Origin of the sequence: Nitrosomonas sp. (genome assembly GCF_019752095.1) — a bacterium.
Taxonomy (GTDB): Bacteria; Pseudomonadota; Gammaproteobacteria; order Burkholderiales; family Nitrosomonadaceae; genus Nitrosomonas.
Genome location: NZ_JAIEMO010000007.1, coordinates 1 through 49966, shown reverse-complemented (window position 1 = coordinate 49966; position 49966 = coordinate 1). Strand labels below are relative to the sequence as shown.

At 43.3% G+C, this 49966-nt stretch carries 45 protein-coding genes; 10 read left to right on the top strand and 35 right to left on the bottom strand.

What is annotated here, in order from left to right; genetic code table 11:
- Positions 1-78: 78 nt before the first annotated feature.
- From K2Q13_RS03175 to K2Q13_RS03140, 8 genes are all read right to left on the bottom strand, one after another.
- Positions 79-1230, bottom strand: coding sequence for an ATP phosphoribosyltransferase regulatory subunit (locus K2Q13_RS03175; protein ID WP_292919213.1), 1152 nt, complete (start codon positions 1228-1230; stop codon positions 79-81).
- 41 nt (positions 1231-1271) lie between these two features.
- Positions 1272-1457 carry a DUF2065 domain-containing protein gene (locus K2Q13_RS03170; protein ID WP_292919212.1) on the bottom strand — a complete coding sequence of 62 codons (186 nt, stop codon included), beginning with the start codon at positions 1455-1457 and terminating at the stop codon, positions 1272-1274.
- A 235-nt stretch (positions 1458-1692) separates the two neighbouring features.
- Positions 1693-2568, bottom strand: coding sequence for a protease modulator HflC (hflC, locus tag K2Q13_RS03165; RefSeq protein WP_292919211.1), 876 nt, complete (start codon positions 2566-2568; stop codon positions 1693-1695).
- On the bottom strand, positions 2569-3747 hold the full coding sequence (gene hflK / locus K2Q13_RS03160) for an FtsH protease activity modulator HflK (RefSeq protein WP_292919210.1): 1179 nt from the start codon (positions 3745-3747) through the stop codon (positions 2569-2571).
- Positions 3734-4939 carry a GTPase HflX gene (hflX, locus tag K2Q13_RS03155; RefSeq protein WP_292919209.1) on the bottom strand — a complete coding sequence of 402 codons (1206 nt, stop codon included), beginning with the start codon at positions 4937-4939 and terminating at the stop codon, positions 3734-3736. Before hflX ends, hflK begins: the two co-directional genes overlap by 14 nt.
- A 17-nt stretch (positions 4940-4956) precedes the next feature.
- Entirely contained in the window at positions 4957-5202 is a 246-nt protein-coding gene (gene hfq / locus K2Q13_RS03150) for an RNA chaperone Hfq (protein ID WP_292919208.1), read from the bottom strand.
- A 247-nt stretch (positions 5203-5449) separates the two neighbouring features.
- On the bottom strand, positions 5450-6442 hold the full coding sequence (locus tag K2Q13_RS03145; protein ID WP_292919207.1) for a cytochrome-c peroxidase: 993 nt from the start codon (positions 6440-6442) through the stop codon (positions 5450-5452).
- A 171-nt stretch (positions 6443-6613) separates the two neighbouring features.
- A complete protein-coding gene (locus K2Q13_RS03140) occupies positions 6614-7174 on the bottom strand; it encodes an RNA pyrophosphohydrolase (RefSeq protein ID WP_292919206.1) in 561 nt (186 codons plus the stop codon).
- A gap of 205 nt (positions 7175-7379) precedes the next feature.
- Between K2Q13_RS03140 and K2Q13_RS03135 the strand changes: the two genes are divergently transcribed.
- Entirely contained in the window at positions 7380-9089 is a 1710-nt protein-coding gene (locus K2Q13_RS03135; RefSeq protein WP_292919205.1) for a proline--tRNA ligase, read from the top strand.
- Positions 9077-9667: a transglycosylase SLT domain-containing protein gene (locus K2Q13_RS03130; protein WP_292919204.1), complete on the top strand. Its 591-nt coding sequence runs from the start codon at positions 9077-9079 to the stop codon at positions 9665-9667. Before K2Q13_RS03135 ends, K2Q13_RS03130 begins: the two co-directional genes overlap by 13 nt.
- Before the next feature lie 73 nt (positions 9668-9740).
- On the opposite strand, the gene K2Q13_RS03125 is transcribed toward K2Q13_RS03130, so the two are convergent.
- The 9 genes from K2Q13_RS03125 to K2Q13_RS03085 all read right to left on the bottom strand — a co-directional run bounded on the left by K2Q13_RS03125 (position 9741) and on the right by K2Q13_RS03085 (position 19586).
- On the bottom strand, positions 9741-10202 hold the full coding sequence (locus K2Q13_RS03125; protein WP_292919203.1) for a TlpA disulfide reductase family protein: 462 nt from the start codon (positions 10200-10202) through the stop codon (positions 9741-9743).
- A 45-nt stretch (positions 10203-10247) separates the two neighbouring features.
- Positions 10248-11780 carry a 2-isopropylmalate synthase gene (locus tag K2Q13_RS03120; RefSeq protein ID WP_292919202.1) on the bottom strand — a complete coding sequence of 511 codons (1533 nt, stop codon included), beginning with the start codon at positions 11778-11780 and terminating at the stop codon, positions 10248-10250.
- A 227-nt stretch (positions 11781-12007) separates the two neighbouring features.
- Positions 12008-12781 carry a CDP-diacylglycerol--serine O-phosphatidyltransferase gene (gene pssA, locus K2Q13_RS03115; RefSeq protein ID WP_292919201.1) on the bottom strand — a complete coding sequence of 258 codons (774 nt, stop codon included), beginning with the start codon at positions 12779-12781 and terminating at the stop codon, positions 12008-12010.
- Positions 12782-13089: 308 nt separating this feature from the next.
- A complete protein-coding gene (locus K2Q13_RS03110) occupies positions 13090-13740 on the bottom strand; it encodes a phosphatidylserine decarboxylase (protein WP_292919200.1) in 651 nt (216 codons plus the stop codon).
- Positions 13741-13804: 64 nt separating this feature from the next.
- Entirely contained in the window at positions 13805-14821 is a 1017-nt protein-coding gene (gene ilvC / locus K2Q13_RS03105; RefSeq protein WP_292919199.1) for a ketol-acid reductoisomerase, read from the bottom strand.
- A 118-nt stretch (positions 14822-14939) separates the two neighbouring features.
- The gene (gene ilvN, locus K2Q13_RS03100) at positions 14940-15431 is read right to left on the bottom strand and encodes an acetolactate synthase small subunit (RefSeq protein ID WP_292919198.1); all 492 of its coding nucleotides are present in this window, start codon (positions 15429-15431) and stop codon (positions 14940-14942) included.
- Between the two features lie 8 nt (positions 15432-15439).
- Positions 15440-17143 carry an acetolactate synthase 3 catalytic subunit gene (locus K2Q13_RS03095; RefSeq protein ID WP_292919197.1) on the bottom strand — a complete coding sequence of 568 codons (1704 nt, stop codon included), beginning with the start codon at positions 17141-17143 and terminating at the stop codon, positions 15440-15442.
- A gap of 68 nt (positions 17144-17211) precedes the next feature.
- Entirely contained in the window at positions 17212-18684 is a 1473-nt protein-coding gene (gene tldD / locus K2Q13_RS03090) for a metalloprotease TldD (protein WP_292919196.1), read from the bottom strand.
- Between the two features lie 71 nt (positions 18685-18755).
- Complete coding sequence (locus K2Q13_RS03085; RefSeq protein WP_292919195.1) at positions 18756-19586, bottom strand: carbon-nitrogen hydrolase family protein; 831 nt, start codon at positions 19584-19586, stop codon at positions 18756-18758.
- A 272-nt stretch (positions 19587-19858) separates the two neighbouring features.
- Here K2Q13_RS03085 and glnE point away from each other — a divergent pair, with 272 nt between their 5' ends.
- A complete protein-coding gene (glnE, locus tag K2Q13_RS03080; RefSeq protein ID WP_292919194.1) occupies positions 19859-22648 on the top strand; it encodes a bifunctional [glutamate--ammonia ligase]-adenylyl-L-tyrosine phosphorylase/[glutamate--ammonia-ligase] adenylyltransferase in 2790 nt (929 codons plus the stop codon).
- A 207-nt stretch (positions 22649-22855) separates the two neighbouring features.
- Positions 22856-23281, top strand: a complete 426-nt coding sequence (locus tag K2Q13_RS03075) for a prepilin-type N-terminal cleavage/methylation domain-containing protein (RefSeq protein WP_292919193.1) — start codon at positions 22856-22858, stop codon at positions 23279-23281.
- 506 nt (positions 23282-23787) lie between these two features.
- Here the strand turns inward: K2Q13_RS03075 and K2Q13_RS03070 are convergent.
- From K2Q13_RS03070 to K2Q13_RS03045, 6 genes are read right to left on the bottom strand one after another with little or no spacing between them, the layout of a single operon-like run.
- Entirely contained in the window at positions 23788-26169 is a 2382-nt protein-coding gene (locus tag K2Q13_RS03070) for a GspE/PulE family protein (RefSeq protein ID WP_292919192.1), read from the bottom strand.
- Between the two features lie 11 nt (positions 26170-26180).
- Positions 26181-26945, bottom strand: coding sequence for a 3',5'-cyclic-nucleotide phosphodiesterase (locus K2Q13_RS03065; RefSeq protein WP_292919191.1), 765 nt, complete (start codon positions 26943-26945; stop codon positions 26181-26183).
- Between the two features lie 20 nt (positions 26946-26965).
- Entirely contained in the window at positions 26966-27391 is a 426-nt protein-coding gene (locus K2Q13_RS03060) for a universal stress protein (RefSeq protein ID WP_292919190.1), read from the bottom strand.
- A 33-nt stretch (positions 27392-27424) separates the two neighbouring features.
- Positions 27425-28144 carry a TerC family protein gene (locus K2Q13_RS03055; protein ID WP_292919189.1) on the bottom strand — a complete coding sequence of 240 codons (720 nt, stop codon included), beginning with the start codon at positions 28142-28144 and terminating at the stop codon, positions 27425-27427.
- A gap of 43 nt (positions 28145-28187) precedes the next feature.
- Complete coding sequence (locus K2Q13_RS03050) at positions 28188-29372, bottom strand: patatin-like phospholipase family protein (RefSeq protein WP_292919188.1); 1185 nt, start codon at positions 29370-29372, stop codon at positions 28188-28190.
- Entirely contained in the window at positions 29365-29622 is a 258-nt protein-coding gene (locus tag K2Q13_RS03045) for a hypothetical protein (RefSeq protein WP_292919187.1), read from the bottom strand. The genes K2Q13_RS03050 and K2Q13_RS03045 overlap by 8 nt, the downstream gene beginning before the upstream one ends.
- Before the next feature lie 160 nt (positions 29623-29782).
- On the opposite strand from K2Q13_RS03045, the gene pip reads away from it, so the two are divergent.
- On the top strand, positions 29783-30745 hold the full coding sequence (pip, locus tag K2Q13_RS03040) for a prolyl aminopeptidase (RefSeq protein ID WP_292919186.1): 963 nt from the start codon (positions 29783-29785) through the stop codon (positions 30743-30745).
- A 44-nt stretch (positions 30746-30789) separates the two neighbouring features.
- Here the strand turns inward: pip and K2Q13_RS03035 are convergent, their stop codons facing one another.
- A complete protein-coding gene (locus K2Q13_RS03035; protein WP_292919185.1) occupies positions 30790-31506 on the bottom strand; it encodes a phosphoadenylyl-sulfate reductase in 717 nt (238 codons plus the stop codon).
- A 311-nt stretch (positions 31507-31817) separates the two neighbouring features.
- Here K2Q13_RS03035 and K2Q13_RS03030 point away from each other — a divergent pair, with 311 nt between their 5' ends.
- The 3 genes from K2Q13_RS03030 (at position 31818) to greB (ending at position 34082) form a co-directional block, all read left to right on the top strand.
- Positions 31818-32333 (top strand): hypothetical protein, encoded by a 516-nt coding sequence (locus K2Q13_RS03030; protein ID WP_292919184.1) that lies wholly within the window; start codon positions 31818-31820, stop codon positions 32331-32333.
- A 355-nt stretch (positions 32334-32688) separates the two neighbouring features.
- A complete protein-coding gene (locus K2Q13_RS03025; RefSeq protein ID WP_292919183.1) occupies positions 32689-33234 on the top strand; it encodes a RimK/LysX family protein in 546 nt (181 codons plus the stop codon).
- 299 nt (positions 33235-33533) lie between these two features.
- Positions 33534-34082 (top strand): transcription elongation factor GreB, encoded by a 549-nt coding sequence (greB, locus tag K2Q13_RS03020; protein ID WP_292919182.1) that lies wholly within the window; start codon positions 33534-33536, stop codon positions 34080-34082.
- Between the two features lie 190 nt (positions 34083-34272).
- Here greB and K2Q13_RS03015 read toward each other — a convergent pair whose 3' ends face one another.
- The 9 genes from K2Q13_RS03015 to K2Q13_RS02975 all read right to left on the bottom strand — a co-directional run bounded on the left by K2Q13_RS03015 (position 34273) and on the right by K2Q13_RS02975 (position 45571).
- Positions 34273-35886 (bottom strand): hypothetical protein, encoded by a 1614-nt coding sequence (locus tag K2Q13_RS03015; RefSeq protein WP_292919181.1) that lies wholly within the window; start codon positions 35884-35886, stop codon positions 34273-34275.
- 160 nt (positions 35887-36046) lie between these two features.
- A complete protein-coding gene (locus tag K2Q13_RS03010) occupies positions 36047-36970 on the bottom strand; it encodes a bile acid:sodium symporter family protein (RefSeq protein ID WP_292919180.1) in 924 nt (307 codons plus the stop codon).
- Between the two features lie 181 nt (positions 36971-37151).
- On the bottom strand, positions 37152-40337 hold the full coding sequence (locus K2Q13_RS03005) for a TonB-dependent receptor (RefSeq protein WP_292919179.1): 3186 nt from the start codon (positions 40335-40337) through the stop codon (positions 37152-37154).
- Positions 40338-40459: 122 nt separating this feature from the next.
- The gene (locus K2Q13_RS03000; protein WP_292919178.1) at positions 40460-41632 is read right to left on the bottom strand and encodes a tetratricopeptide repeat protein; all 1173 of its coding nucleotides are present in this window, start codon (positions 41630-41632) and stop codon (positions 40460-40462) included.
- 8 nt (positions 41633-41640) lie between these two features.
- Positions 41641-42276 carry an energy transducer TonB gene (locus K2Q13_RS02995; RefSeq protein ID WP_292919177.1) on the bottom strand — a complete coding sequence of 212 codons (636 nt, stop codon included), beginning with the start codon at positions 42274-42276 and terminating at the stop codon, positions 41641-41643.
- Between the two features lie 5 nt (positions 42277-42281).
- The gene (locus K2Q13_RS02990) at positions 42282-42689 is read right to left on the bottom strand and encodes a biopolymer transporter ExbD (RefSeq protein WP_292919176.1); all 408 of its coding nucleotides are present in this window, start codon (positions 42687-42689) and stop codon (positions 42282-42284) included.
- Positions 42686-43309 (bottom strand): MotA/TolQ/ExbB proton channel family protein, encoded by a 624-nt coding sequence (locus tag K2Q13_RS02985; RefSeq protein ID WP_292919175.1) that lies wholly within the window; start codon positions 43307-43309, stop codon positions 42686-42688. Before K2Q13_RS02985 ends, K2Q13_RS02990 begins: the two co-directional genes overlap by 4 nt.
- Position 43310: 1 nt before the next feature.
- On the bottom strand, positions 43311-44804 hold the full coding sequence (locus tag K2Q13_RS02980) for a MotA/TolQ/ExbB proton channel family protein (protein WP_292919174.1): 1494 nt from the start codon (positions 44802-44804) through the stop codon (positions 43311-43313).
- Positions 44801-45571, bottom strand: a complete 771-nt coding sequence (locus tag K2Q13_RS02975) for a DUF3450 domain-containing protein (RefSeq protein WP_292919173.1) — start codon at positions 45569-45571, stop codon at positions 44801-44803. Before K2Q13_RS02975 ends, K2Q13_RS02980 begins: the two co-directional genes overlap by 4 nt.
- A gap of 218 nt (positions 45572-45789) precedes the next feature.
- On the opposite strand from K2Q13_RS02975, the gene K2Q13_RS02970 reads away from it, so the two are divergent.
- Both K2Q13_RS02970 and phoB read left to right on the top strand, forming a co-directional pair.
- Positions 45790-46236 (top strand): phosphate-starvation-inducible PsiE family protein, encoded by a 447-nt coding sequence (locus tag K2Q13_RS02970; protein ID WP_292919172.1) that lies wholly within the window; start codon positions 45790-45792, stop codon positions 46234-46236.
- A 139-nt stretch (positions 46237-46375) separates the two neighbouring features.
- The gene (phoB, locus tag K2Q13_RS02965; protein WP_292919171.1) at positions 46376-47104 is read left to right on the top strand and encodes a phosphate regulon transcriptional regulator PhoB; all 729 of its coding nucleotides are present in this window, start codon (positions 46376-46378) and stop codon (positions 47102-47104) included.
- 372 nt (positions 47105-47476) lie between these two features.
- On the opposite strand, the gene K2Q13_RS02960 is transcribed toward phoB, so the two are convergent.
- On the bottom strand, positions 47477-49501 hold the full coding sequence (locus tag K2Q13_RS02960) for a CopD family protein (protein WP_292919170.1): 2025 nt from the start codon (positions 49499-49501) through the stop codon (positions 47477-47479).
- Positions 49502-49517: 16 nt separating this feature from the next.
- A partial coding sequence (locus K2Q13_RS02955; protein ID WP_365725118.1) for a copper resistance CopC family protein occupies positions 49518-49966 on the bottom strand: 449 nt, incomplete at its 5' end.

The following is a 49966-nucleotide window of genomic DNA, read 5'->3' as shown; positions in this document are numbered from 1 at the left end:
GGCGAAGGCTGGTTGAAAACCAGCAGTCTGAAGAGCGCTTTTAATACCTCGCTGCTTGCGGCGGGGTGCTTTATTTTATTAGATATCTATAACTATCCATTTTCCATCATGCAACACTAATTGTCTGTCGCAAGCCAGAAATTCATTCTTTTGCCCTGGCAACTCCATGACAACAATATGCCCCGCTTTACGTAATTGCTGAGTCATATTTTCCAATTCCTTATTCTTCATTTCAAAAGGCGCCCGTATCCCTTTTGGATATTTTTTAGGTTTCACTAATCTGGATAACTCTCTTAGATCCATACTAAAACCCGTTGCCGGTCGTGCTCGTCCAAAAATTTTCCCTATTTCATCATAGCGTCCACCAAGTGCGATAGCGCTTGAACATCCTTTCGCGTATGCAGCAAATACCATTCCGGTATGATAGTGATATCCGCGCAAATCAGCCAAATCGAATGCAACTCTATCTACCACTAGCTTCAGCTCTTTCTCAACTGCACTAAGTTCATTCAGTGCAGTCCTAATTACCGGATAATCCGGCAACCGCTTCATCGCATCGGCCAGAATATCTTTATCACCATAAAGCTCAGGTAAGAGTAGCAATGCATCGCGAGTATTTTTCTTCAGCTTTAAACACAATTCCTGTAAAGTTGAAATATCTTTTGCTTGTAGAACCGAGAATAATTCGTTTTCAAGTTCTCGTGATATTCCGGCGCCTTTTATTAGTCCACGAAAAACTGCCACATGTCCAAGATCTAGGTGAATTTCACTTATACCGGAAACTGACAAACTTTGCAGCATAAGGCATTGGACTTCCAAATCACTTTCCAATCCTGAATGACCATATAGCTCAGCACCAATTTGCAAGGGCTCGCGCGTTTGTGTTATTCCAGAGGGAATCGTATGCAGCACACTATTGACATAACATAAGCGTGTTATGCCGTCAAAATTCAATAAATGCGCATCAATTCTTGCCACTTGAGGTGTCATATCAGCACGCAAACCCATCATTCGTCCACTCAGCTGGTCGACAACTTTGAACATTTGTAAATCCATATCACCGCCACTGCCAGACAACAATGACTCTACATATTCTAATAAAGGTGGCATGACTTGCAGGTAACCATGAGTCAACAGTAGATCAAGGATCTGCCGACGCGTTACTTCGATATGTAACGCCTCTACCGGCAATATATCTTCAACATATTCAGGGAGCAACCAATTATGCATGTTTAGACTGACGAAGCGCCAGCGGGAAATGGAAAATGATGTTAAGTTATGATAATGAGCAGTATTAACCCGATCAACATCGAAGTTAAGCCTATGAAGCGTATCTGATTATCATTAATTTCAGTAAGTCTCCTAAATGCTTCTCTCCAGGTATTCGGAGATAAAAAAGGCAACATCCCTTCCAGAATCAACATTAATGCAACTGCATTCAGAAAATTTTCCCACATCTACAATAACTCCTGTTTCATCAGGCATTCATATTGCCTTAGATAAAAGCACAAAAAATTAAGAGGTTCTGTCGTAAAATCGAGCATGAAAAACAGCTTCGATTTTCAGAACCTCTCATAAGCATCCACAATATTAAATCACACAACATCATTCAATGAAAATAATGCGCTGGGATAACTATTGCGCTTGTCAATGATAAAACAGAGCGTTAATTCATATCAGGCGCAGATATGATTACTTACTAACTGCAGGATCTTTTAGATACTTAAAAAACTCAGAAGTAGGCTCAAGGACCATCATGTCCCCCTTATTCTTGAATGACTGCTTATAGGCATCAATACTACGCCAGAAAGCATAAAATTCCGAATCTTTCTGGAACGCATCAGCATAGATTGCTGCTGCCTGACTATCGCCATCACCCATTGTTTTCTGAGCCTCCCGATAAGCTTCAGCCAATATGATTTCTCGTTGTTTATCCGCGTCAGCGCGTATCTTTTCCGACTCAGCAGCACCGGTTGAACGTAATTCATTTGCTACACGTTTTCGTTCTGCTTCCATTCGTCTGTAAACCGACTCACTAACTTCTTGCGGTAGATCAACACGTTTCAAACGCACATCTACAACTTCCACTCCAATAGACCTAGCATCATGATCTGCTTTCTGACGCATAATTTCCATAATTACATCACGCTCACCTGAAACTACATCATGAACCGTGCGATTACCGAATTCGTCACGCAAACTTGCATTGATAGTTTGAGCTAGCCGCGTCTGAGCTAATCCTTCATCTCCTCTCACGCTGATATAATACTGTTTCACATCCACAATACGCCATTTCACAAACAAATCCACCAAAACATTCTTTTTCTCTGAAGTAATAAAACGCTCCGGTTCTTCGGTATCCATTGTTAGTATACGTTTCTCAAAGAAGCGTACATTTTGCGCAATAGGAATTTTGAAATATAAACCTGGCTCAGTTTTAACATCAATCACTTCCCCAAGTTGAAATAAGATGGCCTGTTGACGTTCATCAACGATATAAATAGCTGAACTACCCAGAAAAAAAATTGCAATAATGATGCCTGAAAATACTGATGTAAAACTTTTCATCTATCTTATCTCCCGTTCGCGACTACGAAAAGATTCTCGTGCCCGTAAACTACTATCAGATGCTGTTTCTTGTACCATTTGTGGTACTGGCACTGGTGAAACTGAAGTTGACCCACTCATATTAATGAGTTTATCGAGCGGCAAATACAAAAGATTGTTACCGTTCTTTTGATCAACAATAATCTTGCTTGTATTAGATAATACCTGCTGCATCATATCCAGATATAAACGTTCACGTGTTACATTTGGTGCCTTACTATATTCTGCAAGAATTTGCTCAAAACGACTAGCATCACCCTCAGAGCTCACAATTACACGTTGCTTATAACCTTCCGATTCTTGAATTAATCGAGCTGCATTACCTGCCGCCCTTGGTATGACATCATTTGCATACGCCTGTCCTTCATTTTTTTGTCGTTCTCTATCTTGACCCGCTTTTACCGCATCATCAAATGCCGCTTGAACCTGTTCCGGTGGTTGCGCATTTTGCATTGTCACTCTACTAATCAAAATACCAATTTCATATCGATCAAGAATTCTTTGCATCAATTGTGTTGCATTAGCTGCCACTTGCTCACGTCCTTCATAAAGGACAAAATCCATTTTACTTTTACCGATGACTTCCCTGATCGCAGTTTCGGCTGCTTGAAGTACCGCTTCTTCTGGCCCTCTATTATTAAATAGAAACTTCTCTGGGTCATTTAATATGTACTGCACCGCAAACTGAATATCAATAATATTCTCATCGTCGGTTAGCATTAATGCTTCGCGAAGCACCTTGCTTCTTACATTGTTCCGATAACCAATTTCAACCGTCCGAACTTGACTAACATTCACAACTTCCACTTTCTCAACTGGATAGGGCAAATGCCAGCGCAACCCTGCCTGTGATGTATCAACATATTGACCAAATCGTAGTACTACACCTCTATGACCTTCATCTACTATATAAAAACCACTACCCAGCCAAACCACGATCAACAAACCAAGAATCAATACAATGCTCCCACTACTCTGTGGCTTAGGCCCTCGAGTGGGTGATCCATCATCACCTCCCCCACCTTTCTTTTGTCCAAACATATTATTGATTTTTTTATTGAAATTCCGTAACACATCATCCAAGTCTGGTGGACCAGAATCGCCTTTATTTTTTCCCCATTGTGGATCATTTAATCCCATAATCATTCCTGTTTGTTCGTTCAAAAAAATCTTGCACTGAAGCACAATCTCGAAACTCATTAGTTATTTCCGTTGATTCTTCATTCAATTTTCTGGAGCTTTCCAAGATTACTTCTGCCAACGCCTGCCTTACAAACTCTACTCCCTCGCCTGTTTTTGCGCTTAAACGAATGCGTGATATTCTACCATATTCATCGCGTACGCAACCTGTACTGCGTGTATTCGTGTCGATTAAATCAATTTTGTTGAGAATCAAGATTTGTGGAATGGTATCCGCACCAATTTCTTTTAATATTTTGTTAACTTCGTTAATTTGCTCATCACGATTGGAATTACTGGCATCTATCACATGAAGCAGTAAATCAGCCTGCACAGTTTCCTCAAGCGTTGCACGAAATGCGGCTACCAGTGTATGCGGCAATTCACGAATAAACCCTACCGTATCCGAAATGACTACTGTGCTACCTTCTTTAATAAATAATTTACGCGTTGTTGTATCTAGTGTAGCAAATAGCTGATCAGCAGCATACGATTGCGCACGAGTTAATTTGTTAAAGAAAGTTGATTTACCTGCATTAGTATAACCAACAATAGATATTGCCAATGACTTTGCTCGTTGCCTAGATCGTCTTTGAACATTTCGTTGACGCTGCAGATCCGAAAGTTTACCTTTAAGTAATTTAACCCGTTTTTTAATTAATCTCCGATCCGTTTCCAGCTGGGTCTCTCCTGGCCCACGCAAACCAATACCACCTTTTTGCCTTTCAAGGTGAGTCCAACCACGCACAAGACGTGTTACAAGATATTCGAGCTGAGCTAATTCGACCTGTAATTTTCCTTCATGGCTTTGCGCACGCTGTGCAAAAATGTCAAGAATCAGATTAGTACGATCAATAACATTACAATTTAAACGCAAAGATAGGTTTCGTTGCTGAGCTGGAGACAAATCATGATTAAATATAATCAATTCAGCCCCTGTCTGAAGCATCACTTGTACGATTTCTTCGATTTTACCTCTTCCGATATATGTTGTGGAATCCGGACGGGAACGTTTTCCCTCCACAACCGCAAGAACTTCGAGCTTATCACTGGAGGCTAACTGCTGTAACTCTTGCAAACTATCATGATGAGTACCACTACCAAAATCAACGCCAACCAGAATTGCTTTATTAGATACTATTAATTTATTCATGCCCAATAGGCATAATATCAGGCATCACGTGTTTCCGCCGTTTCAACAGGAATGGTAACAGCTCTTGCAGGCACCACCGTAGAGATTGCATGTTTGTACACCATTTGCGTAACCGAGTTTTTCAATAGCACTACATATTGATCGAATGAATCAATTTGTCCTTGTAATTTAATACCATTCACTAAATATATTGATACGGGAATATGCTCTTTTCGTAATATATTTAAAAACGGATCTTGCAGTAACTGTCCCTTGTTACCCATAGGTAACTCCCTCTTCTAATTATTCGTTATCGGAATGGTAACTCTACTTTATTTTTAAATGTAAATCTATATCAGATTATACTCAGTCAGTATTCAGTAGAACCGTTATATCAAATTAGTTTGCCAATCAGAAACTTCTATTCTAAATTGAAGTCATTCAGATTATTGTCATAATCTGAATGACAAGTTCGCTCTTAACTCCTGAGGGTAACACAGAAGATTTCAACAGCCTGTTACATTTCAACAATTAAAACGGTACAGGTCTGGGTGTACTATTATTTGATGGTGGAAGGATAGGCAATTTAATATCAGGTTGCTCACCCGTTAGTGTTTTCAAGAACGCAACGATATTATCAATTTCTTTCTTATTAAAGTCTCGATCTAATTGCACTTTACCCATTATCTTTACCGCATCTTCTAATGTATTTACAGCACCATCATGAAAGTAAGGATAAGTTAATTCTATATTACGCAAAGTTGGCACTTTATAAACATTCAAATCAGTATCTTTTCCAGTAACTGCTTTTCGGCCTTCAGCCTTACTTTTTGTTTCATAAGGGTGATGAACACCAAACTTCTGATACAGAGCGCCTCCTACAGCTTTCCCGTTGTGACAACCAACACAACCACTACTCTTGAATAACGCATATCCCTCAAGCTCTTGCTGATTTAAGGCTTCCTTATCTCCTTCTAGCCATTTATCAAAACGAGATCCCGGGGTAACCAGCGTGTCTTCAAAAGCCGCAATTGCTGTGGTTATTCGATCAATATCAACCTGATCTGACCCAAATGCTTTCTTGAAATAAGTCCGATATTGAGGAATAGATTGTATTACATCAACAGCTATTTTATGAGTCGAGCCCATTTCTCCCGGATTAGCAATTGGACCACCAGCTTGCTCTTTCAAATCTTTAGCCCGCCCATCCCAAAACTGTGCCAAATTCATACTAGAATTTAATACAGTTGGAGCATTAATTGGTCCTTGATGCCACTTATGACCGATAGAACTCGGAAGATTATCTGTTCCGCCCATACTTAAATTATGGCAAGAGTTGCAAGAAATAAATCCAGACATAGATAAACGTGGATCAAAAAATAACATCTTCCCCAGCTCAACCATATTAGCATTCTCAACTTTTGCAGGTTTAATGGGTTGGATAGGCTCATTGGCTAAAGTATTAATCGAAACGGCAAGCATGCCAATCGATAAAAGTGATGCAACCAGTGTATGCATCTTCATCGGTACTCTCCCTTGTTTAATTAATAATAATCGACTGTAATGGCGCAGCCGATTACGCCTGATGAAACACTCAAAAATGAGAAATTTATTAGAATAATGAAACCAAACCATCCACTTCTATTCTTTTAACTTTATAAAAAATAAGAGTTAATGACAAAAATTAGCTTATTCTTATTTGTTTACTTCCAGTTGATCAGTCAAAGCTTTCTCTCCTACTCCAGCTAAAGTATTCACATCATAATCAACATGTTGACAAGTATCTGTTTTTAGCAGGCGCGACAACTCTGTCAATGCCTGTTTATAAACTTTACGCTTAAATTCCACAACCGAGTCTAATTCAACCCAATATTGATTCCAACGCCATGCATCAAATTCCGGATGAGTACTTCGTCGTAATGAAACATCGCTATCACGCCCGACCAAACGCAGCAGATACCAAATTTGCTTCTGCCCCTTATAATTGCCACGCCATTCACGCTTAATCCATCGATCAGGCACTTCATATCTTAACCAATCACGCGTACGTCCAACAATTTCAACATGATTTGGACGCAATCCTATTTCTTCGGTCAACTCTCGGTACATAGCCTGCTCCGGACTCTCTCCCGATTTTATGCCTCCCTGTGGGAATTGCCAAGAATTCTGTCTAATACGCTTACCCCAAAAAACCTCGTTTCTGGAATTCAAGAGAATAATACCAACGTTGGCGCGATATCCATTACGGTCAATCATATGAATTGTTCATTTGACCCATCAAATAGGTAGATTTTTTCATACTTTACGATAGATTGAAAGTGCCCATGAAATAAAAACTCATGTCCTTTCATGTCTCTGCTTACCTAAAATAGATCGCGCACCCATAATCTATGGACTGCACACACTATGAACAAGTATTTCAAGGTAAAATTATTATTTTATTATCATAATGGAATAGCACATGCGCGTCTCGCAATTTTTTATTTCAACACTCAAAGAAGCGCCCGCGGAAGCTGAGCTAATTAGCCACAAACTCATGTTGCGCGCCGGACTTATTAAGCGCCTTGGCAGTGGCCTATACACATGGATGCCTCTGGGTTTAAGAGTATTAAGAAAAATCGAAAACGTTGTACGTGAAGAAATGAATAACAGTGGTGCCGTAGAAGTTCTAATGCCTGCTATACAACCTGCAGAATTATGGCAAGAAACCGGAAGATGGGATGTGTTCGGACCACAAATGCTAAAAATCAAAGATCGTCATGAACACGATTTCTGCTTTGGCCCCACACACGAAGAAATCATCACCGATATTGTGCGCAGGGAAATCAAAAGCTATCGCCAGCTACCACTCAATTTCTACCAGATACAAACCAAATTTCGTGATGAAATCAGGCCTCGCTTTGGGGTAATGCGCGCACGCGAGTTTGTCATGAAAGATGCATACTCATTTCATACGAATGAAGATAGCCTAATGCAGGCCTATCAGCTCATGTATGAGACTTACAGTCGTATTTTTACTCGTCTTGGATTGCAATTTCGCGCAGTCTCCGCTGACACGGGCGCTATAGGTGGTAGCGGTTCACATGAGTTTCACGTTTTAGCGGATTCTGGCGAGGATTCAATTGCATTCTGTCCTGACTCAGATTATGCCGCCAATATTGAATTGGCTAGCTCACCGACACTCCATCAAAATCGCAACGAACCCGATGGCAACATGCAAAAAATTGCAACACCAGGCAAAAGAACTTGTATCGAAGTTGCAGATTTTTTAAAAATTCCATTGAACAAAACCATAAAAACACTTGCTGTAAGAACTAATGACCGAATATTTTTATTATTATTACGTGGCGATCACCAACTAAACGAATTAAAAGTAAGGAAAATACCCTTCTTATCTGAATTTCAGTTTGCGAGTGAAGGAGATATCCTTAATGAAACTGGCACGGTACCCGGATATATCGGCCCGGTCGGATTAAATACTTGCGTGATTGCAGATCAAGCAGTCATGAATATGAGTAATTTTGTTTGCGGTGCAAATGAAGAAGACTTTCATCTGATGCATGTCAATTTTGATCGCGATCTCAAACTACCAGAGCATGTTTTTGATATTAGAAATGTAATTCCGGGTGATGCATCTCCTGATGGAAAAGGCATCTTAGAAATTTGCCGAGGAATCGAAGTAGGGCATATTTTTCAATTACGTACGAAATATTCTAAAATTATGAAAGCAAGTTATTTAGATGAATCTGGATGCTCTCAATATATGGAGATGGGTTGTTATGGCATCGGCATCTCTCGTATCGTTGCTGCAGCCATTGAGCAAAATCATGATGAGCATGGTATTATTTTTCCGACAGCAATTGCTCCATTTCAGTTAGCGATTATTCCGATTGGTTTGCAGAAAAGCCCTTTAGTAAAAGAGATTGTAGAGAAACTTCATCAACAATTTACTGATGCACGCATAGAAGCACTTTTAGACGATCGAGATGAACGTCCTGGTGTTATGTTCGCCGATATGGAATTAATGGGTATTCCGCACCGGATTGTGATTGGAGAACGCGGACTCAAACAATCCACTATTGAGTATCAAGGCCGCAAGGACCAGTCGTCCCAAGCAATTCCTATTGATAAAATTTTTTCATTCATCACTACAAAACTATGCACAGATTAGCTTTTACAATACTCTTATTACTCTTTTCCAGTTTCACTTATGCCAATAATCCACATTATGAGCAGCTCGCTGCCAGTACGCAGACAATCATTCTGCACGAAACGAGTGATCAAGCTGCTTCATACATAGAATATGCCGCTATAGCTGAAAATGTTGTCTGGCTCTTCAATATGAGTCGTCGCTTAGAAAAACAAATACCTGATCTAATCGAACGAGAGGATTTTTTAAGAACGGTTTATTATGAAGCAACACGAGCGGGACTGGATCCCCAACTTGTGCTAAGCGTCATTCAAGTTGAAAGCGGTTTTAAAAAATACGCTATTTCTCACGCAGGCGCGCGCGGCTATATGCAAATCATGCCATTTTGGATCGGTGTCATCGGTCGTCAAGATCACAACCTTTTTCATTTACGTATGAATTTACGCTACGGATGCACCATTCTTCGCCATTACCTGGATAAAGAGAATGGAGATTATTTTCGCGCACTCGGAAGATATAACGGCAGTTTAGGTCAAGCCTCTTACCCACAACTGGTATTTAATAAATGGCAGACTACTTGGCATTACACATCGTCGTAATCGAATAATTTGTTAATCGACAAAACCATTAGCAATGAAAAAACAGTTCCCCCATAATCAGTTCGGATACGCGTTACTTTTTTTCAATTGATTTTGACTCAATAAATTTTTCGATGCTCTCGCGTGAAATAATACCCAGCTGCCGTGCAGCGGGATTACCGTCAGGATCATAAAAATACGTGCTGGGCAATAATGAAATCTCGTCCAACTGCGAAGCAATTTTCCGATCGCCTAATACAATGGGATAGTTAATTGACAGTGAGCGCACAAAATTCATGATTTCTTGCGGGTCACTATCCATCGCAACGCCGATCACCATGATATCTTTGCGATCCTCGTAAAGCGATATCAAGTCAGGAATTTCTTTAAGACAGGGTGGACACCAGGTTGCCCAAAAATTAACCAATACCCAGCGTCCCTTATAGTATTCAAGCTTATGAAGCTCACCTGCTGCGTCTTTAAATTGGAATGCCTGCACCTGAAAACTTAACAATAATATTACCGTACAAACTGATATCCTTTGTTTATATCTCATCGTATAGAAAAGTTTCCATTCAAGTTTATTGATAATCATGCGCAGCTAAACCTGAGGATGCGCCCGCTCCAATTTGCTGCATAGTTTATTTAATGCGCTCAGATATGCTTTCGCAGAAGCCACAACAATATCGGTATCTGCGCCATGTCCATTAACAATACGGTCGGATTTTTGTAACCGCACGGTTACCTCGCCTTGTGCATCGGTGCCGCTGGTAATATTGTTAACGGAGTACAATTGCAGCTTCGCCTCACTCGAAAGCAATTTTTCAATCGCACGGAAAGTGGCGTCTACGGGACCGCTTCCTTCGGAATCAGCGCTCATTTCATTTCCATTATCAGAAATTACCACTCGCGCGTAAGGAATTTCACCCGTCTCACTATGCACAATCAATGAGATTAACCGGAAGCATTCATGCAGCACTAACTCTTCATCTGAAACCAATGCGTGCAGATCTTCATCGAATATTTCATGTTTCTTATCCGCCAGTTCCTTGAAGCGCATGAAAGTATTGTTGAGCATTTCTTCAGACTCCAGCTCGATGCCAAGTTCCATCAATCGATTTCGGAAAGCATTACGTCCCGAATGTTTTCCCAGCAATAATTTGTTTGCACCCCAGCCTACATCTTCCGCACGCATGATTTCATAGGTTTCGCGGTGTTTCAATACGCCATCCTGATGAATACCCGACTCATGTGCAAAAGCATTTGCACCCACTATCGCTTTATTGGGTTGTACCGGAAAACCAGTAATACCGGAAACCAGTTTACTTGCCGAAACAATATGTGTTGTATCGATTCTTGTATCACAAGGAAAATAATCCTGACGGGTACGGACAGCCATCACGATTTCTTCCAATGCGGCATTACCTGCTCTTTCCCCCAACCCATTGATAGTACATTCAACTTGGCGCGCACCATTCATTACCGCTGTCAATGAATTAGCCACAGCCATCCCTAAATCATTGTGACAATGAACCGAGAAGATTGCCTGATCTGAATTCGGAACGCGTTCACGCAAATTTCGAATAAGCGTACCGAACTGATCCGGCATGGTATAACCAACCGTATCAGGAATATTCAATGTGGTTGCTCCTGCGTCGATCACAGCTTCAAGTATTTGACACAAAAAGTCTAGCTCTGAGCGACCAGCATCTTCCGGGGAGAACTCAACATTATCGGTATACTGGCGCGCCCATTTCACGGCTTTCACGGCTTGAGCAATTACCTGATCCGGTGACATTCGCAATTTTTTCTTCATATGAACCGGAGATGTTGCAATAAAAGTATGAATACGCGCTGATTGAGCACCTTTTAGCGCCTCACCCGTACGCTGAATATCAGTTTCAATTGCACGAGCTAACCCGCACACCACGCTTTCTTTGACTGAATCAGCAACTGCTTTGACAGCTTCAAAATCTCCATTTGATGCTGCCGGAAAGCCAGCTTCGATAACATCCACACCCATGCGCTCCAATTGCCAAGCAATACGCACCTTCTCTTCTTTAGTCATGGATGCGCCCGGACTTTGTTCACCATCACGCAAAGTCGTGTCAAAAATAATCAAATGCTCTTGCATTATGCTCTCCACATGAAGAAGAAATCTTAAAGTAAGATAAAATTCGTTTTTCGAATTTTATAGGGAAGAAAGGAAAGTAGGGATAGAAAATTTTAGCGCGCAGGGCGCAGTAATACATCCGATAGTATCATCAAGATTACCAGTAGAGACAATATATGATTATATTTTTTTTCAAGCATTATGTCAGAAATATAATTAGTTTTCCTTTTTGATGCAAGAGGCAAATTTCAGGAATTAATTGTTTCACTACTTCTTTTGCTTTTACCAAATCGCCATAATTTAATAAAATATCCCGAGAACGCATACGCCGCAAACAAAAAAAACAAAACCAGAGGCGGATGACTAGGTATCAATACAAAGAAGAACAAAACTAATAACAGCACCGTGAAGAAGGGTACCCGTCGACGTAGATTTATCTCTTTCCCGCTATAATACGGAATATTACTCACCATGGTTAATGCGGCAAACAGTGTAACGATACTTGCCAGCCATTTAACATCACTGCCTTGTATCTGAAAATTAAGCGTCACCCAAACAAGCCCCGCTATCAACGCAGCAGCCGCAGGACTGGGAAGGCCTTGAAAAAAACGCTTATCAACCACTTCTATATTAGTATTGAATCGCGCGAGCCGTAAAGCTGCACATGCACAGTATATAAATGCGACAATCCAGCCCCACTGATCCATTTCTTTCAAGGCCCATTCGTATACTATCAATGCAGGTGCAACGCCAAATGAAACCATATCCGACATACTATCGTATTCGGCACCGAACTCACTTTGAGTTCCAGTAAGACGTGCCACTCGACCATCCAGCCCGTCAAGAACCATTGCAATGAAAACAGCAATAGCCGAATATTCAAAATTTCCATTCATTGCTTGAACAATGGCATAGAATCCAGCGAACAATGCAGCCGTTGTGAATAAATTCGGTAATAAATAGATGCCGCGCCTGCGTAATCGAGACTTGGGTAAAGTGCGTTCTGGTATGGAATCTGGCATTATTAGTTAATAAAATAAAATGCTGATCATGGCAAGAATATAATTAATGGCTATGTCACAACTGATTATTGAAAATGACTTACAGAATCACATGATTTATTAATAAACAATTAGTTATGTCGTTTTATGGCAATCAAAAAATCATTTGTCATCAGAGTACTGTACAATCAACAGTTAATTGTTACATAGCCTAATTAATAGATCAGTAACCCAAAAGTGCAATATAAAAACAGTATAAACACCGACTTTTGATAAGAAAATCCTACTAAAAAGTAGAAAGAATCCACTTATTAGCTTACATTTCCGACTTATTCTTCACGAAACTCTGCCAGAACTGTCAATGTTGCTGACACTTTATCGCCTATATTGACATTAATTTTAGTGTTAAGTGGTAAATATACATCCACTCGCGAACCAAAGCGTATAAACCCGAAACGTTGCCCACGTGCCAGATGGTCTCCTGGCGATACTTGACAAAGAATCCGCTTCGCAATAAGCCCTGCCACTTGAACGCAAGTTACATCAGCACCATTATCAGCTTTAATCCATAACGCATTTCGCTCATTTTCCAGGGATGCCTTGGGTAAATCCGCATTTACGAATTTACCTGGAAAATACCATTTATCGCGTATCTCACCGTCGATAGGGCTGCGATTGGAATGCACATTAAACACATTCATGAACACGCTGATTTTGACAGCTTCCCGCTCCAAATAAGGATCCTGAGTTTTCTCAACTGCAACGATCCTGCCATCTGCCGGTGCCAATATGGCATTGCGATTAGATGGCACCTCCCTAGGGGGATCGCGGAAAAACTGTAAAACGAAAAATGCAATTACCCAAAATGGTATTGACCAAAGCCAACCAACTAAAAATACTGCACCCAATGCAGCTGAAAACGCTATCGCAATATGTAGCCAACCTTCGCGAGCGATAATAGGATGAGGATAATAAGCCATAAATAAATTACTACAATAGCTCCATAAATGGAGAAATCAAAATTATGATGATAAAAATAAGGAATTAATTTTTCCCTTGATCAACAAGTTTATTTTTCTTGATCCACGGCATCATATCACGCAACTTGGCGCCCACTTGCTCAATAGGATGCTCGGATGCAATCCGACGACTTGATTTAAGTAAAGGTGCCCCTGCCTGATTCTCGAGAATAAATTCTCGAGCATATTCACCGGTTTGAATCTGATACAAAATTTTCCGCATTTCGGCGCGCGTTTCATCGGTAACAATACGCGGCCCGCGCGACACATCGCCATACTCGGCGTTATTGGAAATGGAATAGCGCATATTTGCAATTCCACCTTCATAAATCAGATCGACAATCAATTTAACTTCATGTAAACATTCGAAATAAGCCATTTCCGGAGCATATCCTGCTTCTACCAAGGTTTCAAAGCCAGCTTGTATCAACGCAGTCAAACCACCGCACAATACAACTTGCTCTCCAAACAAATCCGTTTCCGTTTCTTCTCGGAAATTTGTCTCTATCACGCCACCGCGGGTACCTCCATTAGCAGCCGCGTAAGATAATGCCAAATCGCGAGCTTTACCTGATTTGTTCTGATGTACCGCTATCAGTGTCGGTACACCACCACCCTGCAAATAAGTAGAACGCACTAAGTGGCCAGGTCCTTTTGGCGCAATCATGATGACATCGAGATCTTCACGGGGTGTTACCTGTCCATAATGAACATTAAAACCATGGGCAAAAGCCAACGTTGCGCTTTTCTTTAACCCTGGCTCGATCTCCTTTTTATATACCGATCCAATTTCTTCATCGGGCAATAAAACCATCACAACATCTGCATTTTTAACCGCCTCAGCAACTTCCTTAACCTTTAAGCCTGCATTTTCCGCCTTACCCCAAGATCCCCCACCTTTGCGCAAACCTACGGTAACCTTAACGCCCGATTCACTCAGATTATTGGCATGCGCATGCCCCTGTGAACCATAGCCCAATATAGTTACTTTTTTTCCTTTTATGAGAGATAAATCTGCGTCTTTATCGTAATAAACTTTCATTATTTTCCTTTTAAACAAAATTAGGGTAAAACAGGAGAGTAATAGAGAGAATACTTTCTGACGAATTGAATACTCTGGATTACTGACCTTGAGATCCGGACAAACTGGCAAATATGAATTATACCTTCAAAATCCATTCTCCGCGCCCAATACCAGAAGCGCCAGTTCGCACGGTTTCGAGTACTGCGTTACTTTCAGTAGCTTCAAGAAATGCATCCAATTTCTCGCTGGTACCCGTTAGTTCGATGGTATAAGATTTATCTGTAACATCGATAATAGAACCACGAAAAATTTCAGCTAGCCGCTTAATCTCCTCGCGTTCCGCACCAACGGCACGTACCTTCACCAACATCAATTCACGTTCGATATGATTCCCATCGCTCAGATCTATAATTTTCACCACTTCAATCAGCTTATTCAATTGCTTGGTTACTTGTTCCACGACTTCATCTGATCCGACGGTTACCAGTGTCATTCGTGACAAAGTTGGATCTTCAGTAGGCGCAACTGAAAGCGATTCAATATTATAACCACGCGCTGAAAACAGACCTGCTACACGAGACAAAGCACCTGCCTCATTTTCCATTAATATTGAGATAATATGTCGCATTTATTTTTCTATACCAGAATCATTTCAGAGAGTCCCTTACCACCCGGCACCATGGGAAAAACATTTTCGGACTGATCCGTAATAAAATCCATAAATACCAGTTGATCTTTAAGCTTAAATGCCTCTTTTAAGGCATCTCCAACATCTTCCGGTTTTTCAATTTTGATTCCGATATGCCCGTAACTTTCGGCCAGTTTCACAAAATCAGGCAGCGCATTCATATACGACTCTGCATAACGATTTCCGTGAAAAAACTCTTGCCATTGCCTGACCATTCCCATGTAGCGATTATTCAGGTTAATAATTTTCAACGGTAATTTATACTGCTTACAGGTTGATAATTCCTGAATGCACATTTGGATACTTGCTTCACCAGTAACACAAGCCACTTTCCCATTCGGGTTTGCCAATTGCACTCCCATTGCGGCAGGCATGCCAAATCCCATCGTGCCGAGCCCACCGGAATTGATCCAGCGCCGAGGCTTATCAAACTTATAAAACTGCGCCGCCCACATTTGATGCTGGCCCACATCGGAAGTAATAAATGCATCACCTTTAGTAATCTCGAACAGTTTCTCGATCACCATCTGCGGCTTGATAATTTTGCTCTTACGATCAAATTTAAGACAATCCCGTTCTCGCCACAAATCAATCTGTTTCCACCATTCCTTCAACACAACATGATCCGGTTTATCTTTTTCAGTTTTAAGTAACTTGATTAATTCCTTGAGCACCTCCAAAACATCACCCACGATAGGTATGTCTACCCTTACGCGCTTTGAAATGGATGATGGATCAATATCAATATGAATAATTTTTCTATTCTCATTAGAAAAATGCTTGGGATTACCAATTACACGATCATCAAATCGAGCACCGACAGCAATCAAAACATCACAATATTGCATTGCCATGTTCGCTTCATAAGTACCATGCATCCCTAACATACCCAGTGACTGCTTATCGGTTGCTGGATATCCCCCCAATCCCATTAGCGTATTGGTACAAGGAAAATTCAGCGTTTGCACCAATTCAGTCAATTGCGGTGCAGCATCACTCAGTATTACCCCGCCGCCCGCATAAACCACTGGACGCTTAGCGCTGAGAATCAGTTCGAGCGCTTTTTTAATCTGCTTGGCGTGTCCTTTGGTCACGGGATTATAGGAACGCATCGTTACCTTATCGGGATAAACAAATTTGGTCTTCTGCTGCGAAACATCCTTCGGGATATCCACCAGCACAGGGCCTGGACGACCAGTAGACGCGATGTAAAAAGCCTTTTTAATCGTATGCGCCAGCTCTGTAATATCCTTCACCAGAAAATTATGTTTGACACAAGGACGTGTTATCCCCACGGTATCAACTTCCTGGAATGCGTCCAAACCAATAGCATTAGTCGGCACCTGACCGCTAATCACTACCATCGGGATGGAATCCATATAAGCCGTGGCAATACCTGTCACAGCATTGGTTACACCGGGACCAGAAGTCACCAGCGCTACCCCCACTTTATTGCTGGAACGTGCATAGCCATCCGCCGCATGTACTGCCGCCTGTTCGTGGCGCACCAGAATATGCCGCACCTTATCCTGTTTAAACAATTCATCATAAATAAATAACACAGCCCCGCCAGGATAGCCGAAAATGCAATTCACACCTTCTTCCTGCAAACACCGTATGGTAATTTCAGCACCGGTTAATTCCGCACTCATGCTTTTCACATCCCAATGTCAATTCAATAAGTTAAAAATTTTCAACAACAAGGTTCTCTATCCTGCCGTCAAACACCTGTACCACCCACAGTCAGCCCATCAATCCGCAATGTTGGTTGCCCAACACCCACCGGTACGCTTTGGCCTTCTTTACCACAGGTTCCCACCCCTGGATCCAACAACATATCGTTACCAATCATCGAAACTCTGGTCAACACATCAGGCCCGTTACCGATCAAGGTGGCCCCTTTAACCGGGTAGGTGATTTTTCCGTCTTCAATCATATAAGCTTCCGCAGCAGAAAAAACAAATTTTCCGCTGGTGATATCAACCTGCCCTCCACCAAAATTCGCAGCATATAGACCACGTTTCACTGAAGCAATAATTTCCGCCGGATCTTTGTCACCATTCAGCATATATGTGTTGGTCATACGTGGCATAGGGATATGTGCGAAAGACTCACGCCGGCCATTGCCTGTCACTGAAGAATCCATCAATCGAGCATTCAAACTATCCTGCAAATAGCCTTTCAGTATGCCATCTTCTATCAATACAGTACATTGGGTTGGGTTGCCCTCATCATCAATATTTAACGATCCTCGCCTGCGTGGAATTGTTCCATCATCGACTACTGTGACACCAGGAGCTGCGACGCGCTCACCAATGCGCCCTGAGAAAGCGGAGCTGCCTTTGCGGTTAAAGTCCCCTTCCAAACCATGACCAATCGCCTCATGCAGCAATATCCCAGGCCAACCACTGCCCAAAACAACCGTCATAGTCCCCGCAGGCGCCGGACGAGCATCCAGATTCACAATTGCCTGATGCACAGCTTTTTGTGCATAGTCCTGCAAAATCTCATCGGTAAAATAAGCATAACTGAAACGCCCACCACCGCCAGCGACACCTTGCTCACGACGACCGTTTTCTTCGGCAATCACCTGCAACGACAATCTGACCAATGGCCTCACATCAGCGGCAAGCAATCCGTCACTTCGGGTAACCAATATAACCTCATATTCACCTGCGAGTGATGCCACGACCTGAGTAACCCTGCGATCAAGTTGCCGGGTATACCGCTCAACTTTCTCCAACAATGCTACTTTGTCAGCATCTTTAAGGCTCGCTATCGGATCCTCAGGCAAATACAGTTGAGTTCTCTGATCTACATCGTTGCGCTTCGCCACCTGTACTGAATGCATGGCACCTTGATTGGCAATGGCCCGTGTTGCCTGAGCCGCCGATACCAGTGCAGGCATACTGATATCATCGGAATAAGCAAATCCGGTTTTTTCTCCGCTGATAGCGCGAACTCCAACACCCTGTTCAATGTTGAAACTACCTGACTTGACAATACCTTCTTCCAGCATCCAACCTTCCGAACGACTATATTGAAAGTATAGATCCGCATAATCGATTTTATGCGTGAGTATTTGACCCATCACTCGCTGCAATTCGGCAGCATCAATATCGTATGGCGTCAACAAGCAACGGTCTGCAATTGCAATAAAATCTCTGGGTTCTGTCATACACTCTATGGTCATATATGCTGTCACTGTTCAATAGATCGCGCACCAGCCGAATAGCGCTGATTCAGTGCACGAAACACTTTGATTTAACAAGATTGTAAAGTTCGATGATTCAACGCAGGCAAATTTGCCCGCAAACTAGTCTGGTAATCCGGATCAATGGTCGCCACCACGGCTCCGGAACCACGTGGCAGACGTTCCATTACCACCCCCCAGGGATCAACAATCATGCTATCCCCGTTTGTTTCACGCCCGTTCACATGATATCCGCCCTGTCCAGGTGCAATCACATAGGCCATATTTTCGACCGCACGTGCACGCACCAATACTTCCCAATGCGCTTTCCCGGTAATTGCGGTAAATGCCGCAGGCGCAAGGATAATATCAACATTCTTCATGAGGCGAAACAGTTCCGGAAACCGCAAATCGTAACATATCGATAAACCAATACGGCCAAACGGTGAATCCACAGTCACTACTTTATCCCCGGCTTTAATGGTCTTTTCCTCGGCATAATGTTCATGTCCCAATCGCAACCCGAACAAGTGAATTTTGTCGTAACGCGCAACCTGCTCCCCATTATCCGCATAGACCAAGCAACTATTATAAATTTTATCCGGATCTGGCGATGCCAATGGCACCGATCCCCCCACCAGCCATATCCCTAAACGTTTTGCCGTATCACTCAGAAATTTCTGGATTTGCCCATCGCCGGGTTGCTCCCGCGCTGCCAACTTATCCGTATCCTTCATCCCCATGATACAAAAATACTCAGGCAACACAATCAGTTTAGCCTGCTGTGAAACTGCATCCTCTATCAGACGCGCCGCCTCCTCCAGATTTGCGGTTACGCTTGGACCCGAAGCCATTTGAATTGCAGCCACACGAAATCCCTTGTGCTTCCCATTTTCCTTCATAGATCGTTATCAGTCATGCTCTCTTGTGTGGTAAATCGCTTTGATTATTTAAATCCGTAGCAATCAACGAAGTATCGGCAAATTGCTATTGGGCTCTCGTTTTTATCAAGCACCTTTTCTTTTTTGTTAATTATTCCATATAAAATCATGGATTCATATTATTATGCAAAATTCTAACATTTACTCTAATAATAACGTTCTATTTTGATTTTGTTTAACCTGGTATCAGCAGATCCTCAACTGGCTTATAGCAAAGAATTAATCGCTTGATAATGGACACTCCCGATCACTCTCCAGATGCAGCACTGATAACGGCATTACCATTCAGCCGCTATGCACAACGTCTGTTAGAAAGCGAACCCGCACGCAAGTATGTGCTGCTGAAAGCTCTTCAACTTCCTCTCCGAAAAGTCGAAATGCAGACATTCCTCGTCTCTCACGCCAAACATATCACGGATGAAGAAACTTTACACGGGGTACTGCGCAATTTACGCAAACAAGTCATGCTTCATCTATTTGTTCGTGACATCAATGGCCAAGCAGATTTATACGAAGTCATGTCATGCATGACAGAACTTGCCGAAGTCACGATCAATTTCGCGCTTCAACACCATGAAAGCTGGCTGGCACAACCTAATCGCTTTGGCTTACCGCGAGGTGAGCATAGCCATAACATTCAGCATCTGTTGGTCGTCGCCATGGGCAAGCTGGGTGGTGGCGAGCTCAACGTATCATCCGATGTTGATCTAATCTTCGTCTATCCGGAAGAGGGTGAAACCGATGGCGCCAAATCAATTTCAAACTATGAATTCTTCGCTCGTCTTGGACGTAAATTAATTGCTAGTCTTAATGATTTTACTGTAGACGGTTATGTATTCCGGGTCGACATGCGCTTGCGCCCACATGGTGAGAACAGTCCGTTAGCCATCAGTTTCCCAATGCTGGAGGAATATTTCATCAAGCAGGGAAGAGAGTGGGAACGTCACGCCTGGATCAAAAGCCGGGTAATCGCAGATCGATCTGGCACAGAAGCCAGATCGGCGCTCATGGAAAAAATAGTCAGGCCTTTTGTGTTCCGGAAATATCTGGATTTTAATGCGTATCAATCAATGCGCAATCTACATGCGCAATTACGCAAGGAAGTCGAGCGCCGTGAAATGCACGACAATATCAAACTAGGTCCTGGCGGCATTCGTGAAATAGAATTTATCACACAGGTTTTTCAACTAATTCGCGGCGGTCGCGATGTCGATCTGTGTATTCGTCCGACACTCGGCGCTCTGCAACGCCTGAAAAACAAGCAACAATTGCCGGAACAAGCTATCACAGAACTCATCGATGCCTATCACTTCCTGCGCAAACTGGAACATCGCCTGCAATATCTAGACGATCAGCAAACGCAAACATTGCCCTTGAATCCGGACGACCAGCAGTTGATTGCAAGCGCCATGGGGTTCGAGTGCTATGCCGACTTTATGCGTCAATTGGATATTCATCGTAGAGACGTAACGCGTCACTTTGAGCTCATTTTTGCCGCCCCCAAGAAATCACGCACGCACGACACGCTGGCTTATCTGTGGCAGACTAAAACACAGAATGTTTCACAAACCGAAGCTGCCGCATCACAATTGAGCACAATGGGATTCACCGAGCCGGAAAAAATATCCGAACGGCTCCGGCTGTTTTATCAAAGCACTTTCTATCAGCGATTGCCTGAATCCAGCCAACAGCAAATTAATACCCTAGTTCCTCTGCTAATTGAAGCGGTGGTCAAACGCCCGCCGGTTGAAACCACACTGGAGCGCATGTTGCAGCTACTTGAGAAGATCAGCGAGCAAACATCTTATTTGGCGCTGTTATTGGAACATCCCCACACCCTGCAACGGGTCGCGAAACTGGTTAGCATCAGCCAGTGGGCCAGCGACTATCTGGGGCGGCACCCCATATTATTGGATGAAATATTGCGTCACGATGCGCCGCACCCGACTCCCGATTGGACAGCCCTCAACCACGAGCTCAATTACCAATTGAACCACGCCAACAATCCCAAAAATGACGTGATCGAATGGAAAATGGATGTATTACGACATTTTCAGCATGCACAGGTATTTCGGTTATTAGTCACCGACCTGGAAGGTTCTCTGCTGCTTGAAACGCTCAGCGACCACCTGACTGCGCTAGCTGATTTGATCTTGAAAAGTGTACTGAATCTCGCCTGGGCGGGCTTAAAGAAACGCCATCGGGAACAACCGGCCTTTGCCATTATCGGCTATGGCAAACTGGGCGGAAAAGAACTCGGCTATGTCTCGGACCTCGACTTGGTCTTTCTGTACCAAGACGACCATCCCGATGCTGCAGAGATCTACACCAAGCTGGGACAAGGCATCAACACCTGGCTCACGCGCCACACATCGGCCGGATTACTGTACGAAACTGACTTGAGGCTACGTCCGAATGGCGAAACCAGTTTGCTGGTCAGCTCGATGGAAGCTTTCGCGCAATATCAGCATGAACAAGCTTGGGTATGGGAACATCAGGCACTGACCCGGGCGCGTTTCGTGATGGGCGACCCGCGCGCTGGGGAAGTTTTTGAAAATACCCGCAAGGAGATTTTGTGCAAACCACGCGATGTGGTCAAACTGAAGCAAGAGATTCTGAAAATGCGCGAAAAAATGCTGGATGTTCATCCCAATCCAACCGCCTTGTTTGACATCAAGCATGACCGTGGCGGCATCATTGACGTTGAATTCATGGTGCAATATTTGGTCTTAGGCTATGCTTGCCAATATCCGCAACTCACTGGCAATATCGGCAACATCGCGTTATTAAAACTAGCGGGGGAACTTGGACTGATTTCTGTCAATACTGCTGAGAAAGTACGCTCAGCGTACCGCGAGTTTCGCCGCATCCAGCATCGCCAGCGATTAAATGGCGATACGGACATAACAGCGCGTACGCCTGGCGATGGAAAAACGCAAAAATTTACCCGGATCGACGACAATCATTTAAAAGATGATCGTAATGCCGTATTAATCCTGTGGGAAGAAGTTTTTGGCGATTGATACACCACACTGCAAAAAAATAGTGCAATCCAACCCAAATCATGCACTGCTGTTAGCTGACAACGCGAATAAGACAGCAATAGCAGATCGATAAATTACTATTTATTTAATAGTAATTATCGTACAAAATAGTTTTTGGCACAATTTATGCTTATGAAGCTTCACACACTCACAGTGTGCCCCAATTAATCTAAAGGAGAACAACAAATGCAACACACACAAAAAGGTTTCACATTGATTGAGTTAATGATCGTTGTCGCTATTATCGGCATTTTGGCTGCAATCGCTGTTCCTGCTTATCAAACCTACACCAACAAGGCTAGATTTAGCGAAGTAGTATCAGCAGCCGCACCTCTCAAACTCGGCATAGAACTCTGTTTTCAGGAGCTAGGCTCTTTACAAAACTGTACAAACTCTACAAATGGTGTACCTGGACCTATTGCCGCTAGCGGCAATGTAGCTTCCGGAACTGTTGGTGGAAATGGCCCACTTACAGCTGCAATTACCATGACTGCAGCGAATGCAAATGGTCTGGCCGGCGAAACTTATATCCTCACTGGTACCTCCACGGGCGTAGGAATTCCTATACAATGGGTAAAAACTGGTACCTGTACTACTGTTGGGTATTGCTAGTCCCCATAACCTTCAGAAAAAACCGCCTTTGATAAGGCGGTTTTTTATTTTTGATCATCTGATTTTATATTTGTAGAACTCGTAACACGCAGTCCCAAGGAATACTTCACCATCTCCACATCAAACTCAGAACATCGAGTATCGCGAGAAATCTATATTACTGGTTAACATACTTTTGAAATGACATATAAACAGGCTATTCAAAGCTTTCTTCACTGGAAGTAGCGATACCCAAAGCACACTTTGCTTCCCGTACGGAGGAGAATAATTTACGTCTAATTGGAACAGGACACTAAATAACTAGAAAGACCTCGACGAAGACATCAGTGCAGAAGGATTTTTGACAGGAAAACCTTCGGGTGGAAATCAAACATTTATCAAAAAATAGCAGAAAACCGATCATCTCGCTCTGTATAAAATCGCAATTTCGTTGTTGATTCGCTTACAGTTCAGGACACAGCAACACATTACGCCAGAATGTGACCATTTACGTCACATTCAATCGGTTACTTGATACACACTATCCGTACTTGATGGATATCCGTCACGCCTTGCAGAACCTTTTCAATACCGTCCTGCTTCAACGTGCGCATCCCCTCGCCTAAAGCCGTCACCAGCATTTCCGCCACGCGCGCGCGTTCCTGAACATTCTTTTTCAGCGCATCGCTGGCGGTCATTAGTTCATGCAATCCCACCCGGCCGGAAAAACCGCTGTTATTGCAATGATCACAACCAACCGGCTTATGCAGCGTAATTTGGCCGCTTTCATCGCCGTAACGTTCGACCCATTGCTGGCGGATTTCTTGGATGGCTGCATCGGGATTGGCTTTGAAATGATCAATATTTCTGAGTTCCTCGCAGTATTCGTTCAATAGTGCGTTGATCTCCCGTTCATCGGCCACATACGATTCCTTGCATTTGCATAAGCGTTTAGTCAGCCGCTGCGCCAGAACACCGAGCAACGCATCAGAAAAGTTGAATGGATCCATCCCCATATCCAACAAACGAATCACCGATTCCGGCGCGCTGTTGGTATGCAATGTGGCTAAAACCAAATGCCCTGTGAGCGATGCTTCAATGCCGATGCTGGTCGTTTCCTTGTCGCGCATCTCGCCCACCATGATGATATCGGGATCCGCACGCAGAAACGAGCGCATGATCGCTGGAAAAGTCAGCCCGGCTTTGACGTTAATCTGCACCTGCCGCAATCCCCTTTGGGTAATCTCGACCGGGTCTTCCGCGGTCCATATTTTGGTATCGTCGCGATTGAGATATTTCAGAACCGAATGTAGTGTGGTTGTCTTACCCGAACCTGTGGGGCCGCACACAAAAAATAACCCATAGGGCTTACTGATGATCTTTTTCAGTTCCCCCAAGTTACGCTCAGTGAATCCCATTTTATCCAGCGGTATCGGCTCCCCGGCGGCCAGAATACGCATCACGACATCTTCCATTCCGCCTGCGGAAGGAATGGTAGCAACCCGCAGCTCAATATCCAGATGTGAAAACTTTCTGAATTTAATCTTGCCATCCTGAGGCCTACGCTTCTCTGAAATATCCAGGTCGCACATGATTTTTAGCCGCGTCACCAACGGATTGCGATAACTGGCTGGAATTTCAATATAAGGCATCAGCGAGCCATCCTTGCGGAAACGGATTTTGGTTTTTTCCTTGCCCGGGAAAGGCTCAATATGAATGTCTGACACCCCCATCTTATAGGCATCAATGATGATTTTATTCACCAGCTTGACTAATTCATTGTCCGATGCCGCTGAAGATTCCTCTATTTCGTTAGCGCTATCTTCAACATGCTCATCCCCAAGATTAAAGAGCATTTCATTGATATCACCGCTTCCGGTCTCATCCTGACTGCCGCCATAAAACTGCTCCACCGTCGCCGTGAATTCACGTTTGGTGGTCACTGCATAAATAATCTTGTACTTGGGGAAAATCGTGTTTGCAATGCGTTGTGACTTGATCTGCTCCGGATCGAGCGTTAAAACTACCAGCCCATCCTTGGTTTCATCAATCGGTAACAAGGCATTACTTTCAACATAATCTTTTTTAATATTCCTGAGTAAATCCATTGGCTTGATTCTATCAGCTCTGAAAGGCTCGTATTTGGCCCCAAAGAACAAAGCCAGCGCCTTACCGATGAGCGGCAAACCAATCTGAAATTCATCCACCAGCACATCTTCCAAATCACAACCTTTTTTACGTGCCGAACGGGTTGCAAGATCAAGCTCCGCAGATGAGATCAGGGCATCAAGAATCAGATAATCATATTTGGATTTAATCAACTGCTCCGGTTGTTGCCGCTGATTAAATGCAACTGCCAGGGTTTGACAAACTTCCGTTACGCCTTTCACTGTCGCCGCAGGAAAAGGCTCATTACTGTGGTTGTTAATAACCTGCACCACGCCGAGCAGCTCTTGATTATTCGGGTTCAAGATCGGCACCGCCAACATTTGTTTGGTTCGATAACCAGTACGCTTGTCGACATCATTGGAAAAAGTAAGCGATGCGCTAATTTTTTTTAGCTCGGATTTATTGTAAACATCCTCAATATTAACAACTTTCTTGTGTAAGCCGGCAAAACCAACAATACTCTTCTCCATTACCTGCATTTGCAAATCCTGAAACGAATCAAGCCCTGTTTTAACCCGTGATACAAAACATGATTTGTCTGCATTCAATAAATAAATTGTTAGTCGATCCGCATTAAATAATGCACAAATATCTTTACTGACTTCCGCCATGATTTCGTCTAAATTATTGGCAGTATTTATCTTGCTGATAACTTTCTGGAAATTCACAGTTGCACTTGCTCCTCCAGAGATATTAGAAGCATCTTTTGGCTTATGAGGCGTTAGTACCGTTGCATTCATAGCATCACATCCTAAAATTCAAGTAATAGATTGTTCTCTAGCTGGCGAGGATGATAATTTCCAATACATTCACTGATTTGTTGCATCGTTATTTCAGCTTCGCCTGGTTTTAAGTGCGTGATAAATATCTCCGCTGTTCGTTCTAGTTTTTTCAGATCTTCCGCCAGCAAGCTTGGACAATAGTGCCGGGATCTTTGTGCGATGTCTCGCCTCTGATTACAGAAAGCCGATTCAATAATTAAATATTTCAGATTCTCAATTTTATTAACGGCCATCCATAGCGCATCATTAGTTGTAGTGTCACCGGTGAACACAAGGCTGGCTTGTCCGGAATCAAGCTGATAACCCACCGCCGGGATAGTATGATTCGCAGGTAAGGGCGTTATTTTGCGTTGCTTGAGGCAAATTGTTTGATCCAGTGCCAAAGCCTCATAGCGCATATAAGGTGTTGCAACATCGGGAATTTTTGTAAAATCCGGCCAGAGATACCAATTAAACAAGTGTTTTTGCAATATCTCCAGTGTTGCTGGTATGGCATGAATGGTTATCGACCTGGCGCGCATGGAACCAACCGTATCCACGAGAAAAGGAATAAAAGCCACATGATCCAGGTGTGCGTGTGTCACTAAGATATGATCAATCTTGACCATTTCCTCGATGGTCAAATTCCCCACACCGGTTCCTGCATCGATCAGCACATCATCGTCCAATAGCATGGCCGTGGTCTGCGCACCACTCCCTATTCCTCCGCTACATCCCAACACCCTGAGTTTCATACGTTGGCCTCAGAAAGACATCATCTAACCAACAATACGGGGAGACTTGATAGCTGCATCACTTTGCTAGTCACCGATCCTAGCAGCATACCTTGTATGCTGCCTTTACCACGTGGCCCCATGACAATCTGATGGTATTGCTTTTCGACCGCAAAACGAACAATCATTTGAGCCGGATCCCCGACAGTGATGTGATGTTGGCAGGAAACTCCCGCTTGATCGAGTAAATCGCGTGCAGATTGCAGGCTTTTTAATCCTTCATCCTGATGATATTGTTTGATATCCGTCTGATTAATAAATAATGAGACGTTGCCATCCAGAGGATATTGCACGTTCAATAGATGCAATTCCGGTTTTTCCTTATACCAATCCAGTAATTGAATAAACTCACTGACTGTTTTATTGGAATTATCAGAGCCATCAACAGGTAGCAGGATTTTTAGCATGATCAATCTCTTTATTTTTAATCATAGAAATTATTATTTGGATTTTTTCTCATCAACCAGATCAATGACAGGAGCAATCTCCACCGGATGCCGGGCAGCCAGCGTTTTACCCAGCATAATCACCAGAAAAGCCATTGCCGCCGGAGCAATCCAATGTAAATATTTTGCCTGCATGCTGACCCAATCTTTGGTAACCACATCGGTAACCGCCATATCACCTGCGATCCATCCCAACAGCCCGGCACCGATCACAATCGTTATCGGATAACGATCCATGACTTTCATCACCAATTGACTGCCCCATACAATAATTGGCACACTGATGACTAAACCAAAAATTACCAGACCCATACTATCTTTGGCTGCGCCCGCGATAGCAATCACATTGTCGAGACTCATTACGGCATCGGCCACAATGATCGTTTTAATCGCACCTAATAAAGTTGTACTGGCGCCAACTTCGTGCACTTCTATGGGTTCCGGTTGCAGTAGTTTGATACCGATCCATACCAATAAAACCGCGCCAACGATCTTCAGGTAAGGGATGGCAAGCAAACTTAATGCAAAAAAGATCAGCATAACGCGTAATCCAATGGCGCCTACAACACCCCACATAATGCCTAGCTTGCGCTGATGTTCCGGCAGACGCCGACAGGCAAGCGCGATGACAACCGCGTTGTCGCCCCCAAGCACGATATCAATCGCAATGATTTGCATAACAGCAATCCAGAATTGCGGACTATCAAAAGCCATTTAATCCTTCCCGACTAAAATTCAAATCAAAATCACAAGAAACTCAATTACTATTTTTCTCTACCTTATCTTGAACACCAATAAACTTCAGCAGTTCATCTTTTTGCTGCAAAGTATCGTTATAACCTAGCTCAATTAAATGTCGACAGAAAGGCACTTCAAATAGTACGTAACTCAATAAAGTCGATCCATTGGGTCCCATGGCACCAATAGCACGGTATAGAGAACGCATGATCCATGGCAGAGTAAAAGCATATTTCTGCGCAATCACATTGATGCCTTCGCTGGGCGCAATCATCATCGCTTCAACCGGGCGCAGTGAAATATTTTTTTCTTTAAACACTTCATGGGGGATCAATTTCAGCGTTTCGTTGATGCGCAGCAAACGCTCCAGATCAACATCCAGGCTATCGACAAAAATACTGTTCAATGCATGTCCCGCGATCTGGGCAAAAGGTGGATAGCTTGTGGTGCTAGTACGTTTTGGCTCATTTGTTACTGGTTTACGCACGCCAATAATCAGCACTTTGTCAGCACCCAGATGAAGTGCCGGACTGATCGGCGCCATCTGACGCATAGAGCCGTCACCAAAGAATTCACGATTTAATTTTACCGCAGGGAAAATGAATGGTATCGATGAAGAAGCCATTAAATGCTCAACTCCGATTTCAACCGGGACACCCAACCGCTGCGCCCTTTTCCAAGGCCTGACCTCTCTTGCTGCTTGATAAAAAGTAACCGACTGCCCCGAGGTATAACCCCATGCGGTCAATCCTAAGGCATGTAACGAACCGGAACGAATACAATGTTGAATGGCGCGAAAAGAAAAGCGGCTGCTTAACAATGTTTCCAATGGAGCGTTATCCAGCAAGGAAATTGGATTATGCTGACCGTACTCACTCGACACTAGCGATAACATACACCGCAAAGTGTTATGCATCACGCCGACCAGATCCGAACGGTAAATCTGATTTACATGAAAATTTGACCAAACATCCTCTAACTGCGCTACACCTTCAGCAAAATTGTTGGCGGCAACGGCGATGCTGGCAGCGTTAATGGCGCCTGCTGATGTTCCACAAATAACAGGAAACGGATTGCGCGACTTATCTGGCAACATCTCTGCAATAGCGCGCAATACGCCCACTTGATAGGCTGCACGTGCCCCCCCTCCGGTCAGCACAAGCCCAACCTTTGGTGCAACTAGATCTTTCTTTTTTTCATGCACGGACAGCAGATACTAACTTCACTCTTTCCAACGCATCCCGTAAGGTCTCCTCGGGTAAGTTATTAAGTGAACTGGATAAAATTTTAGCCGCCTGGCAAGCCGACTCCGGCAACACTGTACTGTCCAATTTGGCTACAAACATAGCCGCAGCTCCTGTGGCATCCAGCAAACATTGACGCTCATTCATTAAAATCTCCATCTCTTCCCGTAACATGGAAACTTCCCGTCCCTTCAGTATAGTATTGGGCATATATTATTCCTTAAAACATTGATACAGTATGTAACCTATGCAATCTTTCAAGCAATATATCAGAACTATAATTCATTTAAGCTTTAAACTCTGTGCGGTTTATCACGCTATTCTTTCAATTTCATGATTCATTAATCAGAAACCATTATTCGCTCACACTATGAACAATCATTTAGCTGCTGAACTATACCCCGAAATCGAGCCCCATAACCAAGGAAAACTACCCTTAGACGAAATTCATACCATGTATTGGGAAGAATCCGGAAACCCTGCCGGAATCCCTGTAATATTCCTGCATGGCGGCCCCGGAGCCGGATCAACCCCAATGCACCGGCGTTTCTTTGATCCGGACTATTATCGCATTGTCATTTATGATCAAAGAGGCGCAGGTCGCTCGACCCCACTCGGTGAAATTCGAGAAAATACAACTCCACATTTGATTCACGACCTGGAATTACTCAGACGACATCTGGAAATTGATCGATGGCTGGTATTTGGAGGCTCTTGGGGCAGCACGTTGGCAATTGCCTACGGCGAAGCACATCCTGAACACTGCCTGGGCTTTATACTGCGGGGAATTTTTCTTTGCCGCAAACAGGAGATTGATTGGTTTCTTTACGGGCTACGCAATTTATTTCCCGAAGCTTGGCATGTTTTAGTCGCACCGCTTTCAACGGAAGAACGCAACAATATTCTTGCGGCTTATTATCAGCGCTTGATGAATCCTGATCCAACCATACATTTGCCTGCCGCGCGTACTTGGAGTACCTACGAGGGCTCCTGCTCCACACTGTTGCCGAATCCAGCCACGATCAGCTACTTTGCCAGTGATACCGTCGCGCTGGGCTTAGCACGTATGGAAGCACACTACTTTAGCCACAACATTTTCCTACCGGAAAACTCTTTGCTGAGAAACGTGCACAAACTCCACAACATTCCCGCCACCATTGTGCAAGGGCGCTATGATGCAGTCTGCCCGATTGTCAGTGCCGATGATCTACACCAGGCCTGGCCACAAGCTGAATACATCATTATTGATGACGCCGGTCATTCGGCTTGGGAACCCGGTATAAAATCGGCCCTGGTCAAAACCACCGATCGGTTTAAAACTATCATCAAATAGCTAACAAATAAGCTCACAAGGACAGCTGTATACCAGTTAGAGATTTAAAGATGCAAGCCACACTCGGTCTTAGGTTTTCCAGCCCAACGCCCACAGCGACCATTACCTTTCACTGTGCAATGCGTACAACCTATCGAGGAATATCCCTCTGCCACAAGCGGGTGGAAAGGTAATTTATGTTCGAGAATATAGGCGTCACGTTCTTCACGAGTCACATCAATCATCGGATTAAATTTGATAATTCCGCGACGTTCTTCAAAAATACTTAAACTTGCGCGATGATCCGTCTGCCAGTTCATCAAACTTGACACCCAAACATCGTAGTTGGGTTTGATTTCATCTAAGGGGCCGATTTTATTGATCGTGCAGCAAAAATCTGGATCCACCACATATAATTTTTCTTTTTCACTGTACCAGTGCTGATATTCATCAGCTCTCAGATCCTTGACTTTAAGATGGTACAACCCGATCAAATAATCCCGATATAGCAAGGTTTCTGGAAAATGGAAGCCCGTATCTACAAAAAATATAACCTGCTCCGGACAAATGCGGGAAATAATGTGCAAAAAATAGGCAGAGGTTGCTGCAAAAGAAGATGTCACCATTACTTTCTCAGGATGAAAATCCAAATAAAGATTGCGCAAGCGCTCCTCAAAATTGAGCGGACGATAACGATCATTCAATTCGCTAATAGCTTGTGCACTTAGGCCTGCACTATTATGGGTATCATTTTTTTGGGTTACAGTTGTCACTTTAGACATAAAAATTCTCTTTATTAATAAATACAATACCAATATTGTGCATTTAGGATTTCATCACAACCCTGCCAGTGGAAATATTTTTACGGACAAATACTCAACCTCCAACGCCATAGCTCTACTAATTCTCTAAAATTTAATGCTACTGCAATATGGATGACATCAGCATGTCACGATCGATTGTTAGCATACTCCTCGCATACATTACCTGTGTGATGAATGTGATGTATGCGCATACGGATGATGCATTATTGAACACATTCAGTGCTCACAATGGGTCTGGCAATACTTAAAAAATAAATCGGAGATTTCACATGAAAATGCAAAAAATGTCTTTATTATCTTTAGTTGCTGCATTGTTATTTGTTAGTTTCAACGCAATGGCCGCATGCGGAGACCAAGTTTTGGCTAAATTATCCACACCTGCCTATGCTAATCTGGATGCATTATTGACACCGGCACAAGTAACAAAATTCAAAAACAAACTCAATGCAGTTAAAGACAATCCTACTTACAATTCACTGCGCAACGAAGCCAATACAGTGGCAGCACTATTAGCCAATGGCCGTGTTCTGATCACACTCCCAGACGGCACCGTAGTGGTTGATACGTCAAAAGGCACAGACAATACCTACGCCAATTATCAGGCTAAAACAATCAATGAAAACCACAATTCACGCATCGCAATCTTAGATGCTCAACTGTGGGCTTGCGGCGTTGGTTTGGAAACCAAGACCAGCACATCGACAGGCGCCGTGGAAGTTTATTTAGCAAAACGCCTCGGCACTTATCTGAATAGCGCTGGAACCGTAAGACTCTCACATAAATAATCCTCTTTAAGAACTCAGCTCGCAATGGTGGATTGCAAACGGGTAATCCACCATTTCTCACCACTAAGCCAGCCTTTCCCCGCGCATATTTTTCTTGATAGAAAAATAATATCAATAGGTTACACCTCTAACTGCCAAGCTGATATAAATCACATGCATTTCTGATCACTAATTGACATGTTTGACACATCATCCAGTTTTCGGTATTTTTAAAAGAGCGATGATGTATCCTTTACGCTGATTCATCACAATCCACATCACAATATAGTTAAATAACAAATTAAGTTTCAGTTCAAAATATGAGTTCGCATTACGCTCATGTAACAATAAACTTCTACATATAAATATACTTGTTATGAAATTACACAAAAAAACCTACTCATTTTATTCCGTTTTACTGCTGTTTTTATTTAGCATGGTCTTTTTTCTTATTTCAACGCCTGTTATAGCAAACAAATCGGTTTATGGTTATCTTGAGCCCGTAACGCTAACATCAGACAAAATTACACTGACGGCAAAGCTGGATACTGGTGCGGAAACTGCTTCAATTTCCGCACAAGACATTCAATTATATGAAAAAGAAGGTGAAGAGTATGTGAAGTTTAAAGTCTCTCACCCCGAGCTGGAGAATACGCTCCATTATAATTTACCTATTGTTCGTTATTCAAAAATAAAAAGACGCGCTATCGATGGCGATCAACCTCAAAAATACCATTCACGCCCTGTCGTAAATTTACAAATTCATTTTGATGGAAAACCCTACAAAATCATGGTTAATTTAATTGACCGATCTCGTTTTTCGACACCTATGCTTTTAGGTAGAAAAGCATTAGAAAAAGTTGATGCCATTGTTGACAGTACCGTCGCGAATACGCTTCTAGAAAAAAACAGAAACTATTAAAATAAAAGATTATCTGTGACACCTTGGAATCGAAGGTGTTGGGGCTTTCATTACAGCAAGATTTCCTGTTCTTCCATTCACCGAAAAATTGAGGGATAGCCTTGGGGTAGTTTCGCCTATGAGAAGGAAAAGCAGTCGCTCCGAGTGATTGCGAACGGATTAGATACTAAAGCAGTTTGACAAGCAGTCGGAATAATTTTCTCAGTACACTATTATCAACCAAGTTTTTAATAAGGCTGAAAATGACAAATATTATATTGCAAGATTTGATATCTTTTTTCTAATGTAGATTTGCAAATATGAGTAAGGCGTTCACCAAAGAAAATGAAAACGACGATGATCTGGACGATACGCCCAAATTACCGCAGAGTTCCAAAAATTATATTACACCAGACGGTTATCAGCGATTAAGAAATGAATTCGACCAGTTATGGAAAGTGGAACGCCCGGAATTGGTAAAAACCATTACCTGGGCAGCCTCCAATGGTGATCGCTCAGAAAATGGTGATTACATATACGGCAAAAAACGCTTACGTGAAATTGATCGCCGTCTGCGCTTTTTATCCAAACGACTGGATAATGCGGAGGTAGTTGATCCCTCGCAGCGGGGTGAATGCGACCAGGTTTTTTTTGGCGCCACCGTGACGATCTGCAATGCCCAAGGCGAGAAACAAACTTACAGTATTGTCGGCATGGACGAGGCAGACCCCGGATGTGGTCGTATCAGCTGGATTTCACCGCTGGCTAAAGCTTTGCTCAAGGCGCGTGAAGGTGATGTAGTAATGCTGCACACTCCGGGTGGAATGGAAGAACTAGAAGTAATGGATGTTCATTATCAAGCGTTATGAAAAATAAATACCTCAGACTATTTAACGAAGGGCACGCGTTGAAAGAATCGGTCGAAATCAACAAATAAAAAATCGCTGGTTCCCCGAAAGGCAAATCCAGCGATTTCTCCTGAAAAAACAAGCTGAGTAATTTTGATCGAAAACTTCAGCCTGGATACAACGAAAATAGAACTCTTAAAACTGGCACAAATTAATTGAGATTAAATGTCCATTCTCGCGTCCAATCATCGTTTTCATCCCTGAACGCACCCACATAATCGACCACGGTAAAGAAAGGATCATTCACTGCGGCACCACCCAGTCTCAATGGTGAACCTGAGGCTGGCAAATAACCATTCAGCAAAGGATCGCCGGCTTGATTCTCAGATTGAGATAAGAACCAGTCAGATGTTGTAAACGTGGCGCCTTCGCCATCCGCGAAATTGCTGGCACAATTGACAAACGAATTTTGGATGGTTAAACCACCGCCCAAACTGCCGGGAGCACCCGCATTGACAAAGGTTCTCTCGCCATCGATCATTAGGCATGTAGGACTGCCAGTAATAACGGAATTCCAGATATTGGCGCCTGTCCCACGACGCAATAACACGCCTTGTGTAGCCGAATCGCCTGTGCGACCTATAATTGTAAGATTGGAAAGAATAGGCTGAGCACGAGGAAGGCTATCTTGGTCTCTCTCGTTATTGTCAGCTTCAATGCCGCGATCACCAATAGTTGCTGCTTGTTTTATTAAAACAAACTGCACGCGACCTTGCCAGCCATTTGACCAATCCAAAGAATCATCCTGGGCGTTAGTTATTACCAAATGCTTCATTTGCGCGGTGCCGCCAAAAAGCTCTATCCCATCATCCAATCCTTCGTGAACCTGGACATAGTCAATAAGCGTCCCTGAACCAACACCGTTGAGCGTAAAGCCATTGAGCTCCTCATCTGGGCGTACCGCAGTACCCGCAAATCGAATTTGTGTATATTTAATCACGCCACTATTATCAGCTGGATTGTTTCCGCCATAGAGCTCACTAACAATCGCCTCAAATGGAACTTCACAGACAGGCACGCCTTCGTTACAACCATTGACCGGTGCATTGCCGGAAATCAGCAAACCGCCCCATTCTCCTGCTGCTGCCTCATTCGGGCCAGTCATGACAATCGGATTGTCGGGTGTGCCTTCAGCCATAATTCTCGAACCACGCCTGATCCACAGATACGCCGCCTGATCGCCCTGACCTCCTATGCCAATAATTCTTGTTCCGGGATTGATACTAAGTGTGGCACTCAGCGCATTGTCACCTCCGATAAAGACAGGACCCTGTAGTAACCACACAATGTTCTTGGTCAAGGTAATATTTGAAGTAATCTCGCCACTCAGAATGCAAGAATTTTCTGTTGGCCCTTGTTGCGCAAAGCCTGGACAACCTTGGAACGTATTTGTAGTCAGTTGATCAACCGTGAAGCTCATTGGGTTTGATCCAGGCACTAACTTTAACTTAGCATAAAAACTATCTGCTCCAACCGGTACTGAAGCCACATGCACTGAGCCTGTATCAGAATCAAATACGTTACGCTGCCCCGTTGTGGCTGCAATAGGATTGGCCGAAATCAGTTGCAATTCGTTTCCAATAAGCTGTAACTGAGCATTGTAGAAAGCCGACGTTCCGCCGCTTAGAACCTCAACAACGGGAAGATCAACAATACCTGATGCTGGATCGTATGTGGCCGTGGCCTGTACATTTAGCGCGGCAGCGCTCAAAAGTACTGCAGATACAGTCATTAATTTTTCTTTTATATGTTTTAATTCGAACATGATTTACCTACCTCCAAGTTTTATATAAGGTAAGCAAATCTAACAGGCCAACATGACAGAGATATTACACTCTCATGTCAATTAAAAATTCTATCAAATGAAAGGACTTGTATCCAAGGATTCGGAACAATCCACTCCGATCTGGATGTAATGAATGCAACTAAGGTGTAATTCGAATACGCCAGAAAACAGCCAACAAGCTACCGATCAATGAATGCATGAGCGCTGAAACTGCACCTACAACGGGTGTCAACAACAGCATTGGAAAAACCTGTTTTGCCAGCACGATGGCCAAACCAGAATTCTGCATACCAACTTCAATCGAAATTGTGCGCGCAGTTTGAGGATGGAAACCTAAAAGTTTTGCCAAGCGATAGCCAACGAGAAAACCACTGCCATGCAACAAAGCCGCAGCGAGTATCAATTCAGCGCCATGACTTAGAATGGATTCAGCATGAGCAGCAAACACAATAGCACAGATCACGCATACACCCAGCACGGACAGCAAAGGTGCGATCGGCATCACGCTTTGCACCAATCGAGGCACCCAACGATTGAGCAGAATCCCCAACACAACGGGCAGTATTACGACTTGCAGCGTTTGCTTGAATAGCAGCCAACTATCCACCGGAACAAGCGCACCTGCAAATAATTGTGTGAGTAACGGCGTCAAGACAACTGCTGCCAAAGTGGAACAAACTGTCATAACAACGGAAAGCGCCACATCTGCCTTAGCAATATAAGTCACGAGATTTGAAGCTGTTCCGCCAGGGCAACAGCCCACCAAAATCAGGCCAACCGCAAAATAATCGGGTAAATTGAGCGTATAAGCAATGCTATAAGCTAAAAATGGCATGATGGAATATTGCACCGCAAAACCGATTGCTACTGCTTTAGGCATGCGAGCAATCCGGCGAAAATCATCGAAGGTGAGTGTTAGCCCCATACACAGCATGACAAATGCCAGAATTAGCACTACGATGGAACCTTGATTCAAAAAAACAAACCACTCCGGCCAGATTAATGCAGTAGCACACAGCAAAATCATCCATAACGGGAACAGTAGCGTTAGTTTTTGCAACACGCTAATACCGGATAAAATTCAAGTTTAAGGTAGATCTGTATACGCAAAGCAATGGCCAAGCATTCGTAAACATTATGATTGATTCAGCAGATGTCATAGGCAGTAGAATAAAGCACAGTGGGTAATATTCCGACGACACTTTACATGAAGTTGCGCTTAAAATCTTATTATTGTCTAACAATCAATATGCTAAGCGAACACTTAAATTAAAAAAGCGCCCGCGGCGGAACTGGCGGCTAATTTCGTCTCCTTGCATGATACGTACATCATCATCGAGTAAATTCTGCATGCTAATCTGTGTCGACAATCCTTTGTATAAATTCTGACTAACGACAAAATCCAGTTGTTGAAAGGGCTGCTCATACTTGTCCGGTGCGGAAAGCACACCGGCTGCCATAATCCGCTCGCTGGCAACGTTGTATAGAAGTGTTGCTTGTGTTTTCCATTTTGGATTGTCATATCCAATCTGGAAATTCACAATATGCTCAGAGTGTCCTTGCAACGACCTATTATTTGTCGTTTGGGCGATAAGATTCTGAGCAGTTAATTTAACATTGGATTGAGACCACGTGTAATTGCCACCTACATAAAAATTCTGCAACTGTGGGTGTACAAAATCCAGTTTCTTTAATACCTCCAACTCAAATCCATAAACACTGGCTTTGTCAGCATTTTGGAATGTGTTCAAAGCTCCGGTGCCGGGTTGAGCGACCAATTCTATGGGATTGGTTAAATCTTTCCAGAAAAAACCGGCAAATATATTTTCAGTCGGAGAGAGGTAATATTCCCAACGCAAATCCCAATTGGTAATTGCAGTTTGTTTTAATAGAGGATTACCAACAGTTTCTTGATTAGTATTCATATCAAAAAAAGGAGCTGATGATAATTCCCTAAAATCCGGCCGCGATAACGTTTGACTGAACCCTGCCCGAAGTTGCTGCTTATCGGTAAGAAAAAAAGTGGTCACTACAGACGGTAGCATATCAACTCGATTCAGTTGTGCTGTTGTCGGCTGGTTTCTTAAAAACGTATTAACTTTCTGATCATTATCTTCCCAGCGTAACCCGCCAGTAACATTAACTCTGTCATAAGACAATAAATCTAATTTGCCATAATAAGCCAATAAATTCTGGGAAGCAGTATATTGATCACTTTTACGTGTTACGTCGCGCAACTGAAATCCATTTGCACCGATATACTGCGGCAATAAAATACTTTCAACAGATGATTGTGAAGTAATGGCAGTATTAGATGCATCGGGGCCAAATCTAAAGTAACTAAACCTTTGTGCGCTTGCATCTCTACTTTTGGTTTGAGTAATAACGCCACTGCTCAACGTTAATTTATGATTGGGTGTGAGTTGTAGTGGCAATTTCCCATCCACTCGCCAGCTTTGATCTTTATCGATTAAGTCTGCATACGTGATGACATTACTATCCGCTCTTTGAGAGAATATATAATTACCAGTCGCGGGGCTTGCATCATAGCGATAATCCCTCGTTTTAGGCTCATCCCTGTTAGCAGTGGCATCGGTATATAACCAGTTGATAGAGAAGTCTCTTAACCAATCAAATCGATGTTCACCGCCAAATTGGTTCGTCAATAATTGATTAGAGAAGAATCTCAGCCTCGTCCTCCGAACTTCAGTCGTTTCCGCGTCAACGAAACCTTGAGAAACCCTTGCTTCATCAACTGATTGACGCAGAAACATTGTCTTGGCAAATAACCGGTGACTATCTTTGTATTCAAGCTCGGTCGCCGCATAACCCGTTACTGCCACTTCACGCAACGATCGCTGCACATCCAAGTCTTGAGTCTCAATCAATCTAGCAGAAGCAAACTCACGATTGATTTCATTTTGCCTTCTGAATTCCTGCTTCCAACCCGCCGCGGTAATATAGCCTAACCTGAAGTCACCGAAAGAAAAACTATCTCCCATGGATGCCTGAAAGCCGGTATCGGGTCCTTGTTTGTTCCTGTTAACATCCCATACCCCTGATAAATCCTCACCAAGCCCCTCAAGTTGTCCAGGAGTAACGCCATTTGGATTGAACACAGATGCTGGTTGCAAATTTCCATTTTGAGTTGCATTTGCAAGTGAATCCGGTAATGCACGCGCACCATCGTCATAACTGGTAAAATCAGTTGCTCCTCCTTTATATGTCAAACCATCACGGAAGGTGGTATTGTCATTAATGCCTGTCTGCAAATTGAGATTGAAAAAGAATGCATCGGGAATACCGCGAGTTCGTAACTCCACTGTTCCGCCAGCAAATTCTGCCGGACGATCTGGAGAGTAGGTTTTTTGTACTAATACACTCTCAAGAATGTTGGTCGGAAAAAGATCCAATGGCACCACACGCCGAGTTGGATCCGGACTAGGGACTGCTGCACCATTCACCAATGTAGTTGAGAATCGCTCACCTAGCCCACGGATAAAAATAAACTGACCGCCTACCAGAGTGAGACCGGATGCTCTTCGTAACGCACTGGCAGCATCACCATCGCCGGCCCGGCTAAATTGTTCAGCACCCAATACAGTAGAAACGGATGTTGCCGCTCGTTGCTCTTCAATTACCGAAGCAACAGTGCCCGCCAGATGAGGCTCCAGAACCACATATTCAGCCAACTCAACCCCTGCAGGAGTAAGTTTGAAACTTAGCTCAGTGGTTTTTTCGTCAGTGATTTTGACATCATCCTGCGTTTGGCTACTATACGCGCTATGTAACAAAGAGATACTGTAACTACCTGCCGGGACAGTCGCAGTTACCCGGCCTTGTTCATCTGTTCTTAACTTCTGGGTGGATCCACTCAGAAAAACTTGCACATCCTTGAGCGGTTTCTGCGTCTCTGCAGATATCACTTGAACAGCAATAGCACCTTCTCCTTGATCTTGGGGTTTGCTTGCTGCTGCATCAACACCCGCCATCGTTCCCGTAACTGAACTTTCAATATTCAATAGTGGCTTCTTTTTCCCGGCATAGAATGTAATAAGAATTTGCACGTTTTCAGCTGGGTCCAACGGCAAGTCGAAAGTGAATTTCTGATCTTGCGTTTGAATAGTAAATAGATAAAATCCGGGCGGCAATTTTCCGGCAATACTGCCATTGGCATTGGTTCTTAGCGGTGAATCCGCATCCGCAAACCAACTATAAGTTGAAGGCGTGACTTCAAAGATTAAAGCTGCATTGGATTTATCATACGATTCACTGGTAATCATTAGCTCTGCATTTTCAATCGGCAGTCCATTCTGAAATAAATGAACAGAAAACTCGGCTTTCCCGGCATTTCCCCAGGCAAAACTGCTGATTACAGTAATCGCAAACAAGCTGCAAAACCAGAAGATTTTTTTAAAATTTATATTCATTTGGCGTATCAAGCCCCCTCTCCACTTACAGCACACTGGTTCATGGAGATAATTCTTTAATTATTAGATGACGGAAAGAGCTGTCTCGAGCGGATGCTAAGGCGGCATAGTCAACAGATGCATCAGGCACATTGCCATGGTTCGTTTTTGCATACTTCCATCAAACGCCGAAGTTCAGTGGCCTTGCGAAAAAGCTCGGCGCTCTTGAGATGCTCCAAATGCTTATTGACTTCGGAAAAGCGTCGACTTGAAAAAAGCGCATAAGCCAATGCGTAGCGCACGTCCTGATCCTCCAATAAGCCGGTACGGTACAAACTGGATTCCATGTTGGCGGCGCGCTCGAATTGCTTTAATGCCAGTAAAATCGATAATCGCTGTTTCAATTTCACCTTTTGATCACTGATGCTTTCATTAAGTGTCAATGCCTTGTGGAAGCGACCTGCACGCCGGTAAATTTCGGCAGCTTCAGCCTGCAGATTTGGATTCGATAACGCGGCCTGTTCCAGGATAAATGCCGCAGAATTTAAATACCCTTGATCAAGATAGGTATGCGCCAGCAGTTTTGCCACCATTTCTTCATGCGGGTATTGCAAGCGCGCAACTTCCAGGATATTGATGGCTTCCTGATATTCCCGGCTCAAACGCAATGCATTGCCGAATGCGACATAATCCGCAGCGGTTGCGTTAGAGCGTTTAAAATATTCCCGGCCTAACCTGATAGCTTCCTGATAGAGTCCCAGCTCGACAAAATAAAATACCTTGCGCTTGAGAAAGCGGAAATCTGATGGAAAAGCTCGTTGCCCTTCATTCAGGGTGTTGATCGCCGCTGTGGTTTGTTGCAAATGCCAATAGGATTCCGCCTTCATACTGATTAGAACCGCATCTTTGTTAATCAACGCACCTGCTTTTTCAATGGCATCAATGGTATTTTTGTAATCTTTAACTCCGAAGTAAGCTTGTGCCAAATAGATGAAGATCGAAGGATCTTTTTGTCCATTTTTGACTGCTAGTTGCAGGCTGTCTTTGGCTGCCTCAAGATCGTTCAGTCCCAGATACGATAAGCCTTGCAATGTATAGAATCTAGACAAGTCGGTTTTCTTATTTCCTAGATCGACACTTTGCAAAGCCAGCAAAGCACGGTCATGATGGCCATCTTTTAACATGACTGCAGCCAATTCAAGAAAATCGGTTGGCTGTGTCTTATTATCGTTCGCTCCAACGGAGTGAGCGTAACAACTCAGCGCGATAGCGGCGCAAATCAGATAATGAAACTGCCAGATCCAACGGTTTTTCATATCAACTATCAAGATAAATCAAAGCGAATTTTTTGTTTGGCCCAGACACGAACGATGTCGCCTTTGTACTTAGCCGGTTCAAATTGCCAGGCACGAATGCCCTGCAGCGCTGCCGCATCAAAAATTCCGGATGGACTGGATTCCAGCACTTGTACCTGATTGACAGAACCATCAGTTTCAACCAATACCGACAGAACAACATAGCCCTTGACGCCATTCCTTTTGGCCGTCGGTGGGTATTTGAACGACCCTCGCGCAATCGGCTTGGGTGGAATATCCACTAAGTCGGCTGTCATGACAGCGTTACCGGTTTTCCCGAGTAAACTGTCGTCAATGTCGCGTTGCCCGTTATCCAAGCCCAGTGAACCTAGATCTATGCCGGAAAGCGCGGTATCCAGTCCTTTGAAAGGTGTGGGTGCTTGTGGACGAGATACTTGCCTTTTGGGCTCCACTTTCTTAATTTCTTTCTTGGGTTCTTGTTTGATCTCCCGCGTCATGGAAATTTCTGTCACTTCCTGAGGTGGTGTTCTTTCAATCTTTCCCATGTAGTGATTTAATATCACGATCAACCCAAACACGAACACCAGGCCAAATAACATTGACACGGCTCCAGCCAAATGTTGTTTCATATTTATTGTTCTCATTTTCTCTACCCCGCTTCTTTTTTAGTTGCAACACCAACGCTTTCGGCCCCTGCCAAACGCGCCTGATCCACTACTTCTACCAATCTTCCCGCCGGCACACCTTCATCCGTTACTACCAGAACAATTTTGTTGGAGGCAGTACTTAGCGCATCACGTAACTTGCTTTGTATCAACCACAGCCGAACGGGTTCACCATCCATATAGGTATCTCCGTTGCGATCAATAAATAAACGAATCGCCTTGCTCGATGCGGCTACAGCACTATTAGCCTTGGGCCGCTCCAACTCCAGTTTCATATCTTTAACAAAAGTCGTCGTCACCATAAAAAAGATCAATAAGATAAAAACGATATCGATCAATGGCGCCATATCGATGGTGGTTTCGACTTCGGCAGATTCTTGGTTTCTCATCATGAAGGACTCTTGGTTGGGTGATGACTATGGATCTGATGACACAGCAAATCTTTGGCTTGTGAAAGATCCAACTCTATTTGGTGCTGTTTTCGGTTTAGGATGCTGTGTGCCAACAAACCGGGAATGGCGACTGTAAGACCCATCTGGGTAGTAAACAGAGCCTGTGAAATACCACCCGCAATACCACCGGATTGGGAATACAAAGTCATTGTTGCCAATGAATCAAATGTTTCGATCATCCCAATCACAGTTCCCAATAAACCCAACAAAGGAGAAATGATGATGACGATGCGCACCAAAACAGAAAATTTGCGGATCTCTCTTTCATATTCATAAAAAGCCGCATCCAAATGACGCCGCAGATTTTTCACACCTTTTTTTTGCAACCGAACGCCTTGCTTAATAGCCTGAGCAACGATACTTCTGGCCGGTTTGTCATCATGCTGTTGGTAATATTTCAACAAATCGCGCACACCGATTCTTTTTGGCGATTTCATCACCCAAAATCGATAACCTAGGCCATACCAAAGCAACAAGATACACAGCACTAAAGGAGGCATCACAACTCCACCCGCAGCAAGCAATTGTTTTATTATCAGAATGTATTCCGACAAATCCATTTCAAGTATTACCTAAAACCAGAGCAGTCTCGTCCACAGTGGGCACACTCACTTCATCGCTATCAAGCCCACCACCCAGAAAAACATTGATGATTCTGAGCGCTGAATGCTCCATGTCACGTTTAATATTTTTGGCCCAGGAGGACAGCAATGAACCCAGCATCAATATTGGAATTGCTACGATCAAGCCCAATTGCGTTGTTACCAAGGCAATCGAAATACCGTCTGACAACAACTTAGGATCACCAGTACCAAATTCGGTAATCATGTCAAAGGTTTCGATCATGCCAGTTACCGTACCCAGCAAACCGAGCAGGGGTGCCACGGAGGCGATCACCAATATCGCTGCACCAAAACGATCTAATGGGCCGGATTCCTGCAGAATGGCTTCGTATACAATGCCTTCCATGTGATCCCGGTCATCTTTCAAATGGCGCAGGGTATAGTGCAACACGCGCCCGATCGCGGATGAATTGTCTTCACAGCTTTTCTTGGCAACCTCCAGATCACCGGAAGCTAGCTGGCCAATAATTTGTTCCGTCAATTGCTGGTTGTTAGAGCTATTTGTTCGTAATAACTTCGCTCTGATCAGAACCAACAAGGCCGCAATACCACCCAGCATCACGATAATCCAACCAATTGGGCCACCAGAATCGATAATACCTATGATGTTTTTTTCAGGAGATTCATCAATTGCACTGGTGCGTGATTCAAATAAATACAACTGCAAAACATCTGGCTGTTCGTTTTTTCTCAAAGTAGCCGCGTTTTCAGCACCCGCATTCTTCCAAACCTTGAAATCGCCGCCACCCGCAGGCACCAAACTTCCGCCGCCATCGTTACTGATACCATAGGCTGCGATATTACCCAGATGAATTAATGATCCCTCAACCTGCTTACCGCTGGCTAAGAAAAAATGCCCCGCTTTTGTCTGAATTGCACCGAGATTTTGGAGTAAAGACAATGCTTGCTTAAACAAAAAATCAACCTTGATTGGATCATTATCCTTGGCTTCTTTCATCGCTTCGGGCATTTCTATGCCATGATTCCTCAAGGTTGCTTCTGCTTGCAAATAAGTGGTTTCCAGAGCATCGCTACGTTCTACAACCGCAGCTTCCTTGTGCTCCGACTCGGTAAGTTGTGCATTTAGCTGATCAATTTTGGCTGAACGTTCAACTGAGCTGCGTTCAAGCGCATTGACTTTCCCACTCAGCGCCTGCTCCTCCCGACTAGCGCTAGCTTGATAGGTTCTCAAGCGCTCAGTCAATTCGCGTTTCTGTGCTTCCAGAAAAGCATATTCACGCTTATAAGCCGTCTCCAAGCTAATGGTATTTTGCTTGGCTGAATTCTGTTTATTGGCAGGAGCCGATTCAGGTTTTCTTTCAGGTACTGAAACCGATCGGTTCTCGGCGGCTCCAGCGTCTTTCTGATCTTGCGCGAAAACCGAACTGGACGAGACTATTAACACTGTCAGGATCGATAATATTATTTTCATTTTTTTAACGGATTCGGTAATTCAAAATAACCTTGGCGAATTTGCTTCTTCAATGAATCAAACAAATTTCTGATTCGCTCCCTATCACCGGCGTTATCCACAATTTCAAACTGCCAACCGCCTTGTGCCAGTTTTTTAGCCATTCCGCTTTGGTTGTCCTTGGTTTGGAAGAAGAGAAACACCGTACCCAGTTTCGCGATATCCACCAGCACTTTTTCTCCATTAAGCGTTACCGTTTGCTGGTAAATGCCGTTTTCTTTGCTCAGACGAATTTCATCTTCGATCAATGACCAAGTTTGGTTGACCGCTTTATTGGGATCTATTTGCTGATTGATCAAATTATTTTCCAGGTCACTGATCGCCTTGACGCGATCTTCCATTTTGAATGGAAATCCGGTTTGAATATGCAACCTATATTCACCCAGTGCCGCCAGCAGAACTGGCTTCAGACTTTCACCTGATTGCTCTGCCTGTTTCGCTGTAACACCCAATTTTTCGATGGAATGTTGCAACTTCTCGATACTCAGTTTTTGCCGACGTTCTTCAACACTCAAATCTGCCAATTGCGAATTAAGCGCAATCATTCTGCTGCCATGCTTCTCCTTATCAAGATCCAACTGCGTCTGCAGTGTTTCGACTTCGCCGCGAATTTTGGCCAATGATTTAGCTAGGTTTTCCAGGCTATTCCCCATCGCCACAGGAGTATTTAACAACAAGATCATCAAACTGGAGATTGAAGCTATTTTTTTTGAAAAGTGGTTATGCATAATTTCCTCATCAACAATGCCATGCATACTACAAGTTGAATATTTCACTTTCATGACAGTTCGATGTCATTTAATCAATTCCATTGGGATAAATCAGAATCGTTTTATCAGAGTGTCAAACTGAATGCTCGGGCAATGCAATCTTTTGCGATGTCATAAATCTTTCATATTGCTTCACTAAGATAAGCATCCAAGTCACTCAATACCGGAATCGCAGAATGATTAATCCCAAGATAATAAAAAGAAATGGTACATTTCAGTTAACCGATACCGATTGGCACATTCGTGCCATCCAGTTGATTGTGGGTGTACTGATGCTTGCACTCTATTTATGGATAGGTGCGGGCATTTTGAATTTAATATTGAGTCTGCTTGATATTGTGAAAAATGGGTGGGCACATGTCGCCGAGCGCATCATTGTAGATATCGTGCTGATCCTGGCATTACTGGAACTGATACGTATCTTGCATTCCTACTTGGCTCTCGGACGTGTAAAAGTAACTTTCATTCTGGATGTCGCACTGGTCGTGTTGATCGGAGAATTGATCGGACTTTGGTATAAAGAATACACCTTGCTGGAAGTGGGTCTCCATATTGCTGCCATTACAATACTGACGTTACTGCGGATTGTTTCCATTCGTTTTTCACCCGATGCGGTTGATTGACTTGATTGAAATCACGGGCATCAATCAACTTTCCATGAGATAAATTTATGACATTCATCAGATTGTCATAAATATGTCATGCTTTATTAATATTATTACAACATCTATTAGCTGATAGTGAATATCAATGGAGTAGTTGATGGCTGTAACAATACTGATTGTCGAAGATGAACTTGCAATTCAGGAATTGATCGCGCTTAATTTAAAAAAAGCTGGTCATATGGTTTTATGTGCGAGCGATGCGACACACGCAAAACTTCTGATTAACAATGTGTTACCTGATTTGGTGTTGCTGGATTGGATGTTGCCTGATATCACCGGTTTAGAATTCGCTCGAAATTTACGGCGCGAGGAACGCACCAAAACCATTCCGATCATCATGTTGACAGCCCGGATTCAAGAAAACGACAAAATTGCCGGTCTGGAAGCTGGAGCAGATGATTACATTACTAAACCATTCTCACCCCGTGAGTTACTTGCGCGGATCAAGGCGGTGCTGCGTCGTCGTTTACCCGAGATGTCCGATGAAATTATCGAGATTGGTGGGTTGAAGCTGGATCCTACAACACACAGAGTGCATATGTTCCCTGAGCATGATTCTACAAAGCTCACAGAAATCATACTAGGACCCACAGAATTTCGCTTACTGCACTTTCTGATGGCGTATAAGGAACGCGTACATACGCGTGCCCAATTGCTTGATCGTGTCTGGGGTGATCATGTTTTTATCGAGGACCGTACCGTCGATGTGCATATCCGCAGGCTACGCAAAATTCTTGAAACGGTTGGTAAAGAAAATCTGGTGCAAACCGTGCGAGGGACTGGTTACCGGTTTTCTGTCGAACGCAGCGAAGAAAGTATAGGATAAAACCGAGAAGGTAGGTCAATTGCAAAATGCAGTAGTTGCGACCCGATCTGACACGCACTGCGTCAAACCGGATAACTGTCAGATCAAGTCTGACCTACTAAATGATCTGAGAAATTAGATTAAAACTAGCACAGATTAAATTACCACAATATCCGCATGGGTCATGTCCAATCCAACACCAACCATAGCTATCTGCTCCGCAGCGCCAGCGCCATTAGCATCCGCATCATATAGGCAAGCACCTGTCGACTTGTTATAAATGATGAGGCCATTTGCATCCGACGCTTGCGCACCAATCTTAAACTGACCAGTAGCTAACGTGCCTGTAGTTGTTAATGCCGTGCAAACTCCATTCTCTAAATGGCTAACGAGTTAGCGGACAAAATCTTCCGGAAAGGATGTGTTCATTTTCTCGCGATTTAGCAAACTTATTTGCAGGCTCAGATGATCAATATCTGTCCATCCCGAGTGATCTACAGATGGAATCCAACGTGCACGCAAATAGCCACTTTTATCAATTATAAACTCCATATGATCAGGAGTTGTTCCGCGTCCGATAATATCAGGATGACTCAATGTTCTGCGTGACAATGCATAGCTTTCCGCAATTTCAGCAGCGCTTTGCGTAACAATGGGAAAAGGTAGCTCTTCAGCCACTAATTGCTCCATATCTTCGGCAGCAAGATCTTTATTGGGCACTGCAAGCAACGCAACATTTTGTTCCTTTAATCGCTCATAAGTTTGTTTTAACTGCTCCAAACGATCTCTAGATTGCGGCCATGAAAAGACAACCAGAAAAACAGTCTTATTTTCTCGAAACTCTTGCAGTGTGCCAAAGCTTCCATCATGAGTTCCGTATGAAAAAACCGGCGGCTTTACATATGCTTTATTGGGCACAATCTCTGACGTTAAAATCCGTGCCTGATATCCGCGCGACAATGCATGGATATAATTAACCAGGTCCCATCGATCTTCATCGGACAATTTCTCAGCGTAACCCGGCATATCCGTATTCACCATACCATTCGTAATCCAGTTATAAAAATCTCCTGGCGTATGCTCCACGGTATGCGGCTCAATGAGTAAATCCGGCAGTTTCGTGGATAAAGTCCGGGACTTGATACCATTACCCATTCCCTGAAGACCATGACATTCAACACAATGTTGTGCAAATACAGCAGCACCATGCGCCACAGAAGTTGCATCAAAAGGAACCGGTGGTCTCCGATAAGTTTCAGGATATGCTTGAATTGTCAGAGGTTGCAACGCAATCGCCCCCCCAGATATAAACAATATAGCTGGAATAAAAATTAGACGCTTTATTCCCCAGTTTCGTAGTCGACCTAGTTGCAAAACCACTGCAGCAAGCACCAGAACCGCCAAACCAATCCAGACTTGATTAGCAACATTGGGTTGATTCCAAGTAGCAATAACTGAGAATCGGAATGGAAATGGCCAGTTCTCAATAAGCGCATTCTTTACAGGCGTTGTATTGGTAATTATCGTCGCTAACAGTAGTAGTAGTAATGCTAAAATAAATTCAATGCGAACCCATTTCTTGATTCCACTTTTACCGCTATTTACATCAGAATCTTGTTTACAATTCAATAAAGGAAGCCAATAAGAACGTACTCGTGCAGCAATCAAAAGAATAATAGCTAATAGAAATATTTTTGCGCTTAAAAACCAACCATAGGGAGTCGCAACTAATGCAGCATAATAGCCATCAAATATTTGATCAGCAACCACTATTCCAGTAAATATAATCAGTAGCATCGTCGGTAATGCAATTGATGAAAACTTTTTCAGTGTCTCAAATTCGAAGTTTATAACCCTTTCGTTTGTCTCATTGTGTCTATCAAGAATTAGCAATATAAAAGCTGGTAAAGCTCCAAACCATACACCGGCCAGGATGAGATGAAGCACATATGGCATTACAGCTGTTACCGAGAATTCATCCGCTGCGGTATGACTAGCTAATGAGCTTGCAGCGAGCGGCAAAACCGCAATTGCAGCGCACATAGCATACCGCCACCGCGCTCTAGATGCTTTGCAAAGGTATAAAACTGCCAGCAATAGGAGTATTGCCGCTGTAAAACGTAAAATCCAAATCTGTCCTACACGCGTATCTCCCAACAGCCCCAGCCAAACCTCATGCTCTCCTAGACTACTAGGACTTCCAGTCACCTGCACTATGGTTGTACTTAGGATTACAAGCAAGCCTATCGGGACACTCACAGCTAGCCAAGGAAATAAACGCTCTAGTTGTCCTATCCATACTTTGGGCTGAGCTCGTTTTGCAGTACTTGTAATTATCAAAAATACACAACTGCCTAATAAGATTAGATTTGCTACAAGCTGAACCCAGCGTGCTAATGCTGCAATTATTTCTAACATTTATTGCGACGAGTTATTATTTTCTGATACTAAAATCATATTCTGACTCAATGACATGACCATCCACCGACATCACACGATAATGAACTGTATAGCGTCCGGGTTGGATCTGGGGCAAATTTAATACAATAGACTTCGGATCATCTGTAATTGCCTCTGGAATATTTTCAGTAACCAATTTTTTATTCGAGTCTTCTACTGTTACTGATGCATAAGACCCTTCGATTTTTTCATTAAACCAAAGCTGTATTTGTTTCGGTGATGTAGAAAGCGTAGCTCTGCGAGGCGGATCAGATTTAACTAAAGTCGCATGAGCCATTACAGAATTCACTTGAAATAATAAAGAAAATAAAATTACCGCTACAGCAAACGCTGTCACTCTTCTAACACCGTATTTTGATAATCGCTTATTTCGCACAATTTTTCCTCGATGCTTTGCTATTATTCTTTCAATAATCATTGGAT

What these genes read in the sequence shown, in the direction of transcription:
- K2Q13_RS03175 (WP_292919213.1), bottom strand. Translation starts at nt 1,230, where the DNA reads ATGCATAATTGGTTGCTCCCTGAATATGTTGAAGATATATTGCCGGTA.
- K2Q13_RS03170 (WP_292919212.1), bottom strand. Translation starts at nt 1,457, where the DNA reads ATGTGGGAAAATTTTCTGAATGCAGTTGCATTAATGTTGATTCTGGAA.
- hflC (WP_292919211.1), bottom strand. Translation starts at nt 2,568, where the DNA reads ATGAAAAGTTTTACATCAGTATTTTCAGGCATCATTATTGCAATTTTT.
- hflK (WP_292919210.1), bottom strand. Translation starts at nt 3,747, where the DNA reads ATGGGATTAAATGATCCACAATGGGGAAAAAATAAAGGCGATTCTGGT.
- hflX (WP_292919209.1), bottom strand. Translation starts at nt 4,939, where the DNA reads ATGAATAAATTAATAGTATCTAATAAAGCAATTCTGGTTGGCGTTGAT.
- hfq (WP_292919208.1), bottom strand. Translation starts at nt 5,202, where the DNA reads ATGGGTAACAAGGGACAGTTACTGCAAGATCCGTTTTTAAATATATTA.
- K2Q13_RS03145 (WP_292919207.1), bottom strand. Translation starts at nt 6,442, where the DNA reads ATGAAGATGCATACACTGGTTGCATCACTTTTATCGATTGGCATGCTT.
- K2Q13_RS03140 (WP_292919206.1), bottom strand. Translation starts at nt 7,174, where the DNA reads ATGATTGACCGTAATGGATATCGCGCCAACGTTGGTATTATTCTCTTG.
- K2Q13_RS03135 (WP_292919205.1), top strand. Translation starts at nt 7,380, where the DNA reads ATGCGCGTCTCGCAATTTTTTATTTCAACACTCAAAGAAGCGCCCGCG.
- K2Q13_RS03130 (WP_292919204.1), top strand. Translation starts at nt 9,077, where the DNA reads ATGCACAGATTAGCTTTTACAATACTCTTATTACTCTTTTCCAGTTTC.
- K2Q13_RS03125 (WP_292919203.1), bottom strand. Translation starts at nt 10,202, where the DNA reads ATGAGATATAAACAAAGGATATCAGTTTGTACGGTAATATTATTGTTA.
- K2Q13_RS03120 (WP_292919202.1), bottom strand. Translation starts at nt 11,780, where the DNA reads ATGCAAGAGCATTTGATTATTTTTGACACGACTTTGCGTGATGGTGAA.
- pssA (WP_292919201.1), bottom strand. Translation starts at nt 12,781, where the DNA reads ATGCCAGATTCCATACCAGAACGCACTTTACCCAAGTCTCGATTACGC.
- K2Q13_RS03110 (WP_292919200.1), bottom strand. Translation starts at nt 13,740, where the DNA reads ATGGCTTATTATCCTCATCCTATTATCGCTCGCGAAGGTTGGCTACAT.
- ilvC (WP_292919199.1), bottom strand. Translation starts at nt 14,821, where the DNA reads ATGAAAGTTTATTACGATAAAGACGCAGATTTATCTCTCATAAAAGGA.
- ilvN (WP_292919198.1), bottom strand. Translation starts at nt 15,431, where the DNA reads ATGCGACATATTATCTCAATATTAATGGAAAATGAGGCAGGTGCTTTG.
- K2Q13_RS03095 (WP_292919197.1), bottom strand. Translation starts at nt 17,143, where the DNA reads ATGAGTGCGGAATTAACCGGTGCTGAAATTACCATACGGTGTTTGCAG.
- tldD (WP_292919196.1), bottom strand. Translation starts at nt 18,684, where the DNA reads ATGACCATAGAGTGTATGACAGAACCCAGAGATTTTATTGCAATTGCA.
- K2Q13_RS03085 (WP_292919195.1), bottom strand. Translation starts at nt 19,586, where the DNA reads ATGAAGGAAAATGGGAAGCACAAGGGATTTCGTGTGGCTGCAATTCAA.
- glnE (WP_292919194.1), top strand. Translation starts at nt 19,859, where the DNA reads ATGGACACTCCCGATCACTCTCCAGATGCAGCACTGATAACGGCATTA.
- K2Q13_RS03075 (WP_292919193.1), top strand. Translation starts at nt 22,856, where the DNA reads ATGCAACACACACAAAAAGGTTTCACATTGATTGAGTTAATGATCGTT.
- K2Q13_RS03070 (WP_292919192.1), bottom strand. Translation starts at nt 26,169, where the DNA reads ATGAATGCAACGGTACTAACGCCTCATAAGCCAAAAGATGCTTCTAAT.
- K2Q13_RS03065 (WP_292919191.1), bottom strand. Translation starts at nt 26,945, where the DNA reads ATGAAACTCAGGGTGTTGGGATGTAGCGGAGGAATAGGGAGTGGTGCG.
- K2Q13_RS03060 (WP_292919190.1), bottom strand. Translation starts at nt 27,391, where the DNA reads ATGCTAAAAATCCTGCTACCTGTTGATGGCTCTGATAATTCCAATAAA.
- K2Q13_RS03055 (WP_292919189.1), bottom strand. Translation starts at nt 28,144, where the DNA reads ATGGCTTTTGATAGTCCGCAATTCTGGATTGCTGTTATGCAAATCATT.
- K2Q13_RS03045 (WP_292919187.1), bottom strand. Translation starts at nt 29,622, where the DNA reads ATGCCCAATACTATACTGAAGGGACGGGAAGTTTCCATGTTACGGGAA.
- pip (WP_292919186.1), top strand. Translation starts at nt 29,783, where the DNA reads ATGAACAATCATTTAGCTGCTGAACTATACCCCGAAATCGAGCCCCAT.
- K2Q13_RS03035 (WP_292919185.1), bottom strand. Translation starts at nt 31,506, where the DNA reads ATGTCTAAAGTGACAACTGTAACCCAAAAAAATGATACCCATAATAGT.
- K2Q13_RS03030 (WP_292919184.1), top strand. Translation starts at nt 31,818, where the DNA reads ATGAAAATGCAAAAAATGTCTTTATTATCTTTAGTTGCTGCATTGTTA.
- K2Q13_RS03025 (WP_292919183.1), top strand. Translation starts at nt 32,689, where the DNA reads ATGAAATTACACAAAAAAACCTACTCATTTTATTCCGTTTTACTGCTG.
- greB (WP_292919182.1), top strand. Translation starts at nt 33,534, where the DNA reads ATGAGTAAGGCGTTCACCAAAGAAAATGAAAACGACGATGATCTGGAC.
- K2Q13_RS03015 (WP_292919181.1), bottom strand. Translation starts at nt 35,886, where the DNA reads ATGTTCGAATTAAAACATATAAAAGAAAAATTAATGACTGTATCTGCA.
- K2Q13_RS03005 (WP_292919179.1), bottom strand. Translation starts at nt 40,337, where the DNA reads ATGAATATAAATTTTAAAAAAATCTTCTGGTTTTGCAGCTTGTTTGCG.
- K2Q13_RS03000 (WP_292919178.1), bottom strand. Translation starts at nt 41,632, where the DNA reads ATGAAAAACCGTTGGATCTGGCAGTTTCATTATCTGATTTGCGCCGCT.
- K2Q13_RS02995 (WP_292919177.1), bottom strand. Translation starts at nt 42,276, where the DNA reads ATGAGAACAATAAATATGAAACAACATTTGGCTGGAGCCGTGTCAATG.
- K2Q13_RS02990 (WP_292919176.1), bottom strand. Translation starts at nt 42,689, where the DNA reads ATGATGAGAAACCAAGAATCTGCCGAAGTCGAAACCACCATCGATATG.
- K2Q13_RS02985 (WP_292919175.1), bottom strand. Translation starts at nt 43,309, where the DNA reads ATGGATTTGTCGGAATACATTCTGATAATAAAACAATTGCTTGCTGCG.
- K2Q13_RS02980 (WP_292919174.1), bottom strand. Translation starts at nt 44,804, where the DNA reads ATGAAAATAATATTATCGATCCTGACAGTGTTAATAGTCTCGTCCAGT.
- K2Q13_RS02975 (WP_292919173.1), bottom strand. Translation starts at nt 45,571, where the DNA reads ATGCATAACCACTTTTCAAAAAAAATAGCTTCAATCTCCAGTTTGATG.
- K2Q13_RS02970 (WP_292919172.1), top strand. Translation starts at nt 45,790, where the DNA reads ATGATTAATCCCAAGATAATAAAAAGAAATGGTACATTTCAGTTAACC.
- phoB (WP_292919171.1), top strand. Translation starts at nt 46,376, where the DNA reads ATGGCTGTAACAATACTGATTGTCGAAGATGAACTTGCAATTCAGGAA.
- K2Q13_RS02960 (WP_292919170.1), bottom strand. Translation starts at nt 49,501, where the DNA reads ATGTTAGAAATAATTGCAGCATTAGCACGCTGGGTTCAGCTTGTAGCA.